We start from the raw sequence: 57,098 nt of genomic DNA on the forward strand, positions 1-57,098 counted from the left end.
GGTAGAGCCGACTGTTAGTCGGCTGCTCTTTTGCTCCTGGTAGAGCCGACTGTTAGTCGGCTGCTCTTTTGCTCCTGGTAGAGCCGACTGTTAGTCGGCTGCTCTTTTGCTCCTGGTAGAGCCGACTGTTAGTCGGCTGCTTTTCGGTAATGCAGCCGACTAACAGTCGGCTCTACCGGGTCGGCTCTACCGGGTCGGCTCTACCGGGTCGGCTCTACCGGGTCGGCTCTACCGGCTCGGCTCTACAGAGAGCCGCTGCCGGCTCAGTGCGCCGGGGCGCCGTTGCCGTCGATCTTGCTCAGCTGGTACAGCTCCAGGCCGATGCGCTTGATCAGGCCCAGCTGCTGCTCCAGCCACCAGGCGTGGTCTTCCTCGGTGTCCTTCAGCTGCGCCAGCAGAATGTCGCGGCTCACGTAGTCGCCGTTCTCTTCGCACAGCTTCATGCCGGCGGCCAGATTGTTCCGAACGGCGTATTCAGTATCGAGATCCTTCTGCAGCATCTCTTCCACGGTCTTGCCGGGCTCGGTGGCATGCGGGCGCATGTCCGGGTCGCCGCCCAGGAACAGGATCCGGCGCAGCAGCGCATCGGCGTGCTGGGTTTCCTCTTCCATCTCGTGGTTCAGGCGTTCGTACAGCGCGAACAGGCCCTGGTCCTCGTAGCGGCGGGAATGGATGAAGTACTGGTCGCGGGCAGCGAGCTCGCCGCGCAGCAGTTCCTTCAGGCAGGCGATGACGTCCGGGTTGCCTTTCATGGGGGGCTCCTGTGAATCGATGTGGCATAGGGTGCCGCATTTCAGAATACGGTGATCTAATCGGAATCAGTCGCAGTTGCGCCTGCGGCTACAATCGGCCCACGAGTTCGGAAAGGACGTGCGATGCGACGTACATGGCGTTGGGTACTGGGCGTGTTGATCGCCATCGTCCTGGTCACCGCCCTGGTCCTGTGGCTGCTGTTGCGCGGCAGCCTGGCCGACCTGGACGGCGAGCATGCCCTGCCAGGGCTGGCCAAGCCGGTCACCATCGAGCGCGATGCGCTGGGCGTGGTCACCATCACCGCCGCCAGCCAGGCCGACGCCATGCGCGCATTGGGTCGCGTGCATGCGCAGGAACGTTATTTCGAAATGGACCTGATGCGCCGCAGCGCCGCCGGCGAGCTGTCGGCGCTGTTCGGGCCGAAGGCCATCGACGCCGACAAGCGCATGCGCGTGCATCGGCTGCGCGCGCGCACCGAGGCGAACATGCAGGCTGCGCTGGGCGACAACATCGAAGCCGTGAGCGCCTATGTCGGTGGGGTCAATGAGGGCCTGGCCGATCTCTCCGTGCGCCCGTGGGCCTACCTGCTGCTGCGGCAATCGCCACAACCGTGGCAGGCCAGCGACAGTGTGCTGGCCGGGCTGGCCATGTACGCCGACCTGCAGGACCCGGGCAACCAGACCGAGCTTGCACTGAGCCGCATCCGCGCAGTGGTGCCGCCCGCGCTGTACGCGCTCATCGCCCACGACGGCACCGAATGGGATGCACCGCTGTTCGGCGAACCCACCGGCAACGCCGCCCTGCCCGACGCCAGCCAGCTCGACCTGCGCACATTGAAGGGAAAATCCGGCACCGCGCAGGAAGAGGCGGACGCTGTCGGCAGCAACAACTTCGCGGTGGCCGGGGCGCTTACCGCCGATGGCCGCGCGATCGTCGCCGACGACATGCACCTGGGCCTGCGCGCACCGGGCCTGTGGTTCCGCGTGCGCCTGCGCTACCCGGACCCCCAGGCTGCCAGCGGCCAGGTCGATGTCACCGGTTTCTCGCTGCCCGGCCTGCCCGCGGTGATCGTGGGCAGCAACGGGCACGTGGCCTGGGGCTTCACCAACAGCTACATCGACACGGCGGACTACCGGACTGAACCGGCCAACGCCGCCGCGACCGTACATGAAGAACGCATCACCGTAGCCGGCCAGGCCGACGTGGTGTTCCCGGTGCGCGAAACCGCCTGGGGCCCGATCCTGCACACCCATGCCGATGGCAGCGGCGACGCGCTGCGCTGGGTCGCCCATCTGCCGGGCGCGGTACGGCTGGACTTCGGTGACCTGGCCCGCGCTGGCAATCTGGACGCGGCCCTGCAGTTCGCCGACCGCGCCGGCATTCCCGCGCAGAACCTGGTGGTCGGCGAACGCAGCGGACGCATCGCCTGGCGCCTGATCGGCGCCCGCCCGGACCGCGGCCCCGGCTGTGCGCCTGCGGGTTTCACGGCCGCCAACAACCAGGACTGCGCACCCTGGCCGATCCGCAGCGATGCCTCGCCGGCACTGATCGACCCACCCAACCACCGCCTGTGGACCGCCAACGGCCGCGTTCTGGACGGCGAGGCACTGGCCACCGCCGGCAACGGTGGCTATGACCTCGGTGCGCGGGCGCGGCAGATCCGTGACCTGCTCGCGATCCAGGAGCGCTTCGACGAGCATGACCTGCTGGCGATCCAGCTCGATGACCGCGCGGTGTTCCTGCAGCGCTGGTGGGCACTGCTGCACGACGTCATCGAACGCAGTGACGATCCCGCGCTGAAGCGATTGAAGGCGGTCAGCCATCAGTGGGGCGGGCGCGCTTCAGCCGACTCGGTCAGTTACCGGGTGGTGCGCGAGTTCCGCACGCAGGTGATGGAGACGCTGTCCGATGCGCTGCTGGCACCGGCCAATGCGCAGCTGGGTGAGGACTACCTCGATCCGCGCCTGGCGCAGCTGGAAGGCGTGGCCTGGCCGATGCTGCAGCAGCGCCCGGCCAACCTGCTGCCGCCAGCGTTCGGCAGCTGGGATGCGCTGCTGATCGATGCAGCACGTCGCACGGAAGCCGAGCTCTCCAGGCAAGGCCCACTGGCCAAGCGCACGTGGGGGGAACGCAATACCGCGGCGATCTGCCATCCGATCGCACGCGCGCTGCCGGAGTTCGCCAAGCGCTGGCTGTGCATGCCGGCCGACCGCCTGCCCGGCGACCGCGATATGCCGCGGGTGCAGACGCCGAACTTCGGTGCTTCCGAGCGCATGGTGGTATCGCCCGGCCACGAGGCCGACGGCATCGTGCACATGCCCGGCGGCCAGAGCGGGCATCCCCTGTCTCCGTACTGGGGCGCCGGCCACGAAGACTGGGTACATGGCCGCCCGACCCCGTTCCTGCCCGGCAAGGCGCAGCACACCATGACGCTGGTGCCAGCGCGGTAGTGCCGGCCGCTGGCCGGCAACCCCGGAAGACCCGGGGTCAGATCCCTTTTCCAATGGAAAAGGGATCTGACCCCATCACCGACGGTAGCGCCGCTCGATCAGGTTCAACAGCGGCCCGGTCATCGCCGTGGTCACCAGCGCCATGATCACCAGCACCGCAAACAGGCGGTCGCCCAGCAGGCCCAGCTCGTAGCCCAGGTTGAGCACGATCAGCTCCATCAGGCCGCGGGTATTCATCAGCGCGCCCAACCGCCATGCCTCACGCGTGGGCATGCCGGCACTGCGCGCAGCACTGAAGGTACCCAGCAGCTTGCCGACCGTGGCCACCACGATCACCACCGCGCACAGCACGATATCGCTGGCCTGCAATGCGTCGGCGCGCATGCGCAGACCGGTCATGGCGAAGAACAGCGGCAGCAGCAGCGTCACCGCGAACGGTTCGACGCGGGCCATCAGCAGCTCGCGCAGCTGCACGTTGGACGACACCGCCACGCCCGCAGCAAAGGCACCGAACAGCGCATGGATGCCGAGCATCTCGGTGACCAGCGCACTGGCCAGCGACAGCAGCAGGATGCCCAGCAGCCAGCGCCCTTCGCGTCCCGGCGCGATCTGCTGGCGGGCGAACCAGGGCTTCACCAGCCCCAGCATCAACGCCACGAACGCAACCACGCACAGCAGGTTGAGGCTGGCCGGCAGCCAGCCGCTGGCCTGGGCCGCGGCAACGATCAGCGCCAGCAGGCACCACGCGGTGGCGTCGCCCAAGGCGGCGCAGGCGATGGCGGTCTGGCCCAGCGATGTCTGGGTGATGCCACGGTCGGCGAGGATGCGCAGCAGCACCGGGAACGCGGTGATGCTCATCGAGATGCCGACGAACAGCGCGAACGCGGTGAAGCCCACACCTTCGGGGCCGTGCTGCGGGTACAGCCAGATCGCCAGCGCGATGCCGAGCACGAACGGCACCGCGATGCCGGCATGGCTGACCGTGAACGCAAAACGCCGTCGCCCGCGCAGCGCAGCCAGATCCAGCTCGGCACCGGCCACCAGCAGGAACATCAGCACGCCCAGCTGGCTGAGCATGCCCAGCGGCCCCAGCGAACTGGCCGGGAACAGCGCCCCATGCAGCTGCGGCAGCACGCTGCCCAGCACCAGTGGACCCATCATCAGGCCGGCCGCCATCTCGCCGATCACCGCCGGCTGGCCCAGCCGCTTCAGCAGTGCACCCGCCCCCTTGGCCACCAGCAACAGCACCAGCAGCTGCAGCAGGAACAGGCCCAGCGGCGAGGCCAGATGCTGCGCCCAGCCGCCCTCGGCCACAGCCGCAGCGCGGGCAACCGCAGCGGGTTCAGCAGGGCCAGCGAAGCGTGCCAGCAGTACACCGGCAAGCAAGGGCAGCGCGGCCCACGCCAGGTAGCGCCATCCCCACTTCATCGGCGGCCGTTGGCTGCCGCGCGGTACGTCCATGAACATTCCCCAATGTGCAGGGCGCCGATGATACGTCGCAAAAAGGGGACGGAGGGGATTAGGTCCTCCTTGTGCTCGCCGGGCGTGGCCCGGCGCTACCATCGCTCGGTAGCGCCGGGCCATGCCCGGCGGAAGCATTACGCCAGGGCTTGTTCGTGCACGCCGGCGATCGCGCGTCCGGAAGGGTCGGCCGCCGCCGCGAAGCTGGCATCCCAGGCGATCGCCGCCGGCGAGGAACAGGCAATCGATTTGCCGCCCGGCACGGTCTCGGCCGCCGCGCGGCTCGGGAAGAACTGCTCGAACAGGTGGCGGTAGTAGTACGCCTCCTTGGTCTGCGGCGGGTTGTGCGGGAAGCGCTTGTCGGCGGCCGCCAGCACACGATCGCTCACCTGCGCTTCGGCATGCGCCTTCAGCCCGTCGATCCAGCCGTAGCCGACGCCATCGCTGAACTGCTCCTTCTGCCGCCACAGGATGCTGTCCGGCAGGTAGCCATCGAACGCCTCGCGCAGCACCGCCTTCTCGATGCGACGGCCACCGAACCCGGCACCGACCATTTTGTGCGCGGCATCGAAGCGCATCGCCACGTCGAGGAATTCACGGTCCAGGAACGGCACGCGCGGCTCCACGCCCCAGGCCATCATCGACTTGTTGGCACGCAGGCAATCGTAGTTGTGCAGGGCGTCGAGCTTGCGCACCAGCTCGTCGTGGAATTCGCGCGCATCCGGCGCCTTGTGGAAGTACAGGTAACCACCGAAGATCTCGTCGCTGCCTTCACCGGACAGCACCATCTTCACGCCCATCGCCTTGATCCGCCGCGCCAGCAGGAACATCGGCGTCGACGCGCGGATGGTGGTGACGTCGTAGGTTTCGATGTGGCGGATCACTTCCGGCAGCACGTCCAGGCCTTCTTCGAAGGTGTATTCGAACCCGTGGTGCACAGTACCCAGCGCTTCGGCAGCAACCGCGGCAGCGGCCAGATCGGGCGATCCCTTCAGCCCGATCGCGAACGAGTGCAGGCGCGGCCACCAGGCTTCGGTCTGCGCGCCGTCCTCGATGCGACGGCGCGCGTAGCGTGCGGCCACGGCGGCCACCAGCGATGAATCCAGGCCACCTGACAGCAGTACGCCGTAGGGCACGTCGCTCATCAGCTGGCGCTCCACGGCATGCTCGAAGGCCTGCCGCAGTTCGGCGAGGTCGGCCTGGCGGCCCTGCACATCCGCATACTCACGCCACGGCTGCTGGTAGTAGCGCACCAGCTCGCCGCTGGCGCTGTCGAAGTAGTGGCCCGGCGGGAACTGCGCGACATCGGCGCAGGAATCGACCAGCGCCTTCATCTCCGAAGCCACGCGCAGGCGCCCCTGCGCATCGTGGCCCCAGTACAGCGGCACCACGCCGATCGGGTCGCGTGCCACCAGCACGCGGCCGCTGTCACGGTCCCACAGCGCGAAGGCGAAGATGCCGTTGAGCTGTTCCAGCCACTGCGCTGGCGATCCGCCCTGGCGGTACAGCGCGTTGATCACTTCGCAGTCCGAGCCGGTCTGGAAGTCGTAGGCGGTGGTCAGCGCGGCCTTCAGTTGCTGGTGGTTGTAGATTTCGCCGTTCACCGCCAGTGCCAGCTGGCCGTCGGCAGACAGCAGCGGTTGCGAGCCGCCGGCCGGATCGACGATGGCCAGCCGCTCGTGGACCAGCAATGCGCCTTCGTCCAGGTACACGCCGCTCCAGTCCGGGCCACGGTGGCGCTGGCGCTGCGACAGTTCCAGCGCGTGCCGGCGCAGGGCGGGAAGATCGTCACCGGCCTGCAGGCCGAAGATTCCGAAGATCGAACACATGGCGGAGCTCCTGTTGGGGGATTTCACGAGGGGAAGGTGTTCGACCGGCCATCCAGGCCCGGGAAGGCTTCGCCCGGGCACAAAAAAACCCGCATCGGCCGATGCGGGTTTTCTGGTGTCCGGGCGTGTGTTGCTGTCTATCTACCCAGGGCGCAGTCCCGCATCGGCCGCGCACGATTATTCGCGCGCAGATTGTTGCGGTTGTTGTTATTGACGGCGGTGGCCAGGCGGATCGACATGGGATCGACCGTACCCCGGTTTCCGGCGCGGCGCAACAGTTGCGTTGGCAACCACACGTGAAGCGCATAATGGCGCGCCCCGCAATGTGTAATGGAAATGCAACACCGCACTGGATGCACCGCCGTACTGGCCGCCCTGCTCTGCCTGGGCCTGGCCGCCTGCCAGACCCTGCCCCCGCCCTCCAGGCTGCCACCAGCACAGCAGCAGGCCCTGGAACAACGCGGCAGCGACGGCAGCTTTGACGGCGCCTGGGATACCGCAGAGACCTTCGAGCGCTTCAACGACCCGCGCGCGGTCGCCTACTACGAGCGTGCCGCTGCGGTCACGCCCTGGACCTTCCACAACACCAAGGCGGAAGAAGCACTGGGCCGGATCTGGACCTCCGGCACGCTGCGGCATGCCGACAGCCCCCGCATCGATCCTGCACCGGTGCTGCGCGCTTCGTGGCGACGCGGCGAGCGCGCCTACCTGGCTGCGGCCAACCACGGCAATCCCTACGCGTTCCACGACTTGGCTGCAGCCTATCGCCAGCAGGGCGACGCACAGCAGGCACTGCGCTGGGACCTGCGCGCGATGATCTATCACCGCTATCCAAGCCGTTCCTCGCGACTGCCGGATGCAGTGGCCGCGCAGGCCGGCACCGTGCACCCGCTGGTCGCCCACCTGCAGCGTCGCGCGGCGCGTGGCGATGCCGAGGCGCAGGTGGATCTGGGCGCGCTGCTGGAACGCGGCGTGGGCGTGCCGAGCGATCCGGCGCGTGCGTTGCAGCTGTACCAGCGTGCCGGGGAACAGGGCAATGTGTTCGGCCAGTACTTTGCCGGGCTGCTGCTGGGCCGGAGTGCGCCGGGCGTGGAAAAGGACACCGAGGCGGCGGCACGCTGGTTCGCGAAGGCCGAAGCGCAGCGCTTCTACATGGCGGCGCCCGGCTACTGGAAAAAAGCGGTCGAGCCGCCGTTCTTCCTTTTTTCGGAATAGTAGAGCCGGGCCGTGCTCGGCTGCTTCTGCCGGTAGACATCAGCCGAGCATGGCTCGGCTCTACAGGGATGCAGCCCCGGCGGGGGGCGTGCCGACCAACGGTCGGCACCCACCATTCCCACCCACCGTCTTTACACCAGCAGCCGTTCCACCAGCCGCTGGTACAGCCCGGGCAGTGCTTCCAGTTCGTCCACGCGCACGTTCTCGTCCACCTGGTGGATGCTGGCGTTGACCGGTCCTACTTCGATGCACTGCGCGCCCAAGGGCGCGATGAAGCGCGCATCGGAGGTACCGCCGCCGGTACTTTCTTCCGGCGCGCGGCCGATGTGCTCGGCCAGCACTGCGCGTGCCGCGGCGCGCAGCGTGCCTTCCGGGGTGTAGAACGGCTCACCGCTGCGGTGCCACTTCAGCGTGTACTGCAGGCCATGCCGGTCCAGCAGTGCGGCGATCTCTGCTTCCAGCTTCGGCGCGTCCCAATGCGGGTTGTAGCGGAGGTTGAAATCCACTTCGAGCTCGCCGGGAATCACGTTGTTGGCACCGGTGCCGGCGTGGATGTTGGAAATCTGCAGGCTGGTCGGCGGGAAGCTCTCGTAGCCGTCGTCCCAGCACCGCGCACTCAGTTCGGCCAGTGCCGGCGCCGCCTGGTGGATCGGATTGCGCGCTTTCTCCGGATACGCCACATGCCCCTGCACGCCCTGCACGCGCAGCTTGGCGGACAGGCTGCCGCGGCGGCCCACGCGCAGCAGGTCGCCCAGCGTCGCGGTCGATGACGGCTCACCGGTGATGCACCAGTCGATGCGCTGCCCGCGTGCGGCGAACAGGCGTGCAACGTGGCGCACGCCATCGATGGCATCGCCCTCCTCGTCGCTGGTCAGCAGTACCGCCAGCGTGCCGGGATGATCGGGATGCGCGGCGACGAACTGCTCGGCGGCGACCACGAACGCAGCCACGCTGCCTTTCATGTCGGCGGCACCGCGCCCGTACAGCACGCCATCGCGGATCTGTGGGGTGAACGGGTCGCTGGTCCAGGCTTCGCGCGGGCCGGTTGGCACCACGTCAGTGTGGCCCAGCAGGACCAGCACCGGAGCGCCTTGGCCATGGGTCGCCCACAGATTGTCGACGTCGCCCAGGCGCAGGTGGTCACAGTGGAATCCAGCCTGCTTCAGCCGCGCCGCCAGCAGCGCCTGGCAACCCGCATCGTCCGGCGTCACCGAAGACCGTGCGATCAGCTCGCAGGCCAGGTCGAGGACGGCACTCATGCGTCGCCCAGGCCGAAGCGGGCCTTGAAGCCGTTGTCACTGAAACCCTGGCTGGCCTTGCCATCGGCGGTGACCACCAGCGGGCGCTTGATCAGCTGCGGGTACTCGCGCAGCAGCAGCTTCCACTCGGCCTCGGAATCGGCGGCCTTGCGGTTGTCCGGCAGCTGCCGCCAGGTGGTGGAGGACTTGTTGACCATCGCCGCCAGCCCCCCCAGCTGCGCGGCCCATTCCAACAGCATTTCCGGGCTGGGTTTGTTCTCGCGGTAATCGACGAAGGTGTACGGCACGCCGAAGCGGTCCAGCCACTTGGTCGCCTTCTTGCAGGTATCGCAGTTCTTCAAACCGTAGACAGTGGTGCTCATGGCCATCTGTGATGCTGGAAAACAGGGGTCCAGAATCTCACAACAGGCGCTCGGACACGACCCGGAACGGCACTCTCGGCAGGCGGAAGGCGAGGCCCGATTCAAGCGCTACGCCCATCGCCTGCAGGCGCGGGCAGTGCAGCTCGCCTTCCAGGTGCAGAGGCTGCAGGCTGCCGATGTCCACTGGCAGCGCGATACGGGTGCTGGCCCAGTACCGATCGCAGGTGCGGGCGATGGCTTCGTCCTGGCAGGTCAGGAAGCGCAGCAGGGCCTGGTGGCCACCGAACGCCGCCGACCATGCGTCGTGCCGCCAGCCATCGGCTGCCTGCCACTGCAGTCCCAACGCGGGTGCACTGCCCTGCCCGCCTTCAATCAGCGTGTGGCCACGACCCGCGGCATCCAGCACATGTTCGAAGCGGGTGGAAAGATGGGGCTGCATGGCATCACTGAACGCGCGCGCCCCGGCGACGAAGACCAGCTGGTCCATCACGTTGCGATCGAACAGCACCACCGGCGCTGCGTCCGGATCGTCATCGCGGCGCAGGTACCAGCGCCAGTTGCTCTGCCGCGGCGACGGCATCAGCGCGCGCAGCGGCCCGGCCAGTGCGGGCCCGAAGTGCCCGTGACGGTAGCTGAGGATGGTGTACGGCGTGCGCCCGGCATGCACCACGTAGTGATGGCCCGGTGGCGGCAACGGTGCATGGCGCACGTCGACCCACCAGCTCGCGTAGACCACGTCGCGCACATCGCTGGCCAGCGCCGGCATCGGCCAACGCCGTGACAGCGCGCGACGCAGCCGGCTCCAGCGGGATGCATGCAGCAGCCGCGGCAGCATCCGTCCGAACGCGGTGTCGGACGGATGCCGGTAGATCGCGGACTGCGCCAGGTCTTCCGGCGCAGTCACCTTCAGTCGGCCAGGCCGCGCAGCAGGTCGTTGACGCTGGTCTTGCTGCGGGTCCTGGCATCGACCTGCTTGACGATCACCGCGCAGTACAGCGAGTGGGTGCCGTCCTTGCTCGGCAGCGAACCGGACACCACCACGCTGTACGGCGGGATGTAGCCGTAGCTGATCTCGCCGGTGGCGCGGTTGTAGATGCGGGTGCTCTGGCTGAGGAACACGCCCATGCCGATCACGCTGTGGTGGCCGACCACCACGCCTTCCACCACTTCCGAACGCGCGCCGATGAAGCAGTGGTCTTCAATGATGGTCGGGCTGGCCTGCAGCGGTTCCAGCACGCCGCCGATACCGGCACCGCCGGACAGGTGGCAGTGCTGGCCGATCTGGGCGCAGGAACCCACGGTGGCCCAGGTATCGACCATGGTGCCTTCACCTACATAGGCGCCGATGTTGGTGAAGCTCGGCATCAGCACCACGTCCTTGCCGAAGTACGTGCCGCGGCGGGCAATCGCGCCCGGCACCACGCGCACGCCACCGCGGCGGAACTTCGCCTCGTCATAACCGGCGAAGCGCGATTCGACCTTGTCCCAGAACGGCGCCGGGCGCGCGTCGACCACCGCCATGTCGTTGACGCGGAAGTACAGCAGCACCGCCTTCTTCAGCCACTCATTGACCTTCCAGCCACCGTGGCCGTCCGGCTCGGCAACGCGGAATTCGCCGCTTTCCAGGCCATCGATCACCCGGTTGACCAGCGGCCTGGTCGAGCCTTCCAGTTCGTGCAGGGTCAGCGTGGCACGGCGCTCGAAGGCGCTCTCGATGCCGAACTTCAGTTCTTCCACGCCCGGCGTGGCCGGCTTGCGCAGCGACTTGCGGGCGATGGTTTCGGCGCGTGCGGCTTCTGCACTCTTGGCCGGGGCCTTCTTCGGTGCCGCCACCTTCTTCGCCGGCGCCTTCACCGCTGCGGTTTTCTTCGGCGCGGCAGCCTTCTTCGCGGCCGGCACGGCGGCAATCTTCTTGGCCGCTGCGCTCTTGGCGGTGGCAGCAGTCTTCTTAACAGGCTTGGTGGCCATCAGGCGGGGTCTCCGGCGTTTCGATCAGGGTCCAGGCAGGCCAGCATCGCGTCATGCAGCTGCTGCCGGGCAGGTTCAGTCAGGGGGAGGTCGTGTTCGTCACTGATCACGAAGGTGTCTTCGGCGCGTTCGCCGAACGTGGCAATGCGCGCATCATGCACGCGCAGGCCCTGGTTGCGCAGCACGAACGCCACATCGGCCAGCAGGCCGGGGCGGTCGGGTGCGACCAGGGCAAAACGGGTTGCGCCCGGTTCATCGCGGAACTCGATGCGCGGGGCAAAGCGGAAATGGCGCAGCTGGCGCGGCACCACCCGACGCGACGGGCGCAGTCGCGACAGGTCACCACTGAGTGCCTCGCGCAGCGCGGCCTCCAGATTGGCGCTGCTGCCATCGGCGAAGCTGTCGGCCGGGTTCACTTCGAAGGTATCGAAAATGGTGTCGGCCGGACCATCCAGCACGCGCGCGCGATGGATGCCGTAGCCCTTGCGGTCCAGGGTCATCACGATGGCGGCGAACAGGCCGTCGCGGTCCGGCGAATGCACGAACACTTCCAGTGCCGGGTCGTCGACGCTGATGCGGCGCACCTTCACCAGCGCCTGGCCCTGTTTCACCGGTACCAGCGCGGCGGCCTGCCAGGCCAGCTGTTCCGGGCGCAGGCGGATGAAGCCTTCGTCGGGCATCACGGCGAACTGGCGGTCGATGGTGGCATCGTCGTAGCCCTGCTCGCGCACCAGCGCACGCACGCTGTCACGCGCCTCGGCCACGCGCTCGGCGGCAGGCACCGGGTGCTCAAGGCCTTCACGCAGCGCGCGCCGGGTCGCGAAATACAGGTCGGCCAGCAGGCGGTCCTTCCACGCGTTCCACAGCTTCGGGCTGGTGCCGGCGATATCGGCACAGGTCAGCAGGTACAGGTAGTCGAGGCGGTCGCGGCTGCCGACCAGGGTCGCAAAGCGATGGATCACCACCGGGTCGGCGATGTCCTGCTTCTGCGCGGTCACCGACATGCGCAGATGCTGTTCGACCAGCCAGGCCACCAGTTCGGTGTCGGAGATGCTCAGGGCATGCGCCTGGCAGAACGCGCGCGCATCGACCGCGCCCAGTTCGGAGTGGTCGCCACCGCGCCCCTTGGCAATGTCATGGAACAGGCCGGCCAGCAGCAACAGCTCCGGCTTGCGCAGGCGCGGCCACACCTCATGTGCGATCGAGAAGCGCTCGTCGGCACGGCTGCTGGCGAACTGGCCGATGTTGCGCAGGACCATCAGCGTGTGCTGGTCCACCGTATAGACATGGAACAGGTCGAACTGCATGCGCCCGCTGACCTGGGCGAATGCCGGAATCCACTGGCCGAGCACGCCCAGCCGCGCCATGCGCGAAAGCGTATCGACCGGGCGCTGGCCACGCAGCAGGGCCAGGAACTGCTCGCGCGCATCGGAGTCGGCCTGGTCGTAGGCCGGCAGCAGCGGCAGCGATTCGGCCAGCGCGCGCGCGGTCAGCGAATGCAGGCCGCGCACCTGCGGATTGTTGGCCCAGCTGGAGAACAGCGCGAACACCTGGCCGATATCGCCACGCGGCCAATCGGCATCATTGGCCGCCAGGTAGCCGCGTCGCAGGGAAAAACCCACGGTCAGCGGTTCCGGCTGCGCCTCGCCATCGAACTGCTCCTCGAAGCGCTGCAGCAGGCGGTCGCTGATCCGGCGTACCACCAGCGCGGCGCGGTAGAAGCCCTGCATCATCTTTTCGACACCGAGATTCTCGGCATCGTCTTCGAAGCCCAGGCGCGCGGCCAGGGTCTTCTGGTAATCGAAGCGCAGGCGCTCTTCCGGGCGGCGTGCCACCAGGTGCAGGCCGAACCGCAACCGCGCCAGCACCGCACGCTCGCGCTTCAGCGCGGCCGCTTCGTCGGCACCCAGGTGGCCCAGGCCGACCAGCGCTTCCAGGTCGCGCACGCCGAAGGCGCGCAGCGCCATCCAGCCCAGCGTGTTGAGATCGCGCAGGCCGCCGGGGCCATCCTTGAGATCCGGTTCCAGGTTGTCGGCGGTGTCGCCGAAACGCTGGTGGCGGTTGCGCAGCTCTTCCAGCTTGGCCAGGAAGAAGGCACGTGCAGGCCACAGCTCACGGTCGTCGATAGCCTCGCGCAGCGCACGGCGGGCAGTGTCCTCGGCCAGGATCGGACGCGCTTCGATCAGCGCGGTCAACACGGTCTGGTCGGCAGCAGCCTCGCGGCACTGCGCGGCACTGCGCACCGCATGGCTGACCGCCAGCCCGCAATCCCACAGCAGCGCGAACAGGCGCGCCAGTGCGGATTCGTGTGCCAGCTGTGCCGGCGGGTCGCCGAACACCAGCAGGTCGATGTCCGAGCGCGGGAACAGTTCACCGCGCCCATACCCCCCCACTGCGAACAGCGACAGGCCGCTGTCGGCCGGCAGGCAGCGCTGCCAGGCCAGGCGGATCAGATGATCGGCGGCACGCGCGCGCAGCGCCAGCAGGCGCTCGATGTTGTCGCCCTGGTCGAAGCGGCGGTACAGGCGCGCGTCGGCCTGCTGCAGCGCCTGGCGCGCAGCAGCAGCCCATTCCGGGTCGTTGAGCGACGCGGCCGGCGTGTCCAGCAGCGAACTCGCCGGCAGCATCCTCAGGAGACCTGCGACTCGCCCGGCGACAGCGTCAGCACGTCGACGCCGGTCTCGGTGACCGCGATCATGTGCTCCCACTGCGCCGACAGCTTGCGGTCCTTGGTCACCACGGTCCAGCCATCCGGCAGCACCTTGTTGTAACGGGTGCCCTCGTTGATCATCGGCTCGATGGTGAAGGTCATGCCCGGCTGCAGCACCAGGCCCTGGCCCGGGCGGCCGTAATGCACCACCTGCGGCTCGTCGTGGTAGACCTTGCCGATGCCGTGGCCGCAGTACTCGCGCACCACGCTGAAACGCTCGCCTTCGGCGTAGCTCTGGATGGCATGGCCGATGTCGCCCAGGGTTGCGCCCGGACGCACCGCACGGATGCCGCGCCACATCGCTTCGTACGTGGTTTCCACCAGGCGGCGGGCCATCACCGACGGCGTGCCGACGAAGTACATGCGGCTGGTGTCGCCGTGCCAGCCGTCCTTGATGACGGTAACGTCGATATTGATGATGTCGCCATCCTTGAGCACCTTCCCTTCGCTGGGAATGCCGTGGCAGATGACGTTGTTGACCGAGGTGCACACGGTCTTCGGGAAGCCGCGGTAGCCGACGTTGGCCGGAATCGCGCCCTGCACGTTCACGATGTGGTCGTGGCAGATGCGGTCCAGCTCCTCGGTGGTGACACCGGGCTTGACGTGGGGGGTGACGATGTCGAGCACTTCACTGGCCAGGCGGCCGGCGATGCGCATCATCTCGATTTCCTGCGGGGTTTTCAGATTCACGCTCATGGCGCCCATTATCGCCGATCCGGCTGCAATCTGAACGAACGCCACCCAACTGGCGATCCGGGGCATGCACGGTTCCGGCAAGGAAAGTGAAAGCGTGACGATCTCCACCCTTTCGCACGCCTATTTATCACGGATTACAGACACTTACCCGCACAAGCTGGCCGCGACCGTCGTCAAAGCGGCCCTGAACGCGCCGCCTTCGCCTTGTTCAACAGACCTTCGGGTCAGGGAGGTTGTCCATGCGATCCACGTTCCGCTCACCGCTCGCCTGGGCCCTGACCGGACTGTTGCTGGCCGGCCCCGCATTGGCGGCCGATACCACGACCTTCAACGTCACCCTGGTGGTCACCAAGGCCTGCACGATCACGGCCGCGGCCGCCACCAACGTTGATTTCGGCACGGCGGCCTCGACCACGGCGACCCCCACCCTGGGCCAGGGCACGGTGACCGCCCAGTGCTCGGCCCTGACCCCGTACACGATTTCGCTGAACGCGGGCGCCAATGCCAGCACCGCCAACGATGTCACCACCCGCCGGATGAAGAACACCAATGCCGCGGTGACCGCCAACAACTTCGTCGGCTACCAGCTGTACCAGGACGCCGCGCATACCCTGGTCTGGGGCGCCACCTCAGGCACCAACACCCAGGCCGGCATCGGCACCGGCCTGGCCGTGCCCTACATCGTCTACGGCCAGATCCTGAACCTGAGCACCAACAACCCGGCCACCGGTAACTACCTGGATACGGTTACCGCCACGATCACCTATTGATGGAGCACGCCCGCATGGCCGGACCCCGCCCGTGGCGCGCCACCGGCGTGGCGCTGCTCGCCCTTTGCCTGCTGGCCACCGCCCCTGCCGGTGCTACCAGCCTGCAGGTCGCCCCCACCAGCCTCCAGCTTGAGGCCCGCCAGCGCGCCGGCGAACTGTGGCTGACCAACAGTGGCACCTCGCCGGTCAGGCTGCAGGTGCGCGTCTTCCGCTGGGTACAGCAGGATGGCCAGGAACAACTGCTGCCCACCGATGAACTGCTGGCCACCCCTCCGATGCAGGAACTGGGCGCTGGCCAGCAGCAGCTGGTACGGGTGATGCGCCCGAACCACGAACCGCCTGCGGCACAGCAGTACTACCGGCTGATCGTCGACGAAGTGCCTGACCTGGCGACCCGTGCCAACGGCATGCAGTTCGTGCTGCGCTATTCGATTCCGGTGTTCGTGCAACCCTCGGGCGGCAAGCTGGCGCCGCGCCTGCAGGCCAGCCTGGTCCGGCTGGAGGACGGACGCAATGGCGTGGAGGTAGCCAACACCGGCAACGCCTATGCACAGATCGCCGACCTGGCGCTGGGCAGCGCCCAGCGTCCGCGCATCGTGCACCCCGGCCTGCTGGGGTATGTACTGCCCGGGCAGGTGATGCGCTGGCCGATCGAGCGCACGGCCATCGACCGCGACAACGACCAGATCACGGCCAAGCTCAATGGCGAGTCGGAACAGACGCCGCTGTCGCCACCACCGGCTCGCTGAGGCGTTGATGGGCGCGCTGTTGGCTGCCCTGGCTCCTGCGGCGACCGAGGCCGCCGATGTGTCCGGCATGGCTGCTGCCGGGGCTGCGGATGTCTCCGGGGTGTCGGCCGATGCGATCCTGCCTGCCCCCACGCCCCTGACCGCCAGCCAGACGCTTTACCTGGACGTCTCGCTCAACAGCACGCCGCGCGGCCTGCTGCCGTTCACCGAAAACCGTGGCCGGCTGCAGGCCAGCCCGGAAGTGCTGCGCCAGCTCGGCTTCAGCGCCCGCGGCGATGCGCCGGTCTATCTGGACCAGATCAGCGGGGCCGTGGTGCGCTACGACGCGCATATGCAGACCCTGGCCCTGGACGTGCCACTGGACCAGCTGACCCTGCCGACCACCGTGCTCAGCCAGCCGCAGACCCGCGCACCGGCCGGCAGCGCCTCGCCCGGCCTGCTGCTGAACTACGACGTGTATGGCAGCCGGGTCGACACGCTCGGCAACCTCAGTCTCAGCTCTGAACTGCGCCTGTTCGGGATCGGCAACGGCACCTTCGAGAACACCGCGATCAGCCGCCGCTACCAGCAATCCGGTGACCGCCGCTGGCGTGGCGAGAGCGTGCGCCTGGACACCCGGTGGAGCCTGGACTTCCCCGACAGGGCGATGACCCTGGACGTCGGCGACTTCTACAGTGGTTTCGTCGATTGGACCCGGCCCGTGCGCATGGGTGGCCTGCAGATCGGCCGCAACTACGGCCTGCAGCCCTACCGCGTGCTGACCCCTACGCCCAGCTTCCTCGGCCAGGCGGTGGTGCCGTCCACGGTCGAGCTGTACGTCGATGGCCTGCGCCAGTACAGCGGGCAGGTGCCGGTCGGTCCATTCCAGCTGGCCGCGCAGCCCGGCATCAGCGGCACCGGCAATGCGCAGGTGGTGGTGACCGATGCGTTCGGCCGCATGCAGACGCTGGATTTCAGTTTCTATGGCACCCAGCAGCTGCTGGCCAAGGGCCTGTCGGACTGGTCGGTCGGCGTTGGCCGCCTGCGTGAGGATTTCGGCCAGCGCTCCTTCGCCTACGACGATCGCACCGTGGCCAGTGCCAGCTGGCGCGGCGGCGTCAGCGATGCCTTCACCGGCGAAGCACATGCCGAAGGCGGCGGTGGCCTGGCCCAGGCCGGCATCGGCGGCTGGTGGCTGCTCGGCGGCGCGGGCGTGTTCAACGCCGCCTATGCGCACAGTGACTATCACGGCCTGCAGGGCGGGCAATGGGCACTGGGCTACAGCTGGAACAACCGCCGGCTCAACGTCAACCTGCGCACCGTGCGCAGCCATGGAGATTACCGCGACCTGGGCGCACTGCAGGGCAACCTGCCGCCGAGCATCAGCGAACAGGCCACGGTCGGCGCCGATCTGCTGCGGCTGGGCACACTCAGCGCCAGCTACCTGCGACTGCGCTACCCCGACGGCGAGGACAACCGCTACGCCAGCCTGTTCTGGTCGCGCACCTGGAGCCAGCGCTGGTCGGCGTACCTGTCGGTGAACCAGAACCTGGACAAGAGCGATGACCGCAGCATCTACCTCTCGGTCACCGCCAGCCTGGGCAACAACCGCCAGGCCAGCCTGTCCAGCCAGCGCAATGGCGACAGCCAGAGCTGGGTGGCCGATGTCACCCAGCCGGTGCCCGGCGACGGCAGCGCCGGCGGTGTCGGTTGGCGCGCGCAGGTGCGCCATGGCGAGGATGGCAATGGTGGCCTGGCCGAAGTCGGCATCCTCAATGACGTCGGTCGCTACTCATTCGGCGCCTCGCGCCAGGGCGGCCTGAACTATGCCTACGCCAGCGCCAGTGGCAGCCTGGTGTGGATGGGCGGGCATGCCTTCGCCACCCGCGAGGTCTCCGACGCATTCGCGGTGATCAGCACCAATGGCGTCGGCGGCGTGCCGGTGCGGCTGGAAAACCGCCTGATCGGCGTGACTGATGATCGCGGCCTGCTGCTGGTCAGCCCGCTGTTGTCCTGGCAGCGCAACCGCGTCTCCATCGATACCCTGGACCTGCCCGAGGACATGCGCGCCGACCGCATCGAAGACTGGGTGACGCCACGCCAGCGCGCCGGGACCCACGTGACCTTCGCACTGCGTTCACGGCCGTCGTTGAGCCTGACCCTGCACGGCATGGACGGGCAACCGCTGGAGGTCGGCAGCGAGGCGCAGCTGCCGGACGGGCGCCAGGCGCTGGTGGGCTATGACGGTCTGCTGTACCTGGAAGACGTGGCCGCCGGCAGCGTGTTGTACATCACCACCAGCCGCGGCCAGTGCCGGGTGAAGGTGCCGGACCTGCCCAAGGTGGTGGCCACCGGTGCACGCCCCAAACCGGCGCCGCTGCAGTGCATTCCGGAGGTGGCGCAATGAAGGTGCTGCTGCTCGGATTGCTGCTGGTTGCCGGCCTGCTGGCGGCGGCACCGGCACGTGCCACCGCGGTCTGCACCGCCATCGCCGACCCGACGCTGCCGTTCGGCAACGTGAACAGCAATGCGCCCGGCGCAACCACCGGCACGCTCAACATCACGGTGTCCTGCACAACCGCTGCGTTGAGCCTGCTGGCCACCACTGGCGTGCGGGTCTGCGTGGGCATCGGCGCCGGCAGCGGCGGCGGCAGCAGCTCCAGCTGGCGCACGATGGCCACCAGCACCAGCGACACCATGAATTTCCAGCTCTACAACACCTCCAATTTCAGCCAGGTAACCGGGCTGACCCCGCGTGGCACGCCGCCGGCACAGGAACTGGCCATGACCTACAGCGTGCCGTTGCTGACCGGTGGCAGCGGTGCGCAGGCCACCCAGCTGTTCGCGCAGATCCCGGCCAACCAGATCCTGGCGTCGGGCGCCTACAGCAGTACGTTCAGCGGTGCGAACGTGGTGCTGACCTGGGCCTGGAACGAAGTGCTGCTCGGCACGGCCACCGTGCCCGCCACCTGCAACGGCGGCGCCACCGGTACCAACAGCGCCAGTGCCGCCTTCAGCTTTACCGCCACCGCCAACGTGTTGCCGCAGTGCGGAAGCTATGTCACCACCAACATGAACTTCGGCAACGTCACCGGCAGCATTCCCGCCAACATCGACCAGACCGCCACCTTGACCCTGACCTGCCTCAAGAACACGGCCTACCAGGTCAGCCTCAACAACGGCCAGAACAACCCCACCGCCACCAGCACGCGACGCATGGCCACCACCATCGGCGCCAGCACCTACTACCTCACCTACGAGCTGTACCGCGATTCCACACGCACCCAGCGCTGGGGCAACACGCTGACCGTCGATACCGCCAGCGGCACCGGCACTGGCAGCGCGCAGCAGCTGACGATCTATGGCCGGGTGCCGCCGGTCACCGGCCAACCGCCGGCCGGCACCTACAACGATGTGGTGCAGGTGACGATCACCTATTGATAGGTGTGCCGACCAACGGTCGGCACCCACCGGGCAGGCCTCGGTAGATCCACGCCATGCGCGGATGCGCGCATCACGCTTGCGCCAGGAGCAGTCGACTGACAGTCGACTCTACAGATTCGGCCGATCCAGCCGATACCGCGCAGCGAGATCTTTCAGCACGGTGGTTGGCAGGTGGTTCGCGCAATTCTGATCGGGGCGATGCTGGTCGCCAGCACGCCCGCATGGGCTGAACCCAGTCCCGCGCCGCTGCAGATCCGCCTGACCGTGGTCGAAGCCTGTCGCGATGACGCCGGCAGCACCCACTGCCCCGCCCCTCACCAGCGCAGCGACGCACCGCAACTGCCTCCCCAGGTCCGCGAGCTCGCACCTCCCGCCGACGAGGAAGACTCGACGTCCGCCGTAACCGTCATCTACTGATGCGGGCACTTCCGACCCTGTTGGCGATGCTGCTGGCGTGGCCTGCCGCAGCACTGGACCTGTTGCCGACCACACTGCAACTGCCCGCCGAAGGTGGCCAGGGCGAACTGTGGCTCTACAACCCCGGTCCCGGCCGCTGGCAGGGGCGGGTGCAGATCCTGGCGTGGGAACAGCAGACCGACGCCGAAGTGCTGCGCCCCACCGACCAGGTTCTCGCCAGCCCCACCCAGCTCGACATCCCGCCCGGTATCCGCCAGCGCATCTGGCTGCTGCCACGCCAGCCGACACCCGCTGTCGGTGAACAGGCCTATCGGGTCGTCCTGGCTCCCACCACACCAGGCCTGCAGCGCTATTCCCTGCCGCTGTTCCGAGGGCCCGCCACACCAATGACCCAGCCGCGGCTGTATGCAGGGATCGAACCGGGCCAGTCACATACCTTCCTGCGACTGAGCAACACCGGTACCCTGCACGCACGCCTGAACGATCTCGCCTACATAACCAGCGACGGCCGGCGCACCCTGCTGCTGCCGGGCCTGGCCGGCTATCTGCTGGCCGGCCGTGAGCGCCGCTGGGCCCTGCCCGCCCACGCCGATGGCTACGCCGGCGGTCATTTCCAGGCCCGGCTGCAGGATGGGCGCGTGGTCGATCTGGCCGCTCCAGACCCGGCAATTGCAGCCAGCGCACCGAGCGGGCTATAATCGACCGGATTCCTGCCGCCTGCGTGCGCGGGAGCCCGTCCACACCGGACGTCACCGGTGAATCCACACCTGCTGCCCCCATCCGTGCCGGGGTGCTCCGCAAGGAGTTCGGCCACGGAGGCAACAGGGAAGCCCAACCCCGGAACCGATCGCGCTTCCACGCGTCCCGCATACCTATCCCCGCGGGCGGAATCGCTGGTTCCATATCAGGAGTATTGCAATGCCCCAGGTCACCATGCGTCAGATGCTGGAAGCCGGCGTCCACTTCGGCCACCAGACCCGCTACTGGAACCCGAAGATGGCTCCGTACATCTTCGGCGCCCGCGGCAAGATCCACATCATCAACCTGGAAAAGACCGTCCCGCTGTTCAACGACGCGATGAACTTCATCTCGTCGGTTGCCCAGAAGCGCGGCACCGTCCTGTTCCTGGGCACCAAGCGCAGCGCCCGCGAAACCATCAAGGAAGAAGCCGAGCGTTGCGGCATGCCGTTCATGAACCAGCGTTGGCTGGGCGGCACCCTGACCAACTTCCGTACCGTCAAGCAGTCGGTTGCCCGCCTGAAGGAACTGGAAGCCGGTGAAACCGACGGCACCTTCGAGAAGCTGGTCAAGCACGAAGTGCTGGGCCTGCGTCGCGAGCGCGACAAGCTGGAAGCCTCGCTGGGCGGCATCAAGGACATGAACCGCCTGCCGGACGCCATCTTCGTGATCGACATCGGCCACGAAGACATCGCGATCAAGGAAGCCAAGAAGCTGGGCATCCCGGTCATCGCCGTGGTCGACACCAACTACAACCCGGAACTGGTTGATTACGCCATCCCGGGCAACGACGACGCCATCCGCGCTGTGCAGCTGTACGCCCGCGCCGCTGCCGACGCCGTGCTGGAAGGCAAGGCCGCTGCTCCGCACGCCGCTTCGGTGCGCGAGGAAGAGTTCGCTGAAGCCGCTGCCGAAGGCGAAGAGAAGCCGGCCCGCCGCGCTCCGGCCAAGAAGGCTGCCAAGAAGGGCGACGACGCCCAGGCCTGATCCAGGCCCCGGGGTGGACGCCCGGCGTCCACCCTCCCTGCACGCAGCCCTTGGCGCGTGACAGGACCGTGTCACACGGGCCGGCCACCATGCCGGCCCTACCCCTTTCTTTCGTGAGGTAATCCCGTGGAAATCACTGCTTCCCTGGTCAAGGAACTGCGCGAGCGCACCGGCGCCGGCATGATGGAATGCAAGAAGGCGCTCACTGAAGCCAACGGCGACATCGACGCTGCTGCTGAAGCCATGCGCAAGTCCGGCGCTGCCAAGGCCGACAAGAAGGCTGACCGCGTGGCCGCCGAAGGCCGTCTGGGCCTGGCCCAGGACGGCGGCAAGGCCGTGCTGGTCGAAGTCAACTCGGAAACCGACTTCGTCGCCAACGATGACAACTTCAAGTCCTTCGTCAATGCCGTTGCCGCTGCCGCCCTGGCATCGGGCGCCACCGACGTCGAAGCCGTGAAGGCTGCCAAGCTGGCCGATGGCCGCACCGTTGAAGAAGCCCGCGCCACCGCTGTGCAGACCCTGGGTGAGAACATCCAGATCCGCCGCATGGTGAATGTCGACACCACCGGCAACATCGGTGCGTATGTCCACACCAACGGCAAGGTCGGCGTGCTGGTCGATCTGATCGGCGGCGACGTCGAGCTGGCCCGTGGCCTGGCCATGCACGTGGCTGCGCTGAAGCCGCCGCACAACAAGGCTGCGGATGTTCCGGCCGACTTCGTCGAGAAGGAAAAGGAAATCGAGCTGGCCAAGATGTCCGAAAAGGACAAGGCCAAGCCGGCCGACATCCTGGAAAAGATCATCAGCGGCAAGATCAACAAGATCGTCAGCGACGTGACCCTGTACGGCCAGACCTACGTGCTGGGCGACACCACCGTCGAGCAGGTGGTCAAGGCCGCTGGCGCCGATGTTGCTGGCTTCAAGCTGCTGATCGTCGGCGAAGGCATCGAGAAGGTGGTGGAAGACTACGCCGCCGAAGTTGCCAAGGCGATGCAGGTCTGATTCCAGCCCTCGGGCTGTGAAACGACCAGAAGGAGCCGCGGGAAACCGCGGCTCTTTTTTTATGTCCGGGAAGATGGGGGGCGCCCATGCACCACTGTGGCTGCCCCCGATCTCCGAGGGTGCCCTGCTCTCTGTGGGTACTCCCTGCTCTCTGTGGGTGCGCACCGTGGGTGCGCACACCGGCACCAGAGGGCTTTGCGTTGCGCGCGAATCAAGCCGATACTCGGCACAGGGAATCAACAGTCATTTAGCAGGAACGAAAATCGCGGACTGTGATGCATTCCTAGGTATTCTTGTCCCAATGGAATTGAACGACCCGACATGCCTCCCGAGCTGACAGCTGCCCTGGCGCTCTGCCGCAACCTGCCCTCGCCACCCGGTATTGCCCTGCGCATCATCGAACTGGCACAGGACCCGGAAGCGGATATCGCCACCGCCGCCGACATCATCGCCATCGACATGGCGCTGAGTGCTCGCATGCTGCGCATCGCCAATTCGCCGCTGTACGCCAGCCGCCGCCGGATCGAGAACCTCGGCCAGGCGCTGACCATGCTCGGCCTGAATGCCACGATCAGCCTGGCCCTCGGTTTCACCGTCACCCAGGGACTGACCGGCGGTACCGGCGCCGACCACGACCTGCGCCAACGCGCCTGGAAGCGCAGCATCCTCAGCGCGCTGGCCGCCAGCCAGCTGGGCCAGGCCCGCGGCCTGCGCCGGCTGGAAGAACTGATGCTGGCCGGCCTGCTGCAGGACCTGGGCGTACTGTGCCTGGCCCAGGCCGAATCGGAGCGCTACCTGCCGCTGCTGCGCGAAGCGCGCGACAACATCGATCTGGTCGCGCGCGAGCGTGACGAACTGGGCTGCAGCCACGCCGAGGTCGGCGCCTGGGTGGCCGAGCAGTGGGGCCTGCCCCGCTATCTGGTGGAAAGCATCAGCCACAGCGAAGACCTGGACGCTGCGGAATCGCCGTTCCAGGCCTGCGTGCAGCTGTCCGGCGCGGTGGCCGACATCTGGCTGGACGATGACGCCGATGCCGCCCGCGAGCGCGCCCTGCAGCAGGTGCATGACCGCCTTGAACTGGACAGCGCCCGTTTCGACCAGGTCCTGACCCGCATCAGCGAGGCGCTGCCGGACATCGCCAGCCTGTTCGAGGCCGGCCTGAATTCCCCCTTGCGGGTGCGCGAGCTGATCGACCACGCGCAGGAACTGGCGACCCTGCGCAACCTGCGCGAGCTGCAGGATGCCGACCAGGCCCGTCGCCGCGCCGACGAATTCGAAGCCCGGGCCAAGCGCCTGGCAGACCAGGCCCATCGTGACGCCCTCACCGGCGTGCTCAACCGGCGCCAGCTGGAAGCGGTGCTGGAGCAGGAATTCCTGCGCGCCGGTCGCCAGGGCTGGCCGCTGTCGGTGGCCTTCATCGACCTGGACGACTTCAAGAAGATCAACGACGCCCATGGCCACCTGACCGGCGACGAGGTGCTGCGGGCCTTTGCCGGCAAACTGCAGGGCCAGCTGCGCCACAGCGACACCGTGGCCCGCTTCGGCGGCGAGGAGTTCGTCGCGCTGCTGCCCAACACCAGCGAAACGGTAGCACTGGACGTGATCCGCCGGGTGCTGGCCAACATCGTTGCCACGCCGATGGCCGAACTGGAAGGCGGCCCACTGTTCGTCACCTTCTCCGCCGGCGTGGCCACCCAGGGCGGCTACGAACGCTTCGCCGACGTGCAGGACCTGCTGCGCGCCGCCGACGACGTGCTGTACCGCTCCAAGAACCTCGGCCGCAACCGGGTGATCGCGCGCTCCCCCGGCGCCCTCGGCCACGACGAGCTGTCAGCGACCGCGGGCGCCGAGCTGGGCTGAACGGGAAGCCCCGGATAACCGGGGCGGATGCCAGGATTTTGCGCCGCAGTGCACAAAACACTTTGGCCCGACGCCGCATGCGCGTAGAATCGCCCGCGATTTCCACGCACCCGAGGTCCCCATGTCCAAGCTCGCCTATCGCCGCATCCTTCTGAAACTATCCGGGGAGGCGCTGATGGGAGATGAGGACTACGGCATCGACCCGAAGATCATCAACCGCCTGGCCCGTGAGGTCATCGAAGCCCAGCAGGCAGGCGCCGAAGTGGCGCTGGTGATCGGCGGCGGCAACATCTTCCGCGGCGCCGGCCTGGCCGCGGGCGGCATGGACCGGGTCACCGGCGACCAGATGGGCATGCTGGCCACCGTCATCAATGCCCTGGCCATGCAGGACGCCCTGGAGAAGCTGGGTGCCAAGGCCCGCGTGATGAGCGCGATCAAGATCAACGACGTGTGCGAGGACTACATCCGCCGCCGCGCCATCCGCCACCTGGAAAAGGGCCGACTGGTGATCTTCGCCGCCGGCGTCGGCAGCCCGTTCTTCACCACCGACTCCGGTGCCGCCCTGCGCGCGATCGAGATCGGCGCCGACCTGCTGCTGAAGGCCACCAAGGTCGACGGCGTGTACGACAAGGACCCGAACAAGCACAGCGATGCGGTCCGCTTCGACAGCCTGAGCTACGACGAAGTGATCCGCCGCGGCCTGGAAGTGATGGATACCGCGGCCTTCGCACTGGCCCGCGACAGCGACCTGCCGATGCGCGTGTTCGACATGGGCCAGCCGGGCGAGCTGCTGAAGATCCTCAACGGCGAGAACATCGGCACCCTGGTCCAGGGCCGCGATCCGGCCTGAGCCTGAGCGCGCGGCGACAACCGGGCCGATTCAGGCCCGGCAGCGTCCCGTATTCGCCTATAATCGCCCGATTCCAGATACATCCAGGACCGGGCGATGCTCAACGACATCAAGAACAACGCGCAGACGCGCATGGCCAAGAGCATCGACGCTCTGAAGCACACCCTCACCTCCATCCGGACCGGGCGTGCCACGCCAGCCCTGCTGGACCGCGTGACGGTCAATGCCTACGGCAATGCCAGCACCCCGCTGAACCAGGTTGCCTCGATCTCCAACGCCGACGCGCACTCGCTGCTGGTCACCCCGTTCGACAAGGGCATGATCAAGGAGATCGAAAAGGGTCTCTACAACGCCGAGTTCACCCCGAACACGCTGGGCACCGCGATCCGCATCAACATGCCGCCGCCGACCGAAGAGCGCCGCAAGGAACTGGCCAAGCAGGTGCAGAAGGAAGGCGAAGGCGCCAAGATCGCGATCCGCAACATCCGTCAGGACGCGAACAAGGAAATCGCCAAGCTGGTCAAGGACAAAGCGATCAGCGAAGACGAAAAGAAGCGCGGCGAAGACGACATCCAGAAGCTGACCGACGCCAACATCAAGGACGTCGACAAGGTCGTCGCCGACAAGGAAAAAGAACTGCTGTCGGTCTGAAGTCGATGCCTTCAGTCCCGCCTCCGTTGCCGGCCGCCCTGCCCCGCCACGTCGCCATCATCATGGATGGCAACGGGCGTTGGGCACAGCAGCGCCGCCGCCCGCGCGTGATCGGCCACCGCGCCGGCGCGCGCGCGGTCAACCGCACCATCGAGCGCTGCCTTGAACTGGGCATTCCGGCGCTGACCCTGTTCGCGTTTTCCAGCGAGAACTGGGGCCGGCCGCAGGAAGAAGTCGACGCCCTGATGAAGCTGTTCCTCGGCGCGCTCGACCGCGAAGTGGACGAGCTGCACCGGCGTGGCGTGCGCGTACGCTTCATCGGCGAACGCGAGCGCTTCGGTGCCGGACTGGTCAGCCGCATGCAGCTGGCCGAGCAGCGCACCGCCGACAACACCACCCTGACCCTGTCGATCGCCGCCAGTTACGGCGGTCGCCAGGACATCGCCCGTGCCGCGCGCGCGCTGGCCGCTGAAGTCGCCGCAGGTCGCCTGCTGCCCGAACAGATCGACGAATCGCTACTGGGCAGCCAGGTCGCCCTGGCCGACCTGCCGCCGCCGGATCTGTTCATCCGCACCGGTGGCGACACCCGCATCAGCAACTTCCTGCTGTGGCAGCTGGCCTACACCGAGCTGTGGTTCACCGAGGCGCTGTGGCCGGACTTCGATGCCGCCCTGCTGCAGCAGGCGCTGGATGCCTATGGCAGCCGCGAGCGTCGTTTCGGCCTGACCAGCGCCCAGATCGCCGCACTGGCCACCGAGACCTCCAGCCCATGACCAAGACCCGAGTCCTTGCCGCGCTGATCATGGCGCCGGTCGCCATCGCCGCGATCCTGCTGCTGCCGACGCAATGGCTGGCCGCCGCCGCCGCCGCCGTGCTGCTGATCGGCCTGTGGGAATGGCTGAAGCTGGCCGGCATCGAAGACACCCTCGCGCGCACCGTGCTGCTGGTGCTGAACCTGCTGCTGATGGTGCTGCTGGTGTGGGCCGATGGCAGCACGCTGGTGCTGTTCCAGATCACCACATTGGCGGGTGTCGCCTGGTGGCTGGCGGCGCTGGTCTGGCTGCGCTTCTTCAACTTCGGTGCCCAGCCGACGGCCCCCTCCCGGATCGTGAAGATGCTGGCCGGCACCCTGGCCATCGTTCCGGCCTGGGCGGCGCTGGTGCTGATCCACGCTGGCGGTGATCCGCCGGGCAAGCAGGGCCACCTGTGGCTGCTGGCCGCGCTGGCACTGGTGTGGGCAGCCGATTCGGGCGCCTATTTCGCCGGCCGTCACTTCGGCAAGCACAAGCTGGCGCCGCGGATCAGCCCCAACAAGACCTGGGAAGGCCTGTTCGGCGGCCTGCTGGCCGGTGTCGCCGTGGCCGTCGGCCTCGGTTGGCTGGCCGGCGTCGACGTCGCCCACCTGCCGGGCCTGCTGATCACCTCGGTGGTGGCGGTATTCGCGTCGGTGCTGGGTGATCTGTTCGAAAGCCTGATCAAGCGCCACGCCGGTGCCAAGGACTCGGGCAACTTGATCCCGGGCCATGGTGGCGTGCTCGACCGCGTCGACGGCGTCCTCGCCGCCGTGCCGGTGTTCGCGCTGGGCAAGGAAATCTTCGGGTTCTGACCATGAATGCTGTCGCAGACCTGCGCCGGGTCGCCGTATACGGCGCCACCGGCTCGATCGGTGCCTCCACGCTGGACGTGATCGCCCGCCACCCGCAGCGCTACCAGGCCACGGTGCTGGCCGCCGGCCGCCAGGTGCAGGCGCTGCTGGCGCTGTGCCGCCAGCACAAGCCCGCGCACGCGGTCATCGCCGACGAAACGCTGTTCACCGAACTGCGCGACGGCCTGCGCGATGCCGGGCTGTCCACCGAAGCCCACGCCGGTCATGCCGCACTGGACCAGCTGGCAGCAAGCGACGCCTGCGACACCGTCGTCGCAGCCATTGTCGGTGCTGCCGGGCTGTCCTCGACCCTCGCCGCCGCTGCGGCCGGCAAGCGCATCCTGCTGGCCAACAAGGAATCGCTGGTACTGGCCGGCGAACTGCTGACCCGCACCGCCGAGCGCGCCGGCGCCGAGATCATTCCGATCGACAGCGAGCACAGCGCGATCTTCCAGTGCCTGCGTTCGCGCGACGCCAGCATCGACGGCGCCGGCGTGCGCCGGATCCTGCTGACCGCGTCGGGTGGCCCGTTCCGCGGCCGCAGCCGCGCCGAGCTGGCCGAGGTCACCCCGGCCCAGGCCGTGGCCCACCCGAAGTGGTCGATGGGCCCGAAGATCTCGGTCGATTCGGCGACGTTGATGAACAAGGGCCTTGAAGTGATCGAGGCCCACCACCTGTTCGCGGTGCCCGGCGAGCGCATCGAGGTACTGGTGCACCCGCAGAGCCTGGTGCATTCGCTGGTCGAGTTCGTCGACGGCTCGACCCTGGCCCAGATGGGCCTGCCGGACATGCGCACCACCCTTGCGGTCGGCCTGGGCTGGCCGCAGCGCATCGAATCAGGCGTGGCCGGACTGGACCTGCTGGCGCAGGGCCGGCTGGATTTCGAGGCACCAGACACCGACGCCTTCCCCTGCCTGGCGCTGGCCTGGCAGGCCATGCAGGCCGGCGGTACTGCCCCGGCGGTGCTGAACGCCGCCAATGAAGAGGCGGTTTCAGCATTTCTTCAGGGCCGGATCGGTTTCCTGACCATCCCGGAGCTGGTTGCTAACGCTCTTTCAACACTGCCGACGCAAGCAGCCGATACACTGGAGATCCTGTTGTCCGCCGACCAGCGGGCACGCCAGCTCACCCTGAACGCCATCGACGCCGCCTGAACGACCGCCTCGCCCAGCATGACGCCGCCGCCCCTGCCCGCCACTGTGAGCCTGCATGACTGACTTCATCGGATCGGTCTGGTGGATGATTGTCAGCCTCGGGCTGCTGGTCACGTTCCACGAGTTCGGGCATTACTGGGTCGGCCGCCTCTGTGGGGTCAAGATCCTGCGCTTCTCGGTCGGCTTCGGCCGCCCGCTGTGGTCGCGCCGCGACAAGCACGGTACCGAGTTCGCCATTGCCGCCATCCCGCTGGGTGGCTACGTGAAGTTCCTCGACGAACGTGAGGTCGAGGTCCATCCCCACGAGCGCGGCCAGGCCTTCAACCACAAGACCGTGTGGCAGCGCATCGCCATTGTTGCTGCAGGGCCGATCGCCAATCTGCTGCTGTGCATCCTGCTTCTGTGGGCGATGTTCGTGATCGGCAAGCAGGACTACTCGCCGACGATCGGCCGGGTTGACGGCATCGCCGCCAGTGCCGGCCTGGCCAGCGGTGACCGCGTTCTGCGGGTGGATGACCGCCAGGTCGCCACCCTGGGCGAGGCCAGCATGGCGCTGACCGCCGCCGCGATGGATCGCCGCGACGTCAAGCTTGAAGTACTCGACCCTGCGGACCAGGTGCGCGTGCGCACCCTGCCGCTGTCGCAGCTGCCCGCCGGTTTCGATGAACGACGGGTGCCGATCCTGGCCGGGCTGTATTGGCAGTCGTGGCTGCAGCCTGCACTGGTCGACTCGCTCACCGCCGATTCGGTGGTCACCGGACTGCTGCAGCCGGGCGACCTGATCGTGGCGATCGACGGCCAGCGCATCGACAGCGTCGACCAGGTGATCGGCGAGATCCAGGCCCTCGGCCGTGCCGGAGGCCCTGGCATGATCGAGGTCCTGCGAGGCGGTGAACGCCTTGCACTGGAAGTCACGCCCCGCCAGGGCAAGGATGGCAAGGGCAATCCGGTCTGGCAGATCGGCGTCGGCTTCCCCACCACCTACAGCCCCGCCTACGACACCCTGCTGCGCTATGGGCCGCTGGATGCGGTGACCGTCGCCGTACGTGAAACCGGCCGGCTTGCCGCCGATTCGCTGGGCATGATGGGCCGCATCGTCACCGGCAAAGCCTCGCTGCAGAACGTTTCCGGGCCCGTCACCATTGCCCGCGTGGCCAATGTCTCGGCCAAACGCGGCCTCGACTGGTTCCTGCAGTTCCTTGCCCTGCTGTCACTCAGCCTGTGCATCATCAACCTGTTGCCGATCCCGATCTTGGACGGCGGCCACCTGCTGTATTACCTTATCGAGTTGGTCAAGGGCAGCCCGCTGAGCGAGCGTGCCATCGCCGCCGGCCAATACATCGGCCTGGCGTTGCTGGCCGGGCTGATGGGGTTGGCGTTCTACAACGACATCCTCGGCCTGGTCCCGCGATGAACTTTTCCACGTTGTTGCCGTCTACAGCGTCGGCATCCCGCACCAATGAAATCGACCTTCCTACCGGACGTGACATGACGCGACTCCCCAATCGCCGCCTGCTGGCCCTCGCCCTCGCCGCCGTCACCGGCGCTCCCGCCCTGGCCCAGGCAGCCGAGCCCTTCACTGTCAGCGACATCCGCGTCGACGGCCTGCAGCGCATCAGCTCGGGCACGGTGTTCACCTACCTGCCGGTGGAACGTGGCGAGACCATCACCGACAACAAGGTCGGCGAGACCATCCGCGCCCTGTACAAGACCGGCTTCTTCGAAGACGTGCAGCTGGACCGCCAGGGCAGCATCCTGGTGGTGACGGTCAAGGAACGCCCGGCGATCAACAAGCTGACCGTGACCGGCAACAAGGACATCAAGTCCGAGCAGCTGCTCAAGGGCCTGTCCGACATCGGCCTGACCGAGGGTGGCACCTTCGACCGCCTGAGCCTGGACCGCGTGACCCAGGAACTGCGCCGCCAGTACAACGACCGCGGCAAGTACACCGTCGAGATCACCCCGACCGTGAGCCCGCTGGACCGCAACCGCGTCGACATCGCGATCGCCATCAAGGAAGGCAAGGCGGCCAAGATCCGCCACGTCAACCTGGTCGGCACCGAGAAGTTCGAGAGCAAGGACATCCTGGAGACCTGGGAGTCCAAGGAGCACAACTGGGCGTCGTGGTACCGCCGTGACGACCAGTACTCCAAGGAAAAGCTGTCCGGCGACCTGGAAAAGCTCAACTCCTGGTACCTGGACCGCGGCTACGTCGATTTCAGCATCGATTCCACCCAGGTTTCGATCAGCCCCGACAAGCGCGACATGTTCCTCACCGCGGGCGTAACCGAGGGTGCGCAGTACAAGATCTCCGAGATCAAGGTCAGCGGCGACACCATCCTCCCGCAGGAGGACGTCGAGCGCATGGTGATCCAGAAGTCCGGCGACACGTTCTCGCGTGCCCTGCTGGAATTCAGCTCTGACACCATCACCAACTCGCTGTCCAACATCGGCTATGCGTTCGCCAAGGTGAACCCGATCCCGACCACCAACCGCGCCGACCAGACCGTGGCCATCAACATGCAGGTCGTTCCGGGCCCGCGCGTGTCAGTGCGCCGCATCCTGTTCCGTGGCAATACCCGCACCTCCGACGAAGTGATGCGTCGGGAAATGCGCCAGTTCGAGAACAGCTGGTACTCGCAGGCCGCGATCGACCGCTCCAAGATCCGCCTGCAGCGCCTGGGCTACTTCGAGTCGGTGGACGTCGAGACCCCGGCCGTCAGCGGCAGCAACGACCAGGTCGACGTCGTCTACAACGTCAAGGAAACCACCTCCGGCAGCTTCGTGTTCGGCCTGGGCTACTCCCAGTCCTACGGCATGACCACCTCGGTGCAGCTGTCGCAGAACAACTTCCTCGGCGGCGGCAACCGCGTGTCGGTCGAAGCCTCGCGCAGCAGCTACCTGCAGCGCTACGGCTTCAGCTACACCAACCCGTACTTCACCGACGACGGCGTGTCGCTGGGCTACAACCTGTCCTGGCGTGAACTGGACTACTCCGACTTCAACACCGCGCAGTACAACAGCACCAATGGTTCTGCGCAGGTGGTGTTCGGCGTGCCGCTGACCGAGACCGATACCGTCTCGCTGATGTTCGGTATCGACAGCAACCAGATCACGACCTACCGTGGCTCGACTCCCGCCTCGATCATCGATTACATCGATGCGGTCGGTTCGCGCACCTTCCATGCCTGGCGCACCGAGCTCGGCTGGGCGCGCGACTCGCGCAACGATTACTTCATGCCGACCCGCGGTACCTACCAGCGCATCGGCCTGGAAACGACCCTGCCAGGTTCGACCATCGAGTACTACAAGCTGAACTACCAGATCAGCAAGTACTGGCCGATCATGCCGTCGCTGGTGATCAACACCCGCGCCGAAGTGGGCTACGGTGATGCCTACGGCAAGGACTACACCCGCACGATCACCGACGCCGACGGCAAAACCCGTACCGTCACCGCCAGCGGCCTACCGTTCTTCGAGAACTTCTACGCCGGTGGTACCAACTCGGTACGCGGCTTCGAGGACAACACCCTCGGTCCGCGCGAAGTGACCCAGGGTTACCCGGAAGGCCAGCCGCTGGGTGGTTCGCTGAAGACCGTCGGTTCGGTCGAAGCCTACTTCCCGCGCCTGTTCGACAGCCCGTCGGCCCGCGTGTCGGCCTTCGTCGACTTCGGTAACGTCTACAACGGCACCAAGAACTTCAAGGCCAACGAGCTGCGCGTGTCCTCCGGTGTCGCCCTGCTGTGGCGCGCCCCGGTCGGCCCGATCTCGATCAGCTACGCGTTCCCGCTGAAGAAGGAAGACGGCGACAAGATCGAACGCCTGCAGTTCACGTTCGGTGGGCAGTTCTGACGAACCGCCCTGCGGTTCATCAGAACTGCACGCGCATCCCTCCTATCCCCCGCGCCGTCGGCGCGCCCCCCTTAACAAAGGGGGGCTCTCCACCAGACGGAGCGCGAAGCGCCGGGCACTGCCCGGCGTTTTCGTTTAGCCCGGATGCGGGAAGCGCGCACCCCGCTTTTGATCTTTTCTGTTTTTCCGTGGCCGGCACTGGCGCCAGACCGTCGAAGGTCGGACGGGGCGGGGCTGCGGGGGTGTGAGCCGCATGGATGCGGCGATCAAGGCTACAGGGACGTACTTGCGCCGTCCCCCGCGGCTCCGCCCCGTCCGACCCGGCCCATGAACCTGGCTCTGCCGGCCACGAGGGGCCTCGCCGTTGGCCGCAGAACGCCCCCCGCATGACCGCAATGGCGTCACACGTTAAACTCCCGCCGTGAATACTCCCACCTACACCGCCCAGCAACTCGCCGAGCAGTTCGGCCTGCAGGTCCATGGCGACCCCGCCACCGCCATCCATGGCGTGGCCACCCTCGCCCATGCCGGTCCTGGCCAGCTGACCTTCCTCGCCAACCCGCGCTACCGCGCCCAGCTGGCAGACAGCCAGGCCTCGCTGGTCGTGCTGCGCGCCGACGATGCCGAGGCCGCCCCCGGCGCCGCGCTCGTGGCCAAGGACCCGTACACAACGTTCGCCAAGATCGCAGCGCTGTTCGACATCGCACCGACGCGCCCGCCGGGCATCCACCCCAGCGCCGTCATCGATCCCAGCGCCCAGGTCGCCGCCAGCGCGCATATCGGCCCGTTCGTCTCCGTCGGCGCACGCAGTGTGGTCGGTGAGAACTGCATCATCGGCACCGGCAGCGTGATCGGCGAGGACTGCAGCCTGGACAGCGGCTGCGAGCTGATCGCCCGGGTCACCCTGGTCACCCGGGTCAAGCTCGGCAAGCGCGTGCGCGTGCATCCGGGCGCCGTGCTCGGCGCCGATGGCTTCGGCTTGGCGATGGACGCCGGCAAGTGGATCAAGGTGCCGCAGCTCGGCGGCGTGCGCATCGGCGACGACTGCGAAATCGGCGCCAACACCTGCGTCGACCGCGGTGCGCTGGAAGACACCGTGCTGGACGAGGACGTGCGCCTGGACAACCTGGTGCAGATCGCGCACAACGTGCAGATCGGCGCGCACTCGGCCATCGCCGGCTGCACCGGCATCGCCGGCAGCGCCAAGATCGGCCGTTACTGCCTGCTCGGTGGCCACGTCGGCGTGGTCGGCCACCTCGAGATCTGCGACAAGGTCGTGATCACCGGCAAGTCGGTGGTCCGCAATTCCATCCATGAGCCGGGCGAGTACTCGTCCGGCACCCCGTTGACCGACAACCGCACGTGGCGCAAGAACGCCGCGCGCTTCAAGCAGCTGGACGCATTGGCTCGCCGCGTCCTGGCTGCTGGCAAGGAGAAAGAATGAACGACACGCTGCAGCTTCCTATCGACGTCTGCCAGATCCAGGAACTGCTCCCGCACCGTTACCCGTTCCTGCTGGTGGACCGGGTGCTTGAACTCGACATCGAGGCCAAGCGCATCCTGGCGCAGAAGAACGTCAGCATCAACGAGCCGTTCTTCCAGGGCCACTTCCCGGGCCGCCCGATCATGCCCGGCGTGCTGATCATCGAAGCGCTGGCCCAGGCCGGTGGCGTGATGACCCAGCTCACGCTCGGCCGCGATGCGCAGTCCAAGCTGTTCTACATGGTCAAGGTGGAAAACGCCCGCTTCAACAAGCAGGTCGTCCCCGGCGACGTGCTGATGCTGGATGTGCAGATGAAGCGCCTGATCCGCAACATGGGCTGGTACTACGGCGAAGCCAAGGTCAACGGTGAAGTCGTTGCCTCGGCCGAGGTCATGTGCGCCGGTGCCAAGGGCTGATCCACGGGAGGCAGCAATGACTGACAACGCACCACGGATCCACCCGACTGCCGTCATCGATCCGGCCGCGCGCCTGGCCGACGACGTCCAGGTCGGCGCGTTCACCCTGATCGGTGCCGATGTCGAAATCGGTGCCGGTACAGTGGTGGGCCCCCACTGCAGCATCCACGGCCCGACGAAGATCGGCCGTGACAACCGCTTCGTGGGCCACGCGGCGGTCGGTGGCGAGCCGCAGGACAAGAAGTTCGCTGGCGAACGCACCGAACTGGTGATCGGCGACCGCAACGTGTTCCGCGAGTTCGTCACCCTGAACCGTGGCACCGGCGGTGGCGGCGGCATCACCACCATCGGCAACGACAACTGGATGCTGGCCTACACGCACGTGGCGCACGACTGCCATGTCGGCAACTTCTGCGTGTTCTCCAACAACACCACGCTGGCCGGCCACGTGACCGTGGGCGACTACGTGATCATCAGCGGCTTCGCCGGTGCCCACCAGTTCTGCCGCATCGGTGCGCACGCCTTCCTCGGCATGGGCGCGCTGACCAATGGCGACGTACCGCCGTTCACCATGGTCGGCACCGATTCGCTGGGCCGCCCGCGCGGCATCAACAGCGAAGGCCTGAAGCGCCGCGGCTTCGATGCCGAGCGCATCTCCGCCATCAAGCGGGCCTACCGCACCCTGTACGTGGCAGGCCTGCCACTGGCCGAAGCCAAGGTGCAGCTGACCGAACAGGCGCGTGACAGCGATGACGTGAAGGCGATGCTGGACTTCATCGAGCACGCCGAGAGGCCCCTGCTGCGATGAGCAGCTCGACCGGCCAGGCGCCGGCCGGCGCTGCCGTGATTCCGCTGGCCTCGATGGCCGGCAGCGTCCCTGCCCAGCGGGTGCTCAGCGAGCGCCCGTTGCGGATCGCCCTGGTGGCCGGTGAGGCCTCCGGCGATCTGCTCGGTGCGGGCCTGGTGCGCGAACTGAAAGCACGCTTTCCCAATGCCGAATTCGCCGGCATCGGCGGCGATGCCATGCGCAGCGCCGGCTGCCAGACCTGGCACGACGCCAGCGAACTGGCGGTGATGGGCCTGACTGAAGTACTGCGCCATCTCCCACGCCTGTTGAAACTGCGTTCGGCGTTCCGCCAGCGTGCGCTGGAATGGCAGCCGGACGTGTTCATCGGCATCGACGCGCCCGACTTCAACCTGGGCATCGAGCGCTGGCTGAAGCAGCGCGGCGTGCGCACCGTGCACTACGTCAGCCCCTCGGTCTGGGCCTGGCGCGAGAAGCGGGCGGAGAAGATCGGCAGCAGCGCCGACCTGGTGCTGTGCCTGTTCCCGATGGAACCGCCGATCTATGCCAAACAAGGCATCGACGCGCGCTTCGTCGGCCACCCGATGGCCGATGACATTCCGCTGCAGGGCAACCGCGAGGAGGCCCGTGCCGCGCTTGGCCTGCCGACCTCGGCCAAGGTGCTGGCAGTGTTGCCAGGCAGCCGCCTGGGCGAGATTTCGCGCCTGGGCGAACCGTTCTTCGAGGCCGCATGGCAGGTCTCCGAACGCATCCCCGGCCTGCACGTGGTGGTGCCCGCGGCCAACCCGGCCTGCAAGCGCCTGATCGAAGAGCAACTGTCACGCTCGGCGCTGCCGGTGGCCTTCTCGCACGTACTCGACGGCGAGGCACGCAACGCGATGATCGCCGCCGATGTGGTGGTGCTGGCCTCCGGCACCGCGACGCTGGAGGCGATGCTGGTCAAGCGGCCGATGGTGGTCGGTTACCGCGTCAACGAGCTGACCTACCGCCTGGTCAAGGCGCTGGGCCTGATCAAGGTCGACCGCTTTGCCCTGCCCAACATCCTGGCCGGCCAGGACCTGGCACCGGAACTGATGCAGCACGACTGCACGCCGGACAAGCTGGCGGCGGCCATCCAGCAGTGGTTCGACCACCCGCAGCGGGTGACCGACCTGCAGGACACCTATGCCCGCCTGCACGAGCGCCTGCGCCGCAATGCCTCGGCCCGCGCGGCCGACGCGGTGGGCGAGCTGCTGATGCGCGACCAGGCCCAGGCATGAGCCGCCGCCACGCCGCAGCAGCCAGCCTGGCCCTGTTCGACGGCGCCGCCGTGGTCGAGCCGGAGCGTCTGGTCGCCGGCGTCGACGAAGCCGGCCGTGGTCCGCTGGCCGGACCGGTCGCGGTGGCAGCAGTGGTATTCGATCCATCCCGGCCGCGCATCAACGGCCTGGACGATTCCAAGCAACTCACCGCAGCCCGCCGCGAGCAGCTGCATGACCGCATCATCGAACGTGCCCTGGCCTGGCACGTGGTGCTGGTGGACGCGGACACCATCGACCGCCTGAACATCTACCAGGCCACCCTGCAGGGCATGCGCGACGTGGTCGCAGCGGTGGCCCACGTGGCCGGCTTCGCCCGCATCGACGGCAACGTCGTGCCCAAGGGTCTGGTGCTGCCGGCGCAGGCCCTGGTCGGGGGTGATGGCATCGACCGTTCGATCATGGCCGCCTCGATCCTGGCCAAGGTCTCGCGCGACCGCTACATGCAGGACGTACACGCCCGCCACCCTCAGTATGGGTTCGAGCAGCACAAGGGCTATGGCACCCCGGCTCACCTGGCCGCGTTGCGCCAGCACGGCCCCTGCGAGGAGCACCGCCGCAGCTTCGCGCCGGTACGCGAGTGCCTGCAGGCCGAGCAGGCCGCCACGATCGCCTGAACAGCCGCCGGGCATGGCCCGGCGCTACCACGGCAATGTGAACGCACCCGGTAGCGCCGGGCCATGCCCGGCGGTATTCGCGCAATCGACGTACCGTCAAGTCCTTGTCGCCTCCCCCCGCCCTCGCTACCCTGACCGGGCACTCCAGCGCTTCCCGACCCCGGCGACGATTCCCCCGTCGGCACCCGGGGCCCGCGCGCTCCAACCTGGTCCGGCATGTCCAACTCCCGCTTCGTACATCTCCACGTCCACACCGAGTTCTCGCTGGCGGACTCCACCATCCGTGTGCCGGCCAAGCCGGACCAGGCGGACCCGAAGAAGGCCAAGCAGGCCAACCTGCTGTCGCGCTCGGTGGAACTCGGCCTGCCCGCATTGGCGGTGACCGACCTCAACAACCTGTTCGCCCTGGTCAAGTTCTACAAGGCCGCCGAAGGCGTGGGCATCAAGCCGATCGCCGGTGCCGACGTGCTGATCGCCGAGGAAGGCCAGGACCCGTGGCGGATGACCCTGTTGTGCCGCGACCGTGAGGGCTACCTGAGCCTGTCGCGACTGCTGACCCGCGCCTGGATGGAAGGCCATCGTCCGGAAGGCGGTGTGGCCATCCACCCGGACTGGCTGAAGGCCGGCAACGCCAACCTGTTCGCGCTGGCCGGCCGGCAGAGCCTGGCCGGGCGCCTGGCGCTGGACGGCAAGCATGAGCTGGCCGAGCAGCAGCTGGCCGACTGGCAGCGCGTGTTTGGCGATGGCCTGCACCTGGAACTGACCCGTACCGGCCGCGAAGGCGAGGAAACCTTCAACCAGTTCGCGCTGATGGCGGCCGGCCAGCGTGGCCTGCCGGTGGTGGCCAGCAATGATGTGCGCTTCCTGTCGCCGACCGATTTCAGCGCGCACGAAGCGCGCGTGTGCATTTCCACCGGCCGCGTGCTGGACGACCCCAAGCGCCCGCGCGAATACAGCGACCAGCAGTACCTGAAGTCGGCCGAGGAGATGTGTGCGCTGTTCGCCGACATCCCCGATGCGATCGACAACACGCTGGCGCTGGCCGAGCGCTGCAACATCGAGATGCGGCTGGGCACCTACTTCCTGCCCAACTACCCGGTGCCCGACGACGAGACCCTGGACACCTGGATCCAGAAGATGTCGCGCGATGGCCTGGAAGAGCGCCTGGAGAAGAATCCGCTGGCGCCGGGCAAGACCCGCGAAGAGTACTTCGAGCGCCTGGAATTCGAGCTCAACACCATCATCAAGATGGGCTTCCCAGGCTACTTCCTGATCGTGGCCGACTTCATCCAGTGGGGCAAGAACCAGGGCATCCCGATCGGCCCGGGCCGCGGTTCGGGTGCCGGTTCGCTGGTGGCGTGGGCGCTGAAGATCACCGATCTGGACCCGCTGCCGTACAACCTGCTGTTCGAGCGCTTCCTGAACCCGGAACGCGTGTCGATGCCCGACTTCGACATCGACTTCTGCATGGACCGCCGCGACGAGGTGATCGACTACGTCGCGCGCAAGTACGGGCGCGAGCGCGTCAGCCAGATCATCACCTACGGCACCATGGCCGCCAAGGCGGTGGTGCGCGACTCCGGCCGCGTGCTCGGTTTCCCCTACGGCCTGGTCGACGGCGTCTCCAAGCTGATCCCGAACATCCTCGGCATCCACCTGAAGGATGCACTGGGCAAGGGCAAGGAAGGCCCCAGCTCGGAAATGGCCTCGCCGGAGCTGATCCAGCGCTACGAGACCGAGGACGATGTCCGCGACCTGATCGACCTGGCGCTGCAGCTGGAAGACCTGACCCGCAACGCCGGCAAGCACGCCGGTGGCGTGGTGATCGGGCCCGAACCGCTGAGCGAGTTCTGCCCGCTGTACGCCGAACACGACGAGAACGGCCTCGGCAAGAACCCGGTCACCCAGTTCGACAAGAACGACGTGGAAGAAGTGGGCCTGGTGAAGTTCGACTTCCTCGGCCTGCGCACGCTGACCATCATCGACTGGGCGGTGAAGGCGATCAACAAGCGCCACGAACGCGCGGGCATCCCGCCGGTGGACATCGCCGCGATTCCGCTCGACGACACGCCCACCTACAAGGACATCTTCGCCAACGGCAATACCGGCGCGGTGTTCCAGTTCGAATCCTCGGGCATGCGCCGCCTGCTGAAGGACGCGCGCCCCGACCGCTTCGAAGACCTGATCGCGCTGGTGTCGCTGTACCGCCCCGGCCCGATGGACCTGATTCCCTCCTTCAACGCGCGTAAGCACGGCCAGGAAGAAATCATCTATCCCGATCCGCGCACCGAAGCGATCCTGAAAGACACCTACGGCATCATGGTGTACCAGGAGCAGGTGATGCAGATGGCGCAGATCGTCGGCGGCTACTCGCTGGGCGGCGCCGACCTGCTGCGCCGTGCGATGGGCAAGAAGGTGCCGGCCGAAATGGCCAAGCACCGCGAGATCTTCCGCGAGGGCGCGGCCAAGGACGGCGTGGACGAAGCCAAGGCCGATGCGATCTTCGACCTGATGGAGAAGTTCGCCGGCTACGGCTTCAACAAGTCGCACGCCGCCGCCTACGCGCTGGTCAGTTACCAGACCGCGTGGCTGAAGCGCCATTACCCGGCCGAGTTCATGGCCGCGACGCTGTCGTCCGACCTGGACAACACCGACAAGGTGGTCGGCTTCCTCGACGAAGTACGCAACCTCGGCCTGACCGTGCTGCCGCCGAAGGTGAACCAGTCGGCCTTCATGTTCGAAGCGGTCACCCCGGACACCATCCAGTACGGCCTGGGCGCGATCAAGGGCGTCGGCCAGGGCGCCTGCGAAGCGGTGGTCGACGAGCGCCTGAAGGGCGGCGAGTACAAGGACCTGCTCGACTTCTGCACCCGCGTCGGCTCGGCCAAGCTCAACCGGCGCACGCTGGAAGCGATGATCAACTGCGGTGCGCTGGACGAGCTCGGTCGCAACCGTGCCTCGCTGATGCTGCAGCTGCCGGAGGTGATCAAGGCCACCGACCAGATGGCACGCGAGCGTGCTTCGGGGCAGAACTCGCTGTTCGGCGGCCCGGACCCGAGCGCGACCACAATCCAGCTGGACCTGCCCGAGGCCGAGGAATGGCCGTTGCTGCAGCGCCTGAACGGCGAGCGCGACACGCTGGGCTTCTACCTCAGCGGCCACCCGTTCGATCCCTGGCGCGATGATGTGCGCGACTTGGTCGGCAACGATCTGGGCTCGGTGGAGAAGATCTGGAGCGCCAACAGCGGTGGCGGCGGTGGCGGCGAAAAGCGCTGGCGCCCGGAAGTGCAGACCGTGCTGGCCGGCCAGGTGGTCGGCGTGCGCCGCAAGGGCGAGAGCCAGATCTTCATCCAGCTGGAAGATGGCCGCGGCCGCGTCGAGTGCAGCGCGTTCTCCGACGCGATGGCCGAGTTCGGCCACCTGATGACCAAGGACCGCATCCTGGTGGTCAAGGGTGGCCTGCGCGAGGACGAATTCAACGGCGGCTACGCATTGCGCATCCGCCAGTGCTGGGACTTCGATGAGGTCTGCGCCAACTACGCCACGCGGCTGTCGCTGCGCCTGGACCTGCGCCAGCAGCGCCCGGTCTGGGAGCGCATCGACGCCCTGCTCGACCGCCATCGCCCCGGACGCACCCCCCTGCGCCTGGACCTGCTGCTGAAGGGTCCGCAGGGCGGCGTCGCCGGCATGCTCGATGTCTCCGGGCAAAGCGCGGTGCGCATCGATTCCAAGTTGATGGAGGCGCTGCGCGCCGACCCGGCCGTGCGCACGCTGAAGGTGCGCTACAGCCCACCGTGGGCCAGCTGAGGCTGGCTCCCTGGTTTTCCTGAACCCCCTGTTTCCCCGTTCCAAGTATCAAGGACGATTGCCCATGAAGACCCTGCTGTTCCCGTTTGCCGCCGCTCTGGCCCTGGCCGCCTGCTCGCCGTCGAAGATCGAGTTCCAGATCGACAACCCGACCGACACGCCGCTGGCACTGAGCATCGATGGCAAGGACCTGCCGGTGGCCGCACAGGGTTCGCGCCCGATCTCGCTCGCCGTCGGTGAGCACCGCCTGCACACCGACAAACTGGGCGACGTGCGCTTCATCGTCTACGTCGATGGCCGCGGCGGACTGATCAACCCGACCCTGAGCGAGTACGTGGTCGCCCGCGAGATCTACGTCACCGACGAGAGCAAGCTGAAGAACTTCGGCACCGGCAAGGCCGGCATCGAGCTGGGTGGCGTCGACTTCGAAGGCCCGTTCGAGAAGCACCACGAACTGTTCATCGACAAGACCTGGACCTACGGCGTGCGCGAGCCCTTCCCGAAGGAAAAGGTGGTGGCCCACGTCGACTCCAGCGGTGGCCAGATCGTGGCCAAGGTGTTCACCGCCCCCGACTTCATCGCCTACGTCGAAGAAGGCATGGGCGAGCCGGGTGCGTTCAAGCGCGAGCAGCCGGCCGGCTACGTGGCCCCGGCCTACAGCCTGGAACCGGCCCCGGCCAGCCTGCCGGCGCTGGTACCGGCCTTCGAGACCCACGCCGGGCCGCTGCGCGAGGTCTATGCGCACTGGCTGAAGGCCACCACCGCCGATGAACAGAAGGCCCTGCGCAAGCAGGACTTCGCCGCGCAGATGGCCTTCACCTCGGCCACCGCCACGCTGGGCAGCGGGCTGGGCCGGGAGGCCAACGAGGCCTACAACGACTTCGTCTCCCAGCGCAGCCAGTTGATGGGCCGCAGCGCCCTGGTGGTGCCCTGAACTGACTGGCGCCCCCTGCCTGGCTGCGCTACCGTCGCCTTCCAGACGAGGGCGTACGGGTGGTTTGCACGCATTCGGCTAGAATTCCCCTCTTCTTTACACGACGGCTTCCGATGAATCCGAACTACCTCGACTTCGAGCAACCCATCGCCGACCTGGAAGCCAAGATCCAGGAACTGCGCAACGCCAGTGCCGGGCCGGCGGTCAATGTCGAGGCGGAAGTGCACGCGCTGCAGGACAAGCTGCGCATGCGCACCGCGCAGATCTTCCGCAACCTGACCTCGTGGCAGGTGCTGCAGCTGGCCCGCCACCCGTCGCGCCCGTACACCGCCGACTACCTGCGCATCATCTGCGATGAGTTCCAGGAACTGGCCGGTGATCGCGCCTTCGCCGACGACAAGGCCATCATGGGCGGCCTGGCCCGCATCAATGGCCGTTCCGTGATGGTGATCGGCCACCAGAAGGGCCGCGACACCAAGGAAAAGATCAAGCGCAACTTCGGCATGCCCAAGCCGGAGGGCTACCGCAAGGCCCTGCGCCTGATGAAGATGGCCGAGCGTTTCGGCCTGCCGGTGCTGACCCTGATCGACACCGCCGGCGCCTGGCCGGGCATCGACGCCGAATCGCGCGGCCAGTCCGAAGCGATCGCACGCAACCTGATCGAGATGGCCGAACTGAAGGTGCCGATCATCTGCACCGTGATCGGTGAAGGCGGCTCCGGCGGCGCGCTGGCGCTGGGCGTGGGCGACCGCACCGTGATGCTGGAGTACTCGGTGTACTCGACCATCACCCCGGAAGGCTGCGCCTCGATCCTGTGGAAGGACGCCGGCAAGGCCAAGGACGCTGCCGAGCAGCTGGGCCTGACCGCCCCGCGCCTGAAGAGCCTGGGCCTGGTCGACAAGGTCGTGCGCGAGCCGACAGGTGGCGCCCACCGCAACCCGACGCAGATGGCCAAGCGCCTGAAGGCCGTGCTGCTGAACGAACTGGATGCGCTGGAAAAGCTGTCCACCGAGCAGCTGCTGGAGCAGCGCTACGCGCGCCTGCGCAGCTACGGCACCTACGAAGCCGCCTGAGGTAGTGCCGGCCGCTGGCCGGCAGCATCCGGGTAATTGCACAAACGAAAGAGCCGGGCAGATGCCCGGCTCTTTCGTTTGTGCCCTCACGGCATCCACGCATGGCGCGGATCTACCTGGCGTGTCCACGCATGGCGCGGATCTACCCGCTGGGTCAGAACGGCTTGGCCAGCACCAGCCACACGATCGGAATGAACGCCAGCAGCGGGATCTCGTTGATCCAGCGCAGCGCGCGCGAGGACGGCAGCGCGCGGCCCTTGGCCACGCCCTTCAGCAGGCGACCGATCCAGATGAAGTACGCCAACAGCAGCACCACCAGCCCCAGCTTGGCATGCAGCCAACCGGCGCCGCCCGGCGCGACCATGGTCGGGAATTCCGGAATGACCCTGTAACCCAGCCACAGCACCAGGCCCAGCAGGAAGGCCAGGCCGAACATCGAATGACCGAAGCGGTACAGGCGCAGCCCCATCAGCTGCAGGCGCTCGGTCACGGCCGGCTGGCCTGCGGTCTCGGCCAGGTTCACCAGGATGCGCGGCAGGTAGAACACCGTCGCCATCCAGGCCACCACGAACACGATGTGGAAGGTCTTGACCCAGTAGTAGCTCTGCATGCGCTTGCTCCGGCGGCTGGCGTGGATGGGCGGCCATTCTCGCATGCCGTGGCGAAGCCGCCGCAGGCACGTACGCCGCGACACATCGACGCATGGCGCGTCGCAACACCGTACGATAGGCGCCGTTTTCCCCGATCGCGCACCGCCCCATGGACAAGACCTACGACGCCGCCTATTTCCAACGCTGGTACCGCCGTGCCGACATCGGCGGCAGCGCCCGCCTGGCGCGAAAGGTCGCCCTGGCCGTGGCCAGTGCCGAGTACTACCTGGAACGACCGATCCGCAGCGTGCTGGACATCGGCTGCGGCGAAGGCGCCTGGCGCGCACCGCTGCTGAAGCTGCGTCCGAAGGTCGAATACCTGGGCTTCGACAGCAGCGAGTACGCTGTTCGCCGCTACGGCAGGACCCGCAACCTGCACCTGGCCAGCTTCGGCGATTTCGCCTGGCTGCGGCCCTGCGCTCCGGTCGACCTGCTGGTCTGCTCGGACGTGATGCACTACGTGCCCGACCGCGAGCTGCGCGCCGGCCTGGCCGGACTGTCCGAACTGACCGGAGGGGTAGCCTTCCTGGAAACCTTCGCTGCCGAGGACGCGTTCGAGGGCGACCACGACGGCTTCCAGGATCGCCCGGCGCGCTGGTACCGCCGCACGCTGGGCCGGCATGGCCTGCAGCCGGTAGGGTCGCACTGCTGGCTGGGCCCCGCCCTGGCAGGCGACGCGGCGGCGCTGGAACAGGCGTGAATCCGGATTCATTATTTTCAGCCGACTTAACCTGCGGGACACCCGGATGGGATATGCTGCGCGGCAACATATGACCATACATATTCGGTCGTCATGCTCTATCAACTGCACGAACTGACCCGCAACCTGCTCGCCCCCTGGGTGCACCAGGCCCAGGCCAACGCCAGGTTCTTCGCCAACCCGGGCCACTGGTGGTCGCAGATGCCGGGTGCCGATCGCCTGGCCGCGGTCAACGAGTTGTTCCATCGCATCGGCAAGGATTACGAGAAGCCCGAATGGGGCATCAACGAAATCGATGTCGATGGCGAGCGCGTGCCGATCGTCGTGCACGAAGAAGTGAGCAAGCCGTTCTGCAAGCTGCTGCGCTTCAAGCGCCACAGCAATGAAGCCGACCAGCTGCACACCATGCTCAACCAGCCGTTCGTGCTGGTGGTAGCGCCGCTGTCCGGCCACCACGCCACCCTGCTGCGCGATACCGTGCGCACCCTGCTGCGCGACCACCGCGTGTACGTCACCGACTGGGTGGATGCGCGCATGGTGCCGGCCAGCGAAGGCGAGTTCGGCCTGGACGACTACATCGCCTACATCCAGGAATTCATCCGCCACCTCGGCGTGGAGCGCCTGCACGTGGTCAGCGTGTGCCAGCCGACCGTGCCGGTGCTGGCCGCGGTTTCGCTGATGGCCAGCCGTGGCGAACCGACGCCGCGCACGCTGGTGATGATGGGTGGCCCGATCGATGCGCGCTGCAGCCCGACCGCAGTGAACAACCTGGCCACGCAGAACCCGCTGTCGTGGTTCGAGAACAACGTCATCCACACCGTGCCGCCGAGCTATCCCGGCGCCGGCCGTCGCGTGTACCCGGGCTTCCTGCAGCATGCCGGCTTCCTGTCGATGAACCCCAGCCGTCATTTCAGCTCGCACTGGGATTTCTATACCGACCTGGTCAAGGGCGACCTGGAAGACGCCGACGCGCACCGTCGTTTCTACGACGAATACAACGCCGTGCTGGACATGCCGGCCAAGTACTACCTGGATACCATTTCCGTGGTGTTCCAGGACTTCCTGCTGCCGCGTGGCGAGTGGGTGGTCAACGGCGAGAAGGTCGATCCGTCTGCCATCCACGATACCGCGCTGCTGAGCATCGAAGGCGAGCTGGACGACATCGCCGGCCTCGGCCAGACCGAAGCGGCACAGGCACTGTGCACCGGCATCAGCGCTGACCGCCGTGAGCATTTCATCGTGGGAGGTGCCGGGCACTACGGCATCTTCAGCGGCCGCCGCTGGCGCGAAGTGGTGTATCCGAAGGTGCGCGACTTCTTCGCCGCGCATGCCGAAGCACCGGCGGCGAAGGCGACGAGGAAGAAGAGCAACGTCACCCCGCTGCGGCGCAAGGCGGGGTAAGTCCCCGCTCTGCCCGGAAGCCCGGGGTCGGATCCTTTTCCAACGGAAAGGGCTCTGACCCCAGTTCGACCGGATCCGGGGTCAGAGCCCTGTTCTGCGAACGGGGATCCGACCCCGACCGCTTACAGCCGCACCAGCAGGTTCTTGGCGATCAACCCATGCAGCTTGCCGATGCCGCGTGCCAGATGCATCGTCAACAGCAGCAGCAGCACGCCCACCGCCGCGATCACGATGCCCACCAGCGGCGACGCCGCCATCGGCAGCACGTTCACGCCGTCGACGTACACGCCCGGAATCTCGCCACTGAAGATCGCCGCCACCGGCGCCCAGATCAGGCCCAGCGACAGCGACAGCAGCGTCACCGCGATGGTGAAGTAGATGACGCCCAGCGGCAGCATCAGCACGAAGTACAGCAGCGTCAGCCAGGTGCGGCCGTCGGTGAACATGTCGCCGATGCGCTGCAGCCAGGTACGGCTGCGGTCGGTGTAACGCGGACGGCGCGGCATGCGCTCGCCCAGCAGCGCCTCCACCAGCCGCCCTTCCAGCAGCGCCAGCCCGCGCACCGAGCCGAAGAACAGCACGGTCAGCGGAATGCCGACGATCAGGATCAGCAGGCCCAACGACAATGACAGGCCGGTCACCACCCAGGTGAAGAAGAAGATGCCGGTAGCCAGCGACAGCAGCATGTAGAACAGCGCGCCGTAGGTATGCGGATCGGCCACCACGCCAAAGAAGCGCGCCAGCAGCGAGCGTTGCTCCGGCGCCGGCGGCGGTGCGGCCGGCTCGACGCCACTGGCTTCGGCCGCCGCACGCAGTACCGGCGCGGTATCCGCACGCGGCGTACGCAGCGCGCGGTTCACCGTCACTTCGGTCTCGCGGTAGATCTCGGCCACTTCGTCCGGCGCACCGTAGCTGCCGGCCACGTCGGCGATCACCTCGGCCTCGCTGCGGCCGGGCTGCGCGGCCAGCTCCGAGCGCAGGTACTCCTCGGCGTCGTACAGCGCGTCCTGCACCATCGCCGGGTCGGCGCCTTCCAGCGCCGCGCGTAGCTGCGCCAGGTACTGCGGGATGGTGGTCGGCAGGGCGCGGCCTGCCAGGCTCGGGTCGTTCATTGCGGTACCCCCTCCAACACGGAATCGACGGAATCGCGGGTGGCCTGCCAGGCCTGGCGCCACTGCGCCAGCACCTCGCGGCCACGTTCGTTGATGCGGTAGTAGCGCCGTGGCGGCCCGCTGCTGGACGGCTCCACATGGCTTTCCAGCAGGCCGGCACCTTCCAGGTTGCGCAGCACCGGGTACAGCGCGCTCTGCTTGCCGCTCAGCACCCCCTCGCCCACGCGCTCCAGCTCCTTGGCGATCAGGTAGCCGTACAGCGGCTCCCCGGCCCGGGCCAGCACCGCCAGCAGGGCCAGCGACACCGTTCCGGCGCTCAGCTCCTTCTGGAACTTCTTCAGGTGGACATCGTCTTCGACCATGACCGGCCCTCCACTACGTTGAAGTCCACAGTAGTGCGAAGTTCGGTATAGCGAATGTGTCGTTAGTCACTCTGCCGGTTGGCGAGGGCCGGATGACCACCTGGCCGGCAGGCCCATTGGCTTGCTTGTCCCTCTGCGAGCCGCGGCATACCGTCACCTTCCAACAGCGCAGCGGCTGATCCAGCTCCTGCGAGCACGACGGTCCCGGGAGTATCCACTTATGACTGAGTTTTATTATTGCGACTTCTGGTTTGGCGCAAAGAAGTCCGCCCGAAACATAATCAGTGAATCCGAAGCCAAATCGAGACATGAGAGCCAGGCTCGCTATACGGTTCTCGTTGGCTCCCCCAACACGCCATCCGCGATTATCGATGTGCTGTTGGACAAAGAAATGATTGGCGTCGACTTTCTGGATGAACATCTAAGGGAGCGCCTGACGTATCAATTCCAGCAGGTAGCGCCGGGAAATCTGTTCCTGAGCATGGCGGTACATAGAACGTTCGATGAGAAGAGTGGCGGCATTGCCGAAGGGACCAGCTACCTCTTCAATGAAGATGGTCGGCTTACGATAACCAGGGAGAATTTTTCACCTCATCATCTGGAAGAGTCTTCAACTACGCACGATCCGACAGGCAACTATGAACCTGTTCCTGTCTTCGGCCATTATTCCGGTCTAATTGCAGAAGAAAGATAGGCGTTGATGCCAGACCGATTGGATTGTCCAAGAGGCGGCGCGCAGGCTGACGCGATTGCCCTACATCTCGCTTGGCGATGTGGTCTCTAGTCGCGCAGAATCGAAGCCTCGTTCATGTTCCGGGGATCCCATGCCGCACCGCCGTCGCCTTGCCCTGACCGCCCTCGCCCTGGCCTGCCTGCTGCCCTCGCTGGCCAGCGCGGCCACCCCGTACCGCAGCCCACAGCAGATCCTCGACGCTTCGGCGGCCAGCGACTGGCGCACCCCGGACCCGGCCAACCTGCTGTACATGGACCTGCCGGCGGGGCGGGTGATCATCGAGCTGGCGCCGCAGTTCGCCCCGCGGCACGTGGCCAACATCCAGACCTTCGCCCACGAGCACTTCTGGGACGGCACCAGCATCTACCGCTCGCAGGACAACTTCGTTGTGCAGTTCGGCGATGCCGACGCCGATGACGCGGCCAAGGCCAAGCCGTTCGGCAGCGCCGTGCGCAAGCTGCCGGCCGAGTTCGAACGTGCCAGCACCGGCCTGAAGGTGAGCGTACTGCCGGATCGCGATGGCTGGGCGGCACAGACCGGCTTCGTCGACGGCTTCCCGGTCGGCCAGGACCCGCAGGCGGGCAAGGCCTGGCTGGCGCATTGCTACGGCATGCTCGGCGCCGGCCGCAGCAACGAGGAAGACAGCAGCATCGGCGCCGAACTGTACGTGGTGACCGGCCAGTCGCCGCGCCAGCTGGACCGCAACATCACCCTGGTCGGCCGCGTGCTGAAGGGCATGGAGCTGCTCAGCGCGATCCCGCGCGGACCGGCGCCGATGGGCTTCTACACCGACCCGAAGCTGCGTACGCCGATCGTGTCGATCCGCCGCGCCAGCGACGTGCCGGCGGCCGAGCGCACGCCGATCCAGGTGCTGCGTACCGATTCGAAGACCTTCGCCGATACGGTGGAGGCGCGGCGCAATCGCGTGGACGATTTCTACAAGCGCCCGGCGGGGCATATCGATCTTTGCAATATCCCGGTGCCGGTGCGGTAGCGCCGGGCCATGCCCGGCGAGCATGGCGCCGAGTTGGCAATGCAAGGCGGAAAGCATCCACGCATGGCGTGGATCTACTGTAGAGCCGAGCCAATGCTCGGCTGTGCATTGCCTCAGCCCTTCTGACTCACCGCCACACTACCCAGGATCAACCCGCCGGCAATCAACATCTGCACCGTCACCGCCTCACCCAGGAACAACCACGCAAACGCCGCGCCGAACAGCGGAATCAGGTAGGTCACCGTCGACGCGCGTGACGGGCCAATGCGGCCGATCAGGCGGTAGAACATCAGGAAGGCCAGGCCGGTGCAGGCCACGCCCAGCGCAATCGCTGCGCCCCAGGCTTTCAGAGGAATGGCCGCCTGCGGCCAATGGCTCACCGCCATCGGCAGCATCCACAGCGAAGCGCACGACAACGTCGCTGCCGCAGCCGCTGCCGATGGCAGGCCGGTCATGTGCCGCTTCACCAGGTTCACGCCCAGGCCGTACAACAACGACGCCGCAGCGCCGGCGATCACCGCGGTGCCGATGCTCAGTCCGGACACCTTGGCCGTGGCCAGCACAACCACGCCGGCGAAGCCGACCAGCAAGGCGCCGGCGCGGCGCATGCCGATCTTCTCGCCGAAGAACAGGAAAGCGATCAACGCGGCGAACAGCACGGTCATCGCATTGCAGATCGCGCCGATCGCCGCCGGTGCCTGCTCCGCCGCATAGGCGAACAGCACGAACGGCAGCGCCGAGTTGATCAGCCCGATCGGTGCCAGCCAAAGCCAGCGACGCGGCGGGAACTGGGCGCGGGCACGCCACAGGAACGGCAGCAGTACCAGCGCACCCAGCACCAGCCGCACCTCGACCAGCGCGAACGGGCCGAACGACGGCACTGCCACGCGCATGAACAGGAACGAGCAGCCCCAGATGGCGCCCAGCAGGGTCAACTCCAGCGGTGTGCGCCAATCGCGCTCGGCCGCCTGTGGGACCGCATTCATGCCTTGCCTCCGTCCATCGTCAATTCCTCGCCAAGGCGGACAGGATCGGGCGCAGACGCCCGCGGCACAAGCGCGTAGTATCGCTGCCAGCCACAAATATGGTTTGAGGCTGGACATGCAGCTACGCCCTTCCCTGCTCCCCGCACTGGCCGTGTTCGCGGTCGCCGCACGCCACCAGAACTTTGCCCAGGCCGCACAGGAACTGCACCTGACCGCCAGCGCGGTCAGCCACCATGTGCGTCGCCTGGAAGAGGTGCTGGAGACCCGGCTGTTCCTGCGCCACGCCCGCGGCGTGCGCCTGACCGCCGAAGGCCGGCAGCTGGCCGACGCCGCCAGCGCCGCGTTTACCGACGTCGCGGCGGTTGCCCACCACCTGCACCCCGATGCCGACAGCGTGCCGCTGCGGATCACCACCCTGCGCTCGCTGTCCTACTGCTGGCTGTTGCCACGCCTGCCGCGCTTCACCCAGGCGCATCCGCATATCCGCATCGAACTGCACACCGGTAGCGGGCTTGATCGCTACGATGACAACGGCCCAGAGGTCGGCATACGCTACGGACTGGGCCAGTGGCCCGGCCTGCGCGCGCAGCACCTGATGGACGACTATCTGTTCCCGGTGGCCTCACCCGCGCTGGCCGGCGTCGAAACCCTGGACGACCCGGCGCGCATCGCCGAGCTGCCGCTGCTGACCGACCTGTCGCCGCAGGGGTGGCGCGACTGGTTCCGCCATGCCGGCGTGCGCCCGCCCTCACCGCTGCCACCGATGCACACCTTTGCCGACAGCACCGATGCGATGCGTGCGGCGGTGTACGGCATGGGCGCGGTGCTGGCACGCACCCACGTCGCCCAGCCCTACCTGCAGCGCTATGAAGTGGTGCGCCTGCCCGGCCCTGCGCTGAAGGCCCGTTACGCCTACTACGTGGTGCATGCCGAAGGGCAGCCGCCGAGCCCTGCGGCACGCCTGTTCATCGACTGGCTGCTGGAGCAGGCGCAGGACGAGCGCACGCCGATTCCCGCGCTGCCGGACAGTCTGCTGGGGCGCCCGGCCACGCGCGGCTGACTGCGCCCTCACCCGCTCTTTGCTTCGCGCTGGCTAGGCTGCAGGCGAACCCTTCCACGTGCCCCTGACATGAGCCTGCTGCGACTGCGCATCACCGGAACCGAAGACGACGCCCGCGCCATCAGCGATCTGCTGCTTGGCCTGGAGGGCATCGAGCATGTCGAGGAAACCGACGACCTGATGCCGCACATGGATGACGACGATTCCAGTTCGGCCGGGCTGTCCGATGACATCGGTCCGGGCATCCACGAACTGGAAGTGGAAGTCGGCAACGAAAGCACCGCGCAGAAGGTGCGTGACGCGGTGCAGGAGCTGGCGCTGGAACTCGATGTGTTCATCGAGTACGAAACCGACGAAGGGTGAGTGTCCGCCGGGCGTGGCCCGGCGCTACGTTCTGCAAATTCCGGTAGCGCCGGGCCATGCCCGGCGACCGTGCGCGATTACGGCGCGCGACGGCGGCGACGCCACCACGCCCGCACGCCCCATCCTGCAATCAACGCCAGTACCGCGACCGGCAGCAATGCGGCCGCCGCACGGATCAGGAACGCGATACTGGTGCTGAGGATGCTGCCCGATTCGCTCAGTGCCTCACCGATCTCGCTGCGGCTGCGCTGCCCCGAGGTGGTGCCGAAGTGCATCGTCACCAGCTGGGTATCGATGCGCCGGCGCTGCTGCGCCGAATCCTTGTTGGCCTGTTCGACGCCCGCCTCGATCTCCGAAAGCCGCGTGGTGATCGCCATCAGGTCTTCGATCTTCAGATCCTTGCGGTCCTGGTAGGACAGCAGCCGCGCGTGTTCCTTCTCCAGCCGTGCCTTGGTCAGGGCGGTATCGGCCACCTGCTGCGCGAGGTCTTCGGCGCGCGTGCTGCGCGATTGCAGCTTGCCGCCTTCGCCCGCCATCGCGATCAACGGTTCGGTGCCCTTCGGTGCAATGCGGACCTTGACCTCGCCGCTGGGCTGCTCGCCACTGCGCTGATCAACCTGCAGCACCGCACAATCCCCGAACTTCGCGCTTTGGCAGGCCTGCGCCACCTGCTGGATGCGCGGTGCGATCTGCGCAGCGTCCAGCTGTATCTGCACGTCATGCTCGTAGGCCAGGAACGCACCTTCCGGCGAAGCGACCGCGGCTTCGGCACCGCCTCCGGCATCGGCCGCGACGTCGCCATGCTTTCCGCACGCTGCCAGCGCCAGCAGCAGCACCGGCATTGCTGCCATGCGCGTCCACGCGCACACCGGCCTCACAGTGCGGCTCCGTCGTAGGAACTCACCGCCAGCGTGGCCAGATCCACTGCAGGCACACAGCGCACATTCACCGCCACCATCGGCGTGCCGGTGCGCGGGTCGACCGCTTCGCTGTAGGGAGCGATGCCGCATTCGCGGCAGTGGTGATGGTCGATGTGGGCCTTGTTGAAGTGGTAGGTGGCCACGTCCGCCGGATCGGTAGTCAGATGGAATGCCTCGCGCGGGGCGAACCACAGCAGGCTGCCACGGCGGCGGCACATCGAGCAGTTGCAGTCGATGACGTCGCTGATCGGCGCCTCGGCCTGTACGGTGAATGCGATCCTGCCGCAATGGCAGCTTCCCTGGTATTCCATGTCCTGTGCTCCGCTGGAGGGTCCGTGTCTGTGCCATGGTAATCCTATGGCACGGGGACAAAGCAGCTCCGGGGCCCTATGCTCGGAGTTTGACCCCGTACAGGAACGCCGATGCGCCCGCATCTTCTTGCCCTTGCCCTGGTCGCTGCCCTGGCCGGTTGCCAGCCGGCCGACGCCCCGACCAACGCTTCCACCCCGACCGCCAGCCAGCAGGCCGGTGACGCGGCGGTCGATGCGGCCTTCGCCGATCTGTCCAAGCGCGCCCTGGATACCTGGATGCAGCTGTCCCCGGTCAGCGCCACCCAGATCGGCGACCACCGCTACGACAGCGAGCTGGACGACCTCAGCGCCGCCGGCCAGCAGAGGACCGTGGCCGCCTACAAGGCGCTGCTGGGCGAGTTGGACAAGATCGAGGTGGCCAAGCTGGGCCGCGAGAACCAGGTGGACGCGGCGATCCTGCGCAACCAGCTGCAGTCGGAAATCTGGAATGCCGAAGTGCTGCAGTCGGGCAAGTGGGACCCGCAGCTGTACAACGGCATCGCCGGCAGCGCGATCTACGGCCTGATGGCGCGTGAATTCGCGCCGCTGCCGGAGCGCCTGAAGTCGGCCACTGCACGCATGGAGAAACTGCCGGCGATCTTCGCCCAGGCCCGCGAGAACCTGGATCCGGCGCGCGTGCCGAAGATCCATGCCGAGACCGTGGCCAAGCAGAACAAGGGCATCCTCAGCATCGTCGATACCTTCATCACCCCGCACATCGGCGAACTGCCGCAAGCCGACCAGCAGCGCCTGCAGGCCGCCATCGACGGCCTGAAGAAGGCCGTGGACGAGCAGCAGACCTGGCTGGACAAGACCCTGGTGCCGAACGCCCAGGGTGATTTCCGCATTGGTGCTGAAAAGTACGACCAGAAGCTGAAGTTCGCGCTGAGTTCGTCGCTGTCGCGCCAGGAGATCGGTGAGCGTGCGCGCGCCGAACTCAAGCGCGTGCGCGAAGACATGTACGGCATCGCGCAGACCGTGCTGAAGGACAAGCCGGGTGCGCCGGAGATGCCGGCCAAGCCGACCGACGAGCAGCAGCAGAAGGCGATCGAGGCCGCGCTGGAACTGGCCTACGCCGACAAGCCGGCACGCGACAAGGTGGTCGACGATGCCAAGGCCGCGCTGGAGCAGTCCACCGCCTTCGTGCGCGAGCACGACCTGGTGACCCTGCCCGACGCGCCGGTGGACATCATCCTGATGCCGGAATTCCAGCGTGGCGTGGCCGTGGCCTACTGCGATTCGCCGGGCCCGCTGGACAAGAACCTGAAGACCTTCTACGCCGTGTCGCCGATTCCGGACGACTGGAATGAGAAGCAGGTCGACTCGTTCCTGCGTGAATACAACTCGCGCATGATCCACCTGCTCAGCATCCACGAAGGCACCCCGGGCCACTACCTGGAAGGCTGGCACTCGGCCAAGTTCCCCTCCACTCTGCGTGCGGTGCTGCGTTCGGGCCTGTTCGCCGAAGGCTGGGCGGTCTACACCGAGCGCATGATGCAGGAGCAGGGTTACCTCAACAACGATCCGCTGTTCCACCTGGTGCAGCTGAAGTTCTACCTGCGCACCATCTCCAACGCGATCCTCGACCAGGGCGTGCACGTGGACAACTGGGATCGCGAAAAGGCGATGCACCTGATGACCCACGACGCGTTCCAGCAGGAAAGCGAGGCGGCCGGCAAGTGGGTGCGTGCACAGCTGACCTCGGCGCAGCTGCCGACCTACTTCGTCGGCGCGCAGGAGCACTTCGACACCCGCAAGGCGGTGCAGGAGAAGCTGGGCGACAAGTTCAACCTGAAGGCGTACCACGACCAGGTGCTGTCCTACGGCGCACCGCCGGTGCGTTTCGCACGCCAGCTGATGCTGGACCAGCCGATCGAATGATCGGGGTGGTGTAAGTTGCAAACGGAACGGCCCGGGAAAACCCGGGCCGTTTCTACATGCGGTGGCGGGAGCCGCGGCTGCATCACGCACCGGCAACATGCACGGGCGCATCGTTCGCCGGGTTCCCCCTTCCACCAGCGTCCATGTCTCTCCCCCTGTTCCGTCTTGCACTGCTGCCCACGCTGCTGGCCAGCGCCTGTGCCTTCGCCGCCTGCCCTCCACCACCGCCCGGCCAGCCCGACATCCGTGCCCTGGGCTACTACACCGACAAGGCCGGCTCGGTGATCGACCCGGCACTGCACCAGCAGAATCATGACGCCACCGCGCCACTGGACCGCTATGCCGCCGACGTGGCACGCATGAGCGACGATTACCTGCGCAACGGTGACCCGGCGGCGGCGCAATGCACGCTGGCATGGCTGGGTGCATGGGCAGACGGAGGCGCGATGCTCGGGCAGATGATCCGGGTCAACAACGACCAGTCGTTCTACATGCGGCAGTGGATGCTCGATGCCGTGGCGATGGCCTACCTGAAAGTGCACGACCAGGCCGACCCGCAGCAGCGCGCGCGCATCGATCCGTGGCTGCAACAGCTGGCACGCGCCAACCTGGCCTACTGGGACAACCCGAAACGGCGCCGCAACAACCACTACTACTGGGGCGGCCTGGGCGTGCTGGCTACCGGCCTGGCCACCGATGACCAGGCCCTCTGGCAGGCCGGCCACGCGGCCTTCCAGAAGGGCATCGATGACATCCAGGACGATGGCAGCCTGCCGCTGGAAATGGCCCGCGGACAGCGTGCCCTGCACTACCACGACTACGCGCTGGCGCCACTGGTGATGATGGCCGAACTGGCGCGGCTGCGCGGCCAGGACTGGTACGCCAGCCGCGATCACGCCATCGACCGCCTGGCACGCCGGGTGATCGAAGGCAGCAGCGACCCCGCGTGGTTCAACGCACGCACCGGCGTCGCACAGCTGCCACTGAAGGCCAGCGGCTGGGTCGAGTTCTATCGTCTGCGCTCACCGGATGGCGGCCTGTTCGATGCGGCACATGCACGTGGACCGTTCCACTCACCGCGGCTGGGTGGCGACCTTACGCTGATGGCCGCGCACGGCATCGTGCGCACGCCCCTGCGCTAGCCGCGTGCGTCAGCGCATCGCCCGCTGCAGCAGCTGCCGGAACTGCGCGCTGCTGCAGCCCTGTGCACTACAGCCCGGCAAGGACAGTGCGACGCGGCCCGGCGGCTGCACCTCGGTCAGCGGCAGCGCATCGCGCAGCTGCCCGGTGGTGGGATAGACGTAGGACACGCGGAAACGCTCCAGGCCACTGCGACGCTCGCGCCAGCGCTCGAACTGCAGCAGGCCTCCGATCGGCGTCTTCTCGTACTGGCCCGGCAGCGTGTAGTCAGCGATTCCCAACGCAGCCAGCACGGAGCCGATGTTGGAATCGTGACCGACCAGCAGGGTCACCTTCGGTGACGCCGGATCCTTGAACAGCGCCTCTACCCGTGCCAGCAGCGGTGCGGCCACATCACGAGCAACTTCAGGAGTACCGAACAGGATGTCCTGGTAGCGATTGCGGATCTGCGCCAGCGCCTGCCATTGCGCCTCGTTGTTCAAGCGGCCCCAGCCTTCGCGCGGAATGCCACTTCCCTGGTAATGCTCCATCAGCAGCGCGTCCACCACCCCGCTGGCCAGCGCCAGTGAACCCGAAGCGCGAGGCTCGTTGCCCGGCTCCGCACTGAAGGTGGTATCGGCCAGCGTCAGATGGCAGTCGCCGCGGCCGGTACACGCCGCCGACTCCGGGTAGCGGGTGACCACCTCGACCACCACCAGTGCCGGCGCCAGGTCCACGTCGGTCAGCGCTTGCTGCATTGCCGACAGCGCGCGCTCGCGGAAGGCCGTGTCTCCGTTGTGGATCACCGGATTGAACAAGGGATCCATCGTGCCGAGCGGCATGCGCTGCTCGATCGCAACGTGGCAGCCCGGGAAGGCACCGGCAACGAAGAACTGTGCGGTGGCCTGGGTTCGCTGCAGGCTGTTGGCGTGTGCGTGGAAGTCATCCGGCTTCGGGCAGCCCGTTGCCGGCAGCAGCTGCGCCTGGCGCAGCCACTGGCCGATGTAGCGGCCCATGTAGACCTCGAGCACACCGCCCTTGGTGGTCAGCTCGCCTGCACCTACGTCCCAGCCTGGCCAGCGTTCCGGAGTGGCATTGGCCAGCGCGCCCGACGCCACCACCGGCGCGCGCAGGCTGTGGCGGCTGAGCAGGATGACCTGCTCAAGCTGCTCGTCTGCGACGGGTGCAGCAATCGCGGTCGCAGTGCTCACGCCCAGCGCGAGCGCCAGCAAC

General features: G+C 67.2%; 50 protein-coding genes (1 of these 50 running past the window's edge). 34 read left to right on the forward strand and 16 right to left on the reverse strand.

From position 1 onward, the window contains the following. Positions 1-263: 263 nt before the first annotated feature. A complete protein-coding gene (gene bfr / locus AC5P88_RS16990; RefSeq protein ID WP_010486279.1) occupies positions 264-752 on the reverse strand; it encodes a bacterioferritin in 489 nt (162 codons plus the stop codon). A gap of 123 nt (positions 753-875) precedes the next feature. On the opposite strand from bfr, the gene AC5P88_RS16995 reads away from it, so the two are divergent. Then, entirely contained in the window at positions 876-3,203 is a 2,328-nt protein-coding gene (locus AC5P88_RS16995; protein ID WP_495225575.1) for a penicillin acylase family protein, read from the forward strand. Positions 3,204-3,278: 75 nt separating this feature from the next. Here the strand turns inward: AC5P88_RS16995 and AC5P88_RS17000 are convergent, their stop codons facing one another. Next, on the reverse strand, positions 3,279-4,670 hold the full coding sequence (locus tag AC5P88_RS17000) for a cation:proton antiporter domain-containing protein (RefSeq protein ID WP_495225576.1): 1,392 nt from the start codon (positions 4,668-4,670) through the stop codon (positions 3,279-3,281). 131 nt (positions 4,671-4,801) lie between these two features. After that, a complete protein-coding gene (gene asnB / locus AC5P88_RS17005) occupies positions 4,802-6,493 on the reverse strand; it encodes an asparagine synthase B (protein WP_495225577.1) in 1,692 nt (563 codons plus the stop codon). A 336-nt stretch (positions 6,494-6,829) separates the two neighbouring features. Here asnB and AC5P88_RS17010 point away from each other — a divergent pair, with 336 nt between their 5' ends. Further along, entirely contained in the window at positions 6,830-7,708 is an 879-nt protein-coding gene (locus tag AC5P88_RS17010; protein ID WP_428992989.1) for a tetratricopeptide repeat protein, read from the forward strand. Positions 7,709-7,839: 131 nt separating this feature from the next. On the opposite strand, the gene dapE is transcribed toward AC5P88_RS17010, so the two are convergent. The 6 genes from dapE to map are packed head-to-tail and all read right to left on the reverse strand — an operon-like array spanning position 7,840 to position 14,769. Next, positions 7,840-8,967, reverse strand: a complete 1,128-nt coding sequence (gene dapE, locus AC5P88_RS17015) for a succinyl-diaminopimelate desuccinylase (RefSeq protein WP_495225578.1) — start codon at positions 8,965-8,967, stop codon at positions 7,840-7,842. Beyond that, positions 8,964-9,335: an arsenate reductase gene (locus tag AC5P88_RS17020; RefSeq protein WP_180849163.1), complete on the reverse strand. Its 372-nt coding sequence runs from the start codon at positions 9,333-9,335 to the stop codon at positions 8,964-8,966. The genes dapE and AC5P88_RS17020 overlap by 4 nt, the downstream gene beginning before the upstream one ends. A 31-nt stretch (positions 9,336-9,366) precedes the next feature. Beyond that, entirely contained in the window at positions 9,367-10,233 is an 867-nt protein-coding gene (locus AC5P88_RS17025) for a hypothetical protein (protein ID WP_495225579.1), read from the reverse strand. 2 nt (positions 10,234-10,235) lie between these two features. Then, positions 10,236-11,297, reverse strand: a complete 1,062-nt coding sequence (dapD, locus tag AC5P88_RS17030) for a 2,3,4,5-tetrahydropyridine-2,6-dicarboxylate N-succinyltransferase (RefSeq protein WP_495225580.1) — start codon at positions 11,295-11,297, stop codon at positions 10,236-10,238. Beyond that, positions 11,297-13,924: a [protein-PII] uridylyltransferase gene (locus AC5P88_RS17035; RefSeq protein ID WP_495225582.1), complete on the reverse strand. Its 2,628-nt coding sequence runs from the start codon at positions 13,922-13,924 to the stop codon at positions 11,297-11,299. The genes dapD and AC5P88_RS17035 overlap by 1 nt, the downstream gene beginning before the upstream one ends. Before the next feature lie 2 nt (positions 13,925-13,926). After that, entirely contained in the window at positions 13,927-14,769 is an 843-nt protein-coding gene (map, locus tag AC5P88_RS17040; RefSeq protein ID WP_005408754.1) for a type I methionyl aminopeptidase, read from the reverse strand. A gap of 173 nt (positions 14,770-14,942) precedes the next feature. Between map and AC5P88_RS17045 the strand changes: the two genes are divergently transcribed. The 24 genes from AC5P88_RS17045 (at position 14,943) to AC5P88_RS17160 (ending at position 43,234) form a co-directional block, all read left to right on the forward strand. Next, a complete protein-coding gene (locus tag AC5P88_RS17045; protein WP_495225583.1) occupies positions 14,943-15,473 on the forward strand; it encodes a Csu type fimbrial protein in 531 nt (176 codons plus the stop codon). Beyond that, positions 15,473-16,222, forward strand: a complete 750-nt coding sequence (locus AC5P88_RS17050) for a fimbrial biogenesis chaperone (RefSeq protein WP_106550894.1) — start codon at positions 15,473-15,475, stop codon at positions 16,220-16,222. Before AC5P88_RS17045 ends, AC5P88_RS17050 begins: the two co-directional genes overlap by 1 nt. A gap of 7 nt (positions 16,223-16,229) precedes the next feature. Then, positions 16,230-18,608 carry a fimbria/pilus outer membrane usher protein gene (locus tag AC5P88_RS17055; RefSeq protein WP_495225584.1) on the forward strand — a complete coding sequence of 793 codons (2,379 nt, stop codon included), beginning with the start codon at positions 16,230-16,232 and terminating at the stop codon, positions 18,606-18,608. Next, positions 18,605-19,642: a Csu type fimbrial protein gene (locus AC5P88_RS17060; RefSeq protein WP_111112824.1), complete on the forward strand. Its 1,038-nt coding sequence runs from the start codon at positions 18,605-18,607 to the stop codon at positions 19,640-19,642. The genes AC5P88_RS17055 and AC5P88_RS17060 overlap by 4 nt, the downstream gene beginning before the upstream one ends. Positions 19,643-19,843: 201 nt before the next feature. After that, positions 19,844-20,062 (forward strand): hypothetical protein, encoded by a 219-nt coding sequence (locus AC5P88_RS17065; RefSeq protein WP_181358239.1) that lies wholly within the window; start codon positions 19,844-19,846, stop codon positions 20,060-20,062. Next, the gene (locus AC5P88_RS17070; RefSeq protein ID WP_495225585.1) at positions 20,062-20,760 is read left to right on the forward strand and encodes a fimbrial biogenesis chaperone; all 699 of its coding nucleotides are present in this window, start codon (positions 20,062-20,064) and stop codon (positions 20,758-20,760) included. Before AC5P88_RS17065 ends, AC5P88_RS17070 begins: the two co-directional genes overlap by 1 nt. Before the next feature lie 220 nt (positions 20,761-20,980). Next, the gene (gene rpsB, locus AC5P88_RS17075) at positions 20,981-21,787 is read left to right on the forward strand and encodes a 30S ribosomal protein S2 (protein ID WP_005408748.1); all 807 of its coding nucleotides are present in this window, start codon (positions 20,981-20,983) and stop codon (positions 21,785-21,787) included. A gap of 126 nt (positions 21,788-21,913) precedes the next feature. Further along, complete coding sequence (gene tsf, locus AC5P88_RS17080) at positions 21,914-22,789, forward strand: translation elongation factor Ts (RefSeq protein WP_005408747.1); 876 nt, start codon at positions 21,914-21,916, stop codon at positions 22,787-22,789. A gap of 321 nt (positions 22,790-23,110) precedes the next feature. Further along, positions 23,111-24,649 (forward strand): GGDEF domain-containing protein, encoded by a 1,539-nt coding sequence (locus AC5P88_RS17085; protein ID WP_111112822.1) that lies wholly within the window; start codon positions 23,111-23,113, stop codon positions 24,647-24,649. Between the two features lie 121 nt (positions 24,650-24,770). Continuing rightward, on the forward strand, positions 24,771-25,499 hold the full coding sequence (pyrH, locus tag AC5P88_RS17090) for a UMP kinase (protein ID WP_005408745.1): 729 nt from the start codon (positions 24,771-24,773) through the stop codon (positions 25,497-25,499). Between the two features lie 96 nt (positions 25,500-25,595). Continuing rightward, a complete protein-coding gene (gene frr / locus AC5P88_RS17095; protein WP_049427358.1) occupies positions 25,596-26,150 on the forward strand; it encodes a ribosome recycling factor in 555 nt (184 codons plus the stop codon). 5 nt (positions 26,151-26,155) lie between these two features. After that, on the forward strand, positions 26,156-26,923 hold the full coding sequence (uppS, locus tag AC5P88_RS17100; RefSeq protein WP_106550900.1) for a polyprenyl diphosphate synthase: 768 nt from the start codon (positions 26,156-26,158) through the stop codon (positions 26,921-26,923). Then, positions 26,920-27,756: a phosphatidate cytidylyltransferase gene (locus AC5P88_RS17105; protein ID WP_106550901.1), complete on the forward strand. Its 837-nt coding sequence runs from the start codon at positions 26,920-26,922 to the stop codon at positions 27,754-27,756. Before uppS ends, AC5P88_RS17105 begins: the two co-directional genes overlap by 4 nt. A gap of 2 nt (positions 27,757-27,758) precedes the next feature. Next, the gene (locus AC5P88_RS17110; RefSeq protein WP_495225586.1) at positions 27,759-28,949 is read left to right on the forward strand and encodes a 1-deoxy-D-xylulose-5-phosphate reductoisomerase; all 1,191 of its coding nucleotides are present in this window, start codon (positions 27,759-27,761) and stop codon (positions 28,947-28,949) included. A gap of 55 nt (positions 28,950-29,004) precedes the next feature. Further along, positions 29,005-30,363: an RIP metalloprotease RseP gene (rseP, locus tag AC5P88_RS17115; protein ID WP_495225587.1), complete on the forward strand. Its 1,359-nt coding sequence runs from the start codon at positions 29,005-29,007 to the stop codon at positions 30,361-30,363. Positions 30,364-30,437: 74 nt separating this feature from the next. Further along, complete coding sequence (gene bamA / locus AC5P88_RS17120; protein ID WP_495225588.1) at positions 30,438-32,801, forward strand: outer membrane protein assembly factor BamA; 2,364 nt, start codon at positions 30,438-30,440, stop codon at positions 32,799-32,801. 421 nt (positions 32,802-33,222) lie between these two features. Beyond that, on the forward strand, positions 33,223-34,245 hold the full coding sequence (gene lpxD / locus AC5P88_RS17125) for a UDP-3-O-(3-hydroxymyristoyl)glucosamine N-acyltransferase (protein ID WP_106550362.1): 1,023 nt from the start codon (positions 33,223-33,225) through the stop codon (positions 34,243-34,245). Beyond that, positions 34,242-34,700 (forward strand): 3-hydroxyacyl-ACP dehydratase FabZ, encoded by a 459-nt coding sequence (gene fabZ / locus AC5P88_RS17130; protein ID WP_012479607.1) that lies wholly within the window; start codon positions 34,242-34,244, stop codon positions 34,698-34,700. Before lpxD ends, fabZ begins: the two co-directional genes overlap by 4 nt. A 16-nt stretch (positions 34,701-34,716) precedes the next feature. Next, positions 34,717-35,508 (forward strand): acyl-ACP--UDP-N-acetylglucosamine O-acyltransferase, encoded by a 792-nt coding sequence (lpxA, locus tag AC5P88_RS17135; protein WP_049426783.1) that lies wholly within the window; start codon positions 34,717-34,719, stop codon positions 35,506-35,508. 53 nt (positions 35,509-35,561) lie between these two features. Next, positions 35,562-36,764 (forward strand): lipid-A-disaccharide synthase, encoded by a 1,203-nt coding sequence (lpxB, locus tag AC5P88_RS17140; RefSeq protein ID WP_106550395.1) that lies wholly within the window; start codon positions 35,562-35,564, stop codon positions 36,762-36,764. Next, complete coding sequence (gene rnhB, locus AC5P88_RS17145) at positions 36,761-37,420, forward strand: ribonuclease HII (protein ID WP_106550363.1); 660 nt, start codon at positions 36,761-36,763, stop codon at positions 37,418-37,420. Before lpxB ends, rnhB begins: the two co-directional genes overlap by 4 nt. Before the next feature lie 216 nt (positions 37,421-37,636). Continuing rightward, positions 37,637-41,227, forward strand: coding sequence for a DNA polymerase III subunit alpha (gene dnaE, locus AC5P88_RS17150; protein WP_286075365.1), 3,591 nt, complete (start codon positions 37,637-37,639; stop codon positions 41,225-41,227). Between the two features lie 64 nt (positions 41,228-41,291). Beyond that, on the forward strand, positions 41,292-42,161 hold the full coding sequence (locus AC5P88_RS17155; protein WP_106550365.1) for a hypothetical protein: 870 nt from the start codon (positions 41,292-41,294) through the stop codon (positions 42,159-42,161). A gap of 113 nt (positions 42,162-42,274) precedes the next feature. After that, on the forward strand, positions 42,275-43,234 hold the full coding sequence (locus AC5P88_RS17160) for an acetyl-CoA carboxylase carboxyltransferase subunit alpha (RefSeq protein WP_106550366.1): 960 nt from the start codon (positions 42,275-42,277) through the stop codon (positions 43,232-43,234). A gap of 154 nt (positions 43,235-43,388) precedes the next feature. Here AC5P88_RS17160 and AC5P88_RS17165 read toward each other — a convergent pair whose 3' ends face one another. Beyond that, positions 43,389-43,844, reverse strand: a complete 456-nt coding sequence (locus AC5P88_RS17165) for a CopD family protein (protein WP_106550367.1) — start codon at positions 43,842-43,844, stop codon at positions 43,389-43,391. A gap of 149 nt (positions 43,845-43,993) precedes the next feature. Here AC5P88_RS17165 and AC5P88_RS17170 point away from each other — a divergent pair, with 149 nt between their 5' ends. After that, positions 43,994-44,584, forward strand: coding sequence for a class I SAM-dependent DNA methyltransferase (locus AC5P88_RS17170; protein WP_495225589.1), 591 nt, complete (start codon positions 43,994-43,996; stop codon positions 44,582-44,584). A 93-nt stretch (positions 44,585-44,677) separates the two neighbouring features. After that, positions 44,678-45,985 (forward strand): polyhydroxyalkanoate depolymerase, encoded by a 1,308-nt coding sequence (locus AC5P88_RS17175; protein ID WP_495225590.1) that lies wholly within the window; start codon positions 44,678-44,680, stop codon positions 45,983-45,985. Between the two features lie 122 nt (positions 45,986-46,107). Here AC5P88_RS17175 and AC5P88_RS17180 read toward each other — a convergent pair whose 3' ends face one another. Beyond that, positions 46,108-47,097, reverse strand: a complete 990-nt coding sequence (locus AC5P88_RS17180; protein ID WP_495225591.1) for a sensor domain-containing protein — start codon at positions 47,095-47,097, stop codon at positions 46,108-46,110. Beyond that, positions 47,094-47,459, reverse strand: coding sequence for a PadR family transcriptional regulator (locus AC5P88_RS17185; RefSeq protein ID WP_021203665.1), 366 nt, complete (start codon positions 47,457-47,459; stop codon positions 47,094-47,096). The genes AC5P88_RS17180 and AC5P88_RS17185 overlap by 4 nt, the downstream gene beginning before the upstream one ends. A gap of 220 nt (positions 47,460-47,679) precedes the next feature. Between AC5P88_RS17185 and AC5P88_RS17190 the strand changes: the two genes are divergently transcribed. Both AC5P88_RS17190 and AC5P88_RS17195 read left to right on the forward strand, forming a co-directional pair. Further along, a complete protein-coding gene (locus AC5P88_RS17190; protein WP_146146985.1) occupies positions 47,680-48,153 on the forward strand; it encodes a lytic transglycosylase in 474 nt (157 codons plus the stop codon). A 130-nt stretch (positions 48,154-48,283) separates the two neighbouring features. Then, positions 48,284-49,186: a peptidylprolyl isomerase gene (locus tag AC5P88_RS17195; protein ID WP_106550371.1), complete on the forward strand. Its 903-nt coding sequence runs from the start codon at positions 48,284-48,286 to the stop codon at positions 49,184-49,186. A gap of 113 nt (positions 49,187-49,299) precedes the next feature. On the opposite strand, the gene AC5P88_RS17200 is transcribed toward AC5P88_RS17195, so the two are convergent. Continuing rightward, positions 49,300-50,172 carry a DMT family transporter gene (locus tag AC5P88_RS17200; RefSeq protein WP_106550372.1) on the reverse strand — a complete coding sequence of 291 codons (873 nt, stop codon included), beginning with the start codon at positions 50,170-50,172 and terminating at the stop codon, positions 49,300-49,302. Positions 50,173-50,287: 115 nt separating this feature from the next. On the opposite strand from AC5P88_RS17200, the gene AC5P88_RS17205 reads away from it, so the two are divergent. Together AC5P88_RS17205 and AC5P88_RS17210 are read left to right on the forward strand one after the other, a co-directional pair. Beyond that, entirely contained in the window at positions 50,288-51,232 is a 945-nt protein-coding gene (locus AC5P88_RS17205; protein ID WP_106550373.1) for a LysR substrate-binding domain-containing protein, read from the forward strand. Between the two features lie 69 nt (positions 51,233-51,301). Next, a complete protein-coding gene (locus AC5P88_RS17210) occupies positions 51,302-51,595 on the forward strand; it encodes a hypothetical protein (RefSeq protein ID WP_106550374.1) in 294 nt (97 codons plus the stop codon). A 77-nt stretch (positions 51,596-51,672) separates the two neighbouring features. Here AC5P88_RS17210 and AC5P88_RS17215 read toward each other — a convergent pair whose 3' ends face one another. Together AC5P88_RS17215 and AC5P88_RS17220 are read right to left on the reverse strand one after the other, a co-directional pair. Continuing rightward, the gene (locus AC5P88_RS17215) at positions 51,673-52,446 is read right to left on the reverse strand and encodes a DUF4349 domain-containing protein (RefSeq protein WP_106550375.1); all 774 of its coding nucleotides are present in this window, start codon (positions 52,444-52,446) and stop codon (positions 51,673-51,675) included. A gap of 23 nt (positions 52,447-52,469) precedes the next feature. Continuing rightward, on the reverse strand, positions 52,470-52,826 hold the full coding sequence (locus AC5P88_RS17220; protein ID WP_106550376.1) for a GFA family protein: 357 nt from the start codon (positions 52,824-52,826) through the stop codon (positions 52,470-52,472). A gap of 111 nt (positions 52,827-52,937) precedes the next feature. On the opposite strand from AC5P88_RS17220, the gene AC5P88_RS17225 reads away from it, so the two are divergent. Together AC5P88_RS17225 and AC5P88_RS17230 are read left to right on the forward strand one after the other, a co-directional pair. After that, entirely contained in the window at positions 52,938-54,746 is a 1,809-nt protein-coding gene (locus tag AC5P88_RS17225; RefSeq protein WP_495225592.1) for a DUF885 domain-containing protein, read from the forward strand. A gap of 143 nt (positions 54,747-54,889) precedes the next feature. After that, the gene (locus AC5P88_RS17230) at positions 54,890-55,888 is read left to right on the forward strand and encodes a polysaccharide lyase (protein WP_495225593.1); all 999 of its coding nucleotides are present in this window, start codon (positions 54,890-54,892) and stop codon (positions 55,886-55,888) included. 9 nt (positions 55,889-55,897) lie between these two features. Here the strand turns inward: AC5P88_RS17230 and agp are convergent, their stop codons facing one another. After that, positions 55,898-57,098, reverse strand: the 3' portion of a protein-coding gene (gene agp / locus AC5P88_RS17235; protein WP_495225594.1) for a bifunctional glucose-1-phosphatase/inositol phosphatase. 23 nt of this gene lie beyond the right edge of the window; the window shows 1,201 of its 1,224 coding nt (coding positions 24-1,224); the start codon falls outside the window, past its right edge — the gene reads right to left on this strand; it ends in the stop codon at positions 55,898-55,900.

Source organism: Stenotrophomonas sp. YJH_SMC_8 (assembly GCF_059371315.1).

Excerpts from the sequence above, each read along its gene's own strand:
- rseP (WP_495225587.1), top strand. The coding sequence starts at position 29,005 with ATGACTGACTTCATCGGATCGGTCTGGTGGATGATTGTCAGCCTCGGG.
- AC5P88_RS17225 (WP_495225592.1), top strand. The coding sequence starts at position 52,938 with ATGCGCCCGCATCTTCTTGCCCTTGCCCTGGTCGCTGCCCTGGCCGGT.
- AC5P88_RS17000 (WP_495225576.1), bottom strand. The coding sequence starts at position 4,670 with ATGTTCATGGACGTACCGCGCGGCAGCCAACGGCCGCCGATGAAGTGG.
- rnhB (WP_106550363.1), top strand. The coding sequence starts at position 36,761 with ATGAGCCGCCGCCACGCCGCAGCAGCCAGCCTGGCCCTGTTCGACGGC.
- asnB (WP_495225577.1), bottom strand. The coding sequence starts at position 6,493 with ATGTGTTCGATCTTCGGAATCTTCGGCCTGCAGGCCGGTGACGATCTT.
- AC5P88_RS17055 (WP_495225584.1), top strand. The coding sequence starts at position 16,230 with ATGGGCGCGCTGTTGGCTGCCCTGGCTCCTGCGGCGACCGAGGCCGCC.
- pyrH (WP_005408745.1), top strand. The coding sequence starts at position 24,771 with ATGTCCAAGCTCGCCTATCGCCGCATCCTTCTGAAACTATCCGGGGAG.
- AC5P88_RS17210 (WP_106550374.1), top strand. The coding sequence starts at position 51,302 with ATGAGCCTGCTGCGACTGCGCATCACCGGAACCGAAGACGACGCCCGC.
- AC5P88_RS17185 (WP_021203665.1), bottom strand. The coding sequence starts at position 47,459 with ATGGTCGAAGACGATGTCCACCTGAAGAAGTTCCAGAAGGAGCTGAGC.
- AC5P88_RS17200 (WP_106550372.1), bottom strand. The coding sequence starts at position 50,172 with ATGAATGCGGTCCCACAGGCGGCCGAGCGCGATTGGCGCACACCGCTG.
- AC5P88_RS17070 (WP_495225585.1), top strand. The coding sequence starts at position 20,062 with ATGCGGGCACTTCCGACCCTGTTGGCGATGCTGCTGGCGTGGCCTGCC.
- dnaE (WP_286075365.1), top strand. The coding sequence starts at position 37,637 with ATGTCCAACTCCCGCTTCGTACATCTCCACGTCCACACCGAGTTCTCG.
- AC5P88_RS17110 (WP_495225586.1), top strand. The coding sequence starts at position 27,759 with ATGAATGCTGTCGCAGACCTGCGCCGGGTCGCCGTATACGGCGCCACC.
- AC5P88_RS17205 (WP_106550373.1), top strand. The coding sequence starts at position 50,288 with ATGCAGCTACGCCCTTCCCTGCTCCCCGCACTGGCCGTGTTCGCGGTC.
- AC5P88_RS17220 (WP_106550376.1), bottom strand. The coding sequence starts at position 52,826 with ATGGAATACCAGGGAAGCTGCCATTGCGGCAGGATCGCATTCACCGTA.
- bamA (WP_495225588.1), top strand. The coding sequence starts at position 30,438 with ATGACGCGACTCCCCAATCGCCGCCTGCTGGCCCTCGCCCTCGCCGCC.
- fabZ (WP_012479607.1), top strand. The coding sequence starts at position 34,242 with ATGAACGACACGCTGCAGCTTCCTATCGACGTCTGCCAGATCCAGGAA.
- dapE (WP_495225578.1), bottom strand. The coding sequence starts at position 8,967 with ATGAGTGCCGTCCTCGACCTGGCCTGCGAGCTGATCGCACGGTCTTCG.
- lpxB (WP_106550395.1), top strand. The coding sequence starts at position 35,562 with ATGGCCGGCAGCGTCCCTGCCCAGCGGGTGCTCAGCGAGCGCCCGTTG.
- AC5P88_RS17045 (WP_495225583.1), top strand. The coding sequence starts at position 14,943 with ATGCGATCCACGTTCCGCTCACCGCTCGCCTGGGCCCTGACCGGACTG.
- AC5P88_RS17010 (WP_428992989.1), top strand. The coding sequence starts at position 6,830 with ATGCAACACCGCACTGGATGCACCGCCGTACTGGCCGCCCTGCTCTGC.
- AC5P88_RS17190 (WP_146146985.1), top strand. The coding sequence starts at position 47,680 with ATGACTGAGTTTTATTATTGCGACTTCTGGTTTGGCGCAAAGAAGTCC.
- AC5P88_RS17230 (WP_495225593.1), top strand. The coding sequence starts at position 54,890 with ATGTCTCTCCCCCTGTTCCGTCTTGCACTGCTGCCCACGCTGCTGGCC.
- AC5P88_RS17215 (WP_106550375.1), bottom strand. The coding sequence starts at position 52,446 with ATGGCAGCAATGCCGGTGCTGCTGCTGGCGCTGGCAGCGTGCGGAAAG.
- AC5P88_RS17105 (WP_106550901.1), top strand. The coding sequence starts at position 26,920 with ATGACCAAGACCCGAGTCCTTGCCGCGCTGATCATGGCGCCGGTCGCC.
- dapD (WP_495225580.1), bottom strand. The coding sequence starts at position 11,297 with ATGGCCACCAAGCCTGTTAAGAAGACTGCTGCCACCGCCAAGAGCGCA.
- AC5P88_RS17155 (WP_106550365.1), top strand. The coding sequence starts at position 41,292 with ATGAAGACCCTGCTGTTCCCGTTTGCCGCCGCTCTGGCCCTGGCCGCC.
- AC5P88_RS17060 (WP_111112824.1), top strand. The coding sequence starts at position 18,605 with ATGAAGGTGCTGCTGCTCGGATTGCTGCTGGTTGCCGGCCTGCTGGCG.
- AC5P88_RS17085 (WP_111112822.1), top strand. The coding sequence starts at position 23,111 with ATGCCTCCCGAGCTGACAGCTGCCCTGGCGCTCTGCCGCAACCTGCCC.
- uppS (WP_106550900.1), top strand. The coding sequence starts at position 26,156 with ATGCCTTCAGTCCCGCCTCCGTTGCCGGCCGCCCTGCCCCGCCACGTC.
- AC5P88_RS17165 (WP_106550367.1), bottom strand. The coding sequence starts at position 43,844 with ATGCAGAGCTACTACTGGGTCAAGACCTTCCACATCGTGTTCGTGGTG.
- AC5P88_RS17035 (WP_495225582.1), bottom strand. The coding sequence starts at position 13,924 with ATGCTGCCGGCGAGTTCGCTGCTGGACACGCCGGCCGCGTCGCTCAAC.
- lpxA (WP_049426783.1), top strand. The coding sequence starts at position 34,717 with ATGACTGACAACGCACCACGGATCCACCCGACTGCCGTCATCGATCCG.
- AC5P88_RS17170 (WP_495225589.1), top strand. The coding sequence starts at position 43,994 with ATGGACAAGACCTACGACGCCGCCTATTTCCAACGCTGGTACCGCCGT.
- AC5P88_RS17180 (WP_495225591.1), bottom strand. The coding sequence starts at position 47,097 with ATGAACGACCCGAGCCTGGCAGGCCGCGCCCTGCCGACCACCATCCCG.
- AC5P88_RS17160 (WP_106550366.1), top strand. The coding sequence starts at position 42,275 with ATGAATCCGAACTACCTCGACTTCGAGCAACCCATCGCCGACCTGGAA.
- AC5P88_RS17020 (WP_180849163.1), bottom strand. The coding sequence starts at position 9,335 with ATGGCCATGAGCACCACTGTCTACGGTTTGAAGAACTGCGATACCTGC.
- AC5P88_RS17065 (WP_181358239.1), top strand. The coding sequence starts at position 19,844 with ATGCTGGTCGCCAGCACGCCCGCATGGGCTGAACCCAGTCCCGCGCCG.
- AC5P88_RS17175 (WP_495225590.1), top strand. The coding sequence starts at position 44,678 with ATGCTCTATCAACTGCACGAACTGACCCGCAACCTGCTCGCCCCCTGG.
- map (WP_005408754.1), bottom strand. The coding sequence starts at position 14,769 with ATGCCCCGGATCGCCAGTTGGGTGGCGTTCGTTCAGATTGCAGCCGGA.
- bfr (WP_010486279.1), bottom strand. The coding sequence starts at position 752 with ATGAAAGGCAACCCGGACGTCATCGCCTGCCTGAAGGAACTGCTGCGC.
- AC5P88_RS17195 (WP_106550371.1), top strand. The coding sequence starts at position 48,284 with ATGCCGCACCGCCGTCGCCTTGCCCTGACCGCCCTCGCCCTGGCCTGC.
- frr (WP_049427358.1), top strand. The coding sequence starts at position 25,596 with ATGCTCAACGACATCAAGAACAACGCGCAGACGCGCATGGCCAAGAGC.
- AC5P88_RS16995 (WP_495225575.1), top strand. The coding sequence starts at position 876 with ATGCGACGTACATGGCGTTGGGTACTGGGCGTGTTGATCGCCATCGTC.
- AC5P88_RS17050 (WP_106550894.1), top strand. The coding sequence starts at position 15,473 with ATGGAGCACGCCCGCATGGCCGGACCCCGCCCGTGGCGCGCCACCGGC.
- rpsB (WP_005408748.1), top strand. The coding sequence starts at position 20,981 with ATGCCCCAGGTCACCATGCGTCAGATGCTGGAAGCCGGCGTCCACTTC.